A 55,632-nucleotide genomic window follows, 5' to 3' on the forward strand; every position below is an offset into this window, starting at 1 on the left:
AGTAACCGACCCGGAGCATCATTCGAATTACTGGCGTCGCCGGGATCATGTCCACATACATCGACACGTCTGTACCGGCGGCCTGCCCTGTCGAGCTGACCGTAATCGCGGTGTAGCACGTGGACGTGGCACCGTTCTTGGCCTGCGGATAGACGCGATACCAGCCGGTTTCGTCGAAGGTGTAGATGCGCTGCGACTCGTAGCCGCTGTAAGACGCCGATCCGGTGGCGGGGACCGATACGCGGGCCCGGCCACCGACCTCGGAGGTTGTCCCGTAGTTGCCCGGCCACAGCGTCGTGTCGGTGGCGTTGTCGTTGAAGTCGTCGGTCAGCGTCGAAAGGTTCGGCATCGGTCAGGCCGTGATCACGTACAACGTCGTGGCGGACTTCGTCCCGATGGCGTCGTACTGCGCCTGCGTACCAATCCAGAGACCAGCGCCGGTGGTCACCGCAGCAGCCTTGCCATTGAGCGCCGTCTGCTGGGCGGTGGATACCGGCTTGCTCGCATCCGAGGTGTTGTCCACGTTCCCGAGGCCGACGTGCGCTTTGGTGACACCAGAGACAGTGCCGGTAAAGGTCGGGCTAGCCAGCGGTGCCTTCGCGTCCAGCGCCGTCTGTGTTGCCGTAGAGACCGGCTTCGCGGAGTCCGCCGTGTTGTCGACATTGCCCAAGCCGACGTCGGCCTTCGTCGGGGCGTAGTTACCGGCCTTCGCGGTGGTCGCGGTCGTTCCGATGGCGAGGTTGGACGTCCCGGCCCCGATCGCGGTACGGGCAGCGGCAGCGGTCGCGGCTGTGACGACCGAGCGTCCGACCGTTGAGGCGTCGGAGATCTCGGTAGCCGGGTGCGTGTGCGCAGTCGGTGTCCGGGCGTCACTCAGCCGTGCGTCAGTCGAATCGACCTTGCTGGCCAGTCCGGGGACGGTGGGGGCAGTAGCCGTCCCGCCGAGGTGGTTGGTGAGCTGGACAGCGCCCTTGACCGTCGGCGAGGCGTCCGGAACAGCCACCGTGACACCGGTCAGTTGTCCGGTGATCTCCAGGTTCTGGGCCCGCAGATCCGTGAAGTCAACCTTGTCCCGAGGGAATCGGAAGTACGGGTTGCTTGGCGTCCCCGAGTAGATGGCCGAGATGATCTGACCGGCGGCAGCGAGCGCCTGGAACTCGACATCGTCAACGATCTGATCGTTGGTCGGGTTCGTCTGGGTGCGGACGGTGTAGGTCATTTCGGCACCTTCTTCTCGGCAGCTTTGTTTGCCTTGCGGGAGATGGCCTCGGCGTCCCGCATGGCCTTTTCTCGAGCCCGGTCTGCCGCCTTGCGGAACTTCTCCTCCACAGCGGCAACCTCATCGATCACCGGCAGACCGGCCGCACGCGACTCACCAGTGGCCAAGGTGTCCTGTAGCCAGTACGCCACCACTGCTTCGGCCGCTTCGTTGTCGTCGGGAATCTCTGCGGTGAGCGCCCCGTAGACAGACCGAATGGCGGCATAGACCCGTGGCGCCAGATCGGCCGGCACTTCGACGGTAATTGAAACGGAAGTGGGCTCGGTCATTAGTCGATCCTCTCGACCTTCACGCCCAGGTAGGCCAGGGCTGCGATTAGATTTTCAGGGTCATCACGGAACTGGCCAATCCCGGCGTTGCAGGCAACGCACAAGAGACCGCGATTACACCTGCCACATGTAGGAGTGGGCTTGGTGACGTACCCGGTTTGACGACGCTCCGAGATGGTCGCCGTCGGCGAGGGGCAGCAGGCGTGATCATGGTCGACCACGAACCCACCGCCACGTTTCGCCGGGTCCCCTGGGGCGCCACAGATCCCACACCGGTAGTTGTGCTTGGCGAAGAACTCATACAGCTCGTCGACGGTGAGCCCGTAGTACCAGGCTCGCATGTAGTCGCTCTTGCGGCGTCTCCGCTCAACGTCCGTCAGATCACGCAATCGCTTGTGGCCACGTCGGGTTCCGACCTCCCAGACCTCGCCGTCGGCTCGGAGCTGCCTAACGTGGCTCTTGCAGTAACCCCTGGCGGAATGCGGACGTTCGCAGCCGTCAAAGGAGCACAGCCGGTTCGAACGGGAAGCCTGGCGCCGTTTCCGCTGAGTCCCAACCTCCCAGGTCTCGCCGGTTCGACGCATTTGGGCGTCATGAGCGGTACACAGCCCTCGGATGTATTGAGGACGGTCACACGGGTCAAAAGTACATTCGGAGTCGGAAGCGTGTGAACGAACCCGAGCGCCAAGCTCCCAGGTCTCACCGGCCCGGCGCCACTGGGCATAGTGGCTGCCGCAGTAACCCTGCGTACGGGGAGTTCTGTCGCAGCCTCGGAAAGCGCATTCAACGGATGAGGTTGTCACAACCGAAATCATACTACAGGGGTCCGATAGAACTGCCGCTCGCCTGCCGACCAAGATCATTGAGTAAACCAAATTTTAAGCCGCGCCGAGTCACCGTTATACCGGCCGTACTCGTGTGCGTAGTTACCGGTCGGGCCGACGGTGATGCCGTCTGCCTTCAGACCGCCCGGCGGATGGGTGGTGTAGTGCTCCCACCAGTCGCTGGGCAGCACCCAGTTGGTTCCACCCGGTTTCGGGATGCCGTTGATGAGATGATCGCCCTTGTGCTTGGGGTAGTTTGGGCCACCCTGACCAAACCAGGCGACGTTGAAGACGCCGGTACCACCAGAGTTGAGGTACCAGTGATCCGCCCAGACATAGAATTCCATGCGGGTAATGGTCCCGGTGATGGCAGGAATGGCGAACCACCAGTGGCCCTTCTGCGATCCGCTGGTTCCCGGCGCGATGCCCTGGATGGGTCCGTTGATGCCGTTGCGACCCTGGTCGGTGGAGCCACGCAGGGTGTTGTTCGCGTTCCACGACTTCCAACCGGCGGGTGCCAGTTCCACGAAGTGGTTCTGCACCGGCGGAGGAGCGGCCGGGGTTGCGGTGCCTCCGTACAGAATACCGCCACCGCGCGAGATGAGACCTCCGTCGGAAAGGCCCCGTGGCCCGGCGTCGACAATTGAGAGGTCGATCTGTCGTGCCCCCATGACCGAACCCGTAGTAGTGCCGGTACCGTTCGGGTCGCCGACCGCCATGGTGAGCAGAAACCGGTGCCGTCCGTTGAACGCCGGGCTGATGCGGACCGAGCCCTCGTCGGTGTGCTGGTAGTTCGGCGAGGTCTGCGCCTTCGTCCACGCCTCTTCGGCGTAGGAGTTGATCGTCGGCGCATCAGCGGTGTTGCTGTCTATTCCGACCGTGGACCGAATCCGGAAGGTGACGTCCGAGGGCATCTGGTTGGTCCGCCAGCTCAGGCGCCACTTGATGTCATAGAACCTCGTGTTGCTGAGGTAGGCGTTTGCCTCCACGATGCCGATCTCCGGCCGGATGGGCTCCAGGTTCGCCCCGAGGGTCCCGCGGTACCGGCCGACGATGCGCCCGCCGCCGACTTCGTTGATGCGCTGCTCGATGCTGCGGCCAGAGATGGTGATGTCTTCCTGGAAGTTGGCGGTGCGGGCGTTCACAGCCCCGGTCTCGTCCAGCGTCGTCACCAACTGGCCGTATTGGTTGGTGATCCCCAGGTAGTCATCGGTGCCGGTTCCCAGCCGAATGGCCACGTTGGGAATACCATCGATCTCGTCCGCTGTGTAGGCGAAGAACCCCTGCGGAGTAAGTCGAGCATGATCCCCATGCGGGTTTCCGGCAATCACCGTAGTTGTGAGCACCATCAGCGCCTCAAACAGCGCCGCCGAGACGGTGCCGGTGGCGATCACATCGCGGGCCACCAGGCTCTTGGGCTGGATGGCTCCACCACCGATAGCGCGCTTGACCCAACGCCAGCCCTCCGGCAGCGAGGGAGTCGCAGGCTGCTCCGGCTGCGCCGGGGCGTACGGCTGTCCGGGGTCGCTGCTGAGGATGAACGTGTCCGGCGCGCTGGCGGGGACGTTCTTCTCGATTAGCACCGAATCCACGTACAGGTCGGCGTTGCTGAGGACTGCGCCAGTGTCGTTGCCGCGCCGGTACACCTGCACCCGCACCCGGTCAACACCAGCGGGGAGACGGCCGGTGGTGAGCTTGAGAAACTGGTCGCCAGCAGCGTCAAGGCCCTGCGTGGTCACCGCCGTACCGACCACGCTGTTCAGGCTGTCCAGGAACTCCGCGCGAATCTCGACCGGGTGGTTCCCGTCGGTGACCGTGACCTGCAGGTGCGCCGAGGCCCGGATGACGTCACCGACGGCAAGACCGGTGATGGTCTGGGTGAAGCCGATCCGCGCGGTGGAAGACGTGCCCAGCGAGGGGCTGACGATCTTCGCCGCCTTGGTTCCGTCGATGACGCCGGTGGTTCCGTTGACGATGGTACGGGTGGTGAGGCCAGCTCCTGACTCCAGCAGACCCCAGTGCGTGGGCGTGTTGTTGTTGGTGGCGATAGCTCCTACCGGATCGATCTCGAAGGAGGGGTTCAGGCACAGGTTGGTGCGCGGCGGGATATAAGGCTGCTCCGGGGTGGCTGGAACGTAAGGGGTGCCAGCGACGGCCTCCCCGTAGGCCCAGGTGTAGGTGGCGTTACCTTCATCGGTCTTGATGAACACGTCACCCACGTCGGCCGGCACTCGGCCAGTGGGGAACACCGTGCCTACATCCACCCGGACCTTCTGGTCGGCCGTGGCCTGTGCGGTGGCCGCATCCGTGGCAACCGTGTTGATGGCTTCGTCCTTGGACTCCACCCAGGTGGTGCCGTTATAGACGTGCACCCGATTGTCGGTGGAACGGACCCACAGGTCGTTGGTGCGCGAGACGTTGGAGGCAGGCTCACTGGCCTGCCGGTAGATGTTGATGCTGCCCAGGTCCCGAGCAGTGGCTGAGATGGCACCGGCACCGAGCTGGACCGGGACGAAGTCATTGGCCGCCACCGACCAGCGGTTGAGCCGGTTCCCATTGGCCTGGTCCACCCACAGGTCACCCTCAGTGCGATTGGAGTGCGACGGCTCGGTGGTCGAGTACAGCGTGACGATCTTCGAGTTGGCGGTGGTCTGAGCGTTACCGGCAGCCGTCGCCGCATTCTGGGCAGCGGTCAGCGCATCGGCAGCGGTCTGGTCAGCGGCGACCACCCACGCCAGCGTTGAGCCGTTCCACCGGTAGAGCTTGTTGCCCTGGTCGGAGGCGAAAAGCAGATCCCCGTCATCGGTGGCCTTCATCGCCGGAGCCACCGGTCGCCCGGCCCAGGTGGTGAAATACGTCGTCACCTTGCCGTCAGCAGTGGCCTTGGCATCGGCGGCGTCGGCGATGGCGTCAGCGGCCTGGTTCTGTGCCTGCTGGGCTACCTGCTGGGCCGACGAGGCAGCCACCTCGGCCAGCAGCACCTCGGTCTGCACCGAAGTCAGTCCATCCTGGGCCTGCTCAGCCAGCGCCTTGGCGGCCAGCGCATCGACACCGGCCTGCGTAGCCTTGTTGCCCGCCTCTACGACCTCAGCGAGGGCCTGCACCGCAGCCTGGTCCCGTAACGGCTTCCAGCCACCGTCTGCCGGGCCGAAGTAGCGCCGGGCCTCGTAGGTGGGCTGCCCATTCGACGTACCGACCGTGGCGTACCAGAGATCACCGATGGCCGGGTTCTCCGGTTCCGTTGCGCCCTGATGAATCTTCGTGCCGTTGCCGACCTCAGCGGCCTCAGCCGGTCCGGCGACGACAGAGGCACCCGACCGCTTACCCGACTGGCTACGGGCCACCAGCCGGGCGTACATGGCGACACCAGGCGGGGAGGGGATGAACACACTGCCGCCGCGTGGGGACTCGATGGTGGACACCAGGGCCGAAGCGTCCATCGCGGCCATGTTGATGTCCGGGGAGGCGTGTACTTCCGCCCGCGACCAGTCCTGGGGAGCAACCACCGATAGACCGCCCTCGAAAGTGCCGTCCCACCTGAGCAGCACGCCACCGATGGCGTCTTCCAGGGTCACTCCGCTCGGCGTCGGTGGGGTAGGGCCAGACACAGAAACTGCGCCCGAGGTGCCGTCGTACTGGACCCCGACAATGGCGGTGAGCTGACCCGCAGCGTCGCGCACATTGAGCGCCGCGTTGTCGAGGGAACTGTTTCCTAGCTGTGGAGTTCGGTTGGCCTTCTGCTGCCGCTCCAGGCGGGCGATTCGGCCTGCGATCTTCTGTACGTCGATGTTTGGCTGCAACGGATTCGTGGACATGAGTACCTTCTGGGTCTCGGCCTTGGCTAGCCGGGTCTCCACACAGCTGAATGGCTACGTGGGTTCTCGTCCTATCGGATTGTTAGGACGGCTCAGTGGCCTCGCTGTCAGGCGAGATCGGAGCGCAACAACGACAGCCCGATCAGTTCGGGACTATCAGGACTAATGGTCACAGAAATGACCCGAAACCACAAGTCAATGGGCATCCAGTCCACATCACCCTGTAGTCGGATCTCGTCACCGACGTTCCAGGAACCGAGGGGGGTCATTGGCGTGTCCCGGACGACGACGTTCATTGACCGAATACCAGACTGGCGACGGATCAGTTCGGCCCGAGCGAGATCCTCAGCCTGACGCGGTGAGCGCACCGACTTGTCCTCGACCGTGACCATGCGGCGCAATCGGCCGTCATCGATCCGCACTTCCTTGCGGACCATGTCCCGCCCCTCGCCGGCCCCTAGGAAGCGGACGTGGTTGGCGTACTCTTCGCCAGCGGTGATCGACGGCTGGTTCAGGACGTTCTCACCGATGATGAATCTCAGGTTCTCCCTGCGGACACCCAGACGCGGATAGCCGAACACCAGTTCGTGCTCAACCGCCGTCCTGCCCTGATTCCACCGGTGGCGCTCGTGATACTCGAATGGCGTGGACCGGGACAGGTTATCGATCACCGAGCCCAGATCGTCCGTTGTCCACGGGTTGAGCTCGAAAGGGCCTTCGTCGGTAGCCACACCACCGACCCGCTCCTGGATGAAGCTGTCGAGCCACTTGATGCCGGTTTCCCGGTTCTGCGGGTTGGCCGGTTCGTCGTTGCTGTTCTCATCTCCGCGCACATAGGGGCCAACCAGGTCGGCGGCGTGCTGCACCACTACCTGCGGCGCACCAGTCCACGTCCAGTCACTGTTGATTACATTGATGGTGTTCAGCCGGTCACGGATAGCCTCTGCGGCCTGGACGATGGAAGACTGACGGGCAGCCGCAGCCGCAGTGAACCACCCGAGCCGTACCGGTGTGGTGGTGGTGGAATCCACGACGAGACCGAGGTTGGACCGGCCACCGGCTTGAATGTGTGCCCAGATGTGCCGAACGATGTCCAACGGGTCGGTCTGTATGAAGCTGGCCTCTCGTTCGTAGCCCATGCCGGTCGGATAGGCCGTGAACCCGGCGCAATCCAACCGCCACTTCGGCCCGTCCCACACACCGTTTCGGTAGATACCGGTGCCCCGGATCTGCCCGTCGGCCTCGGCGTAGATAACCGTGGCGCCATAGTCGAGTAGTGGTCGATTGTCCGGTCCCTTGAGTCGCTTGAAGGCGGGATCGATGGTGCCCGTCAGCAGCGGAGGGCCGGTCAGCACATCGGTGACCTGGACATTCTGAAGCGGAAGGTCCATGTCGAGCCACGCGCCTTGCTGGCCGTCGCCCTCGATGCGGGCGGCCAAGAAGCGCCAATCGCTAACCACCGGTTACGCAACCAGCTCATAGAACGACACCTGGAAGGTGACCAGCGAGTACTGGTGGATCAGCAAGCTGCCCACATCCACCCGAGCGCGCATAGTCAGCGTCTGGTCGGTGCCACGAAGGTTGGTAGGGATGGGAGCTGCGGCGTGGGTGACCTTGAGGATGCCGTGGTTGAGTTCCCCGGCGACCTGGTCGGGGAAGTCGTAAGCGACGTGCGGCCCGTAGATGCCACCGGACTGTGGGCCAAGCCGGACCGTCACCGCGCCGTTACATGCCGAGCCGATGGTACGGAAACCGACAACCTCACCAACGATGTCAGCGTGGGTCGCCCACTTCGGGATTCGGACCTGGGGAGTGATATTGGAGAGGGTTACCATATTGGCTGGGTCGCCGCTGTCCATGGAACCCGGAGGGTAGGTGACCTCACCCGGAGCAGGAGAGCCCCCCAAGGTTCGCGTCCACGTCCGAGGCTGTGCCAGTTCCCGCAGATCGGCGATCTCGGTGACGTTAGAGGTGTTGGTCATCTTCACCCTGGCCAGCGCCACGGCCGAGTAGCCGAGGAAATCCGCGCTGGTGGTATTGGCGTCAACACCCTTGATAGCGACGATCTGGCAGTACGGACCCACGGTGGTGCTGGTGTTCGGTGCACCAGGTGTACCGGAGGGCTGCCACGGGGCGAAGTTCGGGTCAATGATCCTCATAACGATGAGGTCGTAGCGGGTTCCCGAGAGCATGGGATCTACGCTCACCAGCGTCGGCTGGTTGTCAGTTGAGCCGTAGTAGGACTCCCCCGGCTGCTGGCGGTTCTTGATCAGCGCCGCACCCGGGGCAACCTGCACTTGACCGCTGGGCGTCGAGGTCGCTGTGACCTTGAGGTGCCCAGGCAAACAAACACCCTGGGCCTCCTGGGTGGAAGCGGACAGCGCCCCACGGAACACCTCATCGCTGTGGAGCGCACCTTCGATCACGAATGGAACCGGTCGAACAGCCACGGGGCAGTCCTCTCTCTAGTGCGTTACTCAAAGGAATGCCGGATCGGCCGGCGGATTGTTTAGATCATGGAGTAGGCGTTGCGCCAGGACACAGTGGCCGTGGCCGTGCCGGTGGCGTCGATTCCACCGAAGGTGACTGCGTGGGAACCCGGCTCCACCCGAAGATTCGCCAAACGGGTGCGCGGGTCCAGCATGTCGCCGGCAGGGGTGCCGTCATTCCAGAAAGCACCCTGTTCCCATGATGCTCCGCGCAGGGTCACCGCTTCACCGGCCGGTATCTCACCACGCAGGGCGAGCATCTTTGGTCCCACGTGGACGTAGGGGTCAGTGATCGGCCCCTGGATGCGGGTGGTCAGCCAGGTCGGCTCAAGCCCACCCACATGTGCCGTCCGCTGCTGCGCCGCACCAGGCTCCCCCCACAACAGCGGGAACGATATCGGGAACGACATACCCTGCCCGGATAGGTTCGCAGCCCCCACCCCAAGGGAGATCGAATACTCCCCGTCCTCGTAGATGGCAGTATCCGCAAGGGCGAAATCGTAGGCGACGGGAACGTGACCGAGGAACAGGTTAGTGAGTACTGGAGTAAAGCGACGCGGTCGGCCGTAGATGCGACGAGTGGTCCCGCCGGTCAGCCGATAGCGCAGCGTCTGTACCGCACCAGTAGTCTCTCGTACCTTCCGACCACCCCATGCGGTGTGCAGGGTTTGCAGCACCTCGCGGGCGGCCTGCTCACTGGATTCGTTGATGGACATAACCAGTGACCAGGTGCCGGGCGTCAGCCGGTCCCGGCCGAAGTAACGAGCGTCGTCCAGTACAGCCGGAACATCCTGAGAGCGGGTTTCATGGGAGCCGGTGTCCAGGCTGGTCAGATCGACCACAGTGCCCTCACCGACCCAGACGCCACCGACCTCCATCTGCCAGTCGGCCAGGGTGACGCTCACAGCCCGGCTCCCGAATAGCGGCCACCCAGGTCGGTCACTTGCAGCGTGTGGGCCAACTCCTCCACCGCCTTGTGCTCGTTGTTGTCGCCATGGAAGTGCGAGTGGTATTCACCGACCAGCGCACCCCGCCCAGTCGCAGCAATCGCAGCGGCCAGCTTGTTGTAGTCGATCCCGCCGCCGAACGAGTTGGCGCCGAATTCGCGGGTGACCATCTGCTCGAATGCAGCCGTCTGTCGCGGGGAGAGAACGCGCTCCGGAGAAATGGTGTTCTTCGCCATGAAGCCGAGGCCCTCAGCGACGCCGCCCTGGTCGTAGCCGCCCTTTCTATTGTACGCAGAAGAAAGCGATCCGTAACGGCTCAGTGCGTAACGCATCGACGCGACAATGTTGGCCATCGGGTCCCAGATGTTGTTCACCAGGCCCCGGTCGCGGTGCGTGGCGAAAGTGGGGTCAATGACCTGCATTAGCCCCTTGGACGGGGGGCCGCGCTTGGCGTTCACGTCCCAGTTGTTGATGGCCCGCGGGTTACCGCCGGACTCCTGATTCATCCGTCGCAGCGTGGTGTTTGCCAGACTGCCGGACTGACCGACGCGCGCCAGTGCCTGCATGACCGTGCCGCGCCACCGCTCCACACCAGCGCCGGGAGGACCACCAGCAGCAGACTCGGCCATGGTGTTTGCGAGCATCCACTGGTTGGCCTGGTCGTAGGCGTGCTGCATGATCGCGGCGGCCGGATCGGCGATGGGGAACGCGAACGGCGCGAGACCTGGCGGCTTGGGTAGCTCCACCGCCGGAACACCGCCACCGGCCGCACCGATGCTGCCGCCACGTCCGGTGTCCACGTGCAGGTGGTTGAAGTGACCGGCCGACATGAAGATCGTGCGGAAACCCAGCGACCGAGCGAGTGACGCCATCGGTCCCAGCTCCCGCTGCTCCAGCGCTGAGGTCCCGGGCCGGGTGTTCACGTCGATGGCGTTGCCGGAGTAGTGCAGCGAGTTCTTGCCGTGCTGCCCCACCCCACCGAACAGCGGGTGCTCGGTGACCTTCGCGCCCATGGACTGCAACCGCCGACCGAACGCCACCAGACCGCCCTCGGCCAGGTGCAGCGCCTCACGCGGAATCTTCCGCTTACGCAGCGCTTCCATGAGGCCCGTGCCGTAGTACTGGACCGTGGAAACCGGCTGCATGAACTCGCCGGCCGTCGCCATGACGGGAACGTTGTCCGCCTTGGGGTGCGGAGAGAACCCAGGAATGGGGCCACCCTCGGCACGACGAACCGGCACCTGACCGTTGAAGATCTGCTGCGGTGCGGTCTGGATGGTGATCGGTGTCTTGCCGAGACCCTTGAGGACCGGGTTGATGCCGCCCGCCAGAGAAACGCCGTACTGGGACGCGATCCGGGCGACCTCACCGACACCGACCCCAAGGGCCTGCGCCATACCGGAGACCGTGTTGGCGCCGCCCTGGCGTGCCTTCTCGGCCATGATCCTCATGTAGAGGTCCATCTCACCGGCGGCACCCTGCCCACCGACACGCGCGTTGTCGATCATCGCCCGCTGCATGCGGTGGAATTCGGAGTCAGTGGCATTCGCCATATCGGCGGCGATCTGAGCGCCCTCCTCCCCCATGGCGAGAAGGATCTGGCCGACCTCGGACCCACCGCGCGCGGTCACCGCAACAATGTTCGCGCGCCAGTTCTCCTTGTTCTGGGTGTCTTCCTCAAGCCGCCGTGCGTACTCGTCCAGGGACACACCCACCGAGGACACGTGGCTCTGCCAGGCGCCGGAGGCTTCCCCGGTCTTGGCACCGGTGTGGGCGGCGGAATCGGTCTCAGCCTGCGCCCGCTCCTGAAGGACAGTGCGATAAATGCCGAGCTGGGTGGCAGCCGCACCAGACAGATCCTGGTAGGTCAACGCCTGTGCGCCGAGCACGCTGTTGCTGACAACGGTGGCGGCCTGAAGCTCGCCCTGCATCCGGGACTCTTCACCGGTCCAGTAGGCGTACCGCTCCTTGGCGATCCGCACCTGCTCGGTGGTGGCATTCTCGTCGTTCAGCCGCTGGTTGAGGATGCCCGACCACTCGGCGACCTTGGACTGCGCCTGCTGGAGCGGGGTCATCTCATTCCACAGAGCGCGAGCCGCCCGCGTGGCCTCGTCCATCGACGGAGCGAAGCCCATGAACTCGTCTAGGTCGGCCATCCACTCGAACGGCTGCTGCTCCCGCTGCCGCTCTGCCTCAAGGCGCACCCGCTCGGCGGCAGATCCACCAGCAAGTAGTGCCTGCGCCCACCGGTCGGTTGTCGCCGACGCATTGGCCATATCCGTGGCGATACCGCCGATGACGATCCCAGCGGCACCCAGAGCGACACCCCACGGGCCGCCCATCATGTTCACGACACCACTGGCCGCCGTACCGAACCGACCCATACCGCTCTCAGCGGCACCAAGGGCACCCGTGACCCGACCAGCGGCGATCTGCACCATGTCAAATGAGGCCGCGACACTGTTGATGATCCCAGCGACCGCAGACACACCACGGAAGCCGATGAACGCCACCAGCAGCGCCTGCACCACGCCCACCGGGAGCGACGCCAGCACGTTGGAGAGCGCCACGAACGCGTCAAGGTAAGCGGCACCAATCGGAGCGCCGGCCTCGATCATGGTGCCGATCGTTTCGGCCACATTGGCGATGATGTCGCGGACCTTGGGCCAGTTCTCGGAGACGTACTGCTGGAACCGTCGGAAACCCTCGGACTCCCCTAGCTCAGCACCCCAGGTGGCGAACTTGCCGGTCAGGTCAACGATCCCGGCCGACACATCGCGCGCCATCGGCATGAACGCCGTCGACATCCCAGCGAACCCGGTACCGATGTTCAGCAGGGTGTGGAAGAAGTCGGTCATGATCGGATCGGCGTTCTCATCGATCATGCGCCAGAAATCCATCCACATCGGCGAGGTGAGAGCCCGAGAGCCCTCCACCGCCAGCTCCCCGAACCGCCCGGATAGGCGACCCACGAAGTCATTCACCGAACCCAGGTGCGGCAACATGTTCTCGAGCGCAGCCTGAACACCAGGCAGCAGACCGGCCGCAGCCGTCCCCTGCACATCCTTGAGCGCCGGAGCCAGGGTGTCCTGGACGTACCGGGCAAAGGTCAGAGTGGCGGGGTTGACCTCCGCCAGCTTGGCATTGACCTTCTCCAGTGCCGCACCGGACGCCTCACCCTGCTTTTCCAGCAACTCCACAGCATCACCCAGGCCGGAGAAACCCAGCATGAGAACACCAAGACCACCGGCCGCAGTAGCCGCCAGAGGGGCGATGACGCCGATTCCCGCTGCCGCCACACCGCCGATGGCACCGAGCGCCGGGGACACCGCCAGGGCCGCCGACCACAGGCCGTTCAGGTGTGCGGTGGCCCGAATAGCCGAACCGCCATCGTCCACGTTGACCCGGGCGGTGACCGTCTGCCCATCGATCCGGTTGAGCTGGGACTGTAGGGAGCGGATCTGCGCTTCAGCAGCGGCGGTCTCCGCATCCACCTGAGCCGACGCATCGGACCGGTCGATCTCCGCTAACTCCGCCTGAAGCTGATTCAACTCCATCCGCGCGGCAACCGTATCGACGGCAACCCCGGCGCTGACCTTGGTGCGACCCAGCTCGACAAGCTGCCGACGAACCTCGGAGACCTTGCGGGCCGCGTCGTCCGATGCCCTACCTACCTCACGACTGCTTTGTGTGGCGGAGTCACCGAGAGCACGGGTTGACGCTGCCGCCTTGGCCATCGAGGACTGGTAGTTGCCGATGTCGGCACGCAACTGGACTGAGACCACACGACGATCAGCCACCGGTCCTCCGTTTCGTCTGTATGCTGCGGTGCATGACCGAGCTAGAAGTGATTGACGTGTTGGCTGTGTCGCAGCAGACCCAGGCCATGTACTTCTTGACGCTGCTGACGCTGCTGGTGATTGCACTGGTTGCTGCGATCACCAACAGCGTCAGGAAGCGTCGTCGTAGTCGTCAGGACTGAGATCCAGACCGGCGAAGACATCGGGTTCGTAGCCTGGCTTGATGGCCGGGACGACCAACGTGGCCCGCTCCTGGGGGTCGTCACCCTTGGGCTTCCGTTGAGCCAGTCGATAAGTGGCCCAGCAGAAGTCTTCGGATACGTTCCAGCGAGCACGTGCTTTGTCGGGGTCCCGGCACCAGTCTTTGAGCATCCCGCAGGACGGGCAGGTGTCGCGTTCCTCCAAGGCGAGGGCGACAGCTAGATCGGTGTCTTCTTGGAGGAACTCTGGTTCACCTGGGCCGGGTTTTGGACGACCTGTGAAAATGCTGTGCGGCACACCGTAGGCGCGCGCCTGCTCTACCTCGACCCTTAGCTGCGGATCAGAGCGGAGGCGGGCGCGCTGGTAGGGACCTCCGTGCTACCAGTGGTCGCGTTCCACGCAGTACCGATCAGCTTGTCGGTGGCGGCGAAGTGCAGCTCTTCAAGAAGCTCCCTCGCCTCCTCCTCGGTGGTGGGCTCCACTGCGCTGGCGGCGATGAGAGCAGCAGCACCGGCGTTGATGTCCCACGCCAGTCGCTTGTCCTCGGACGGGAACCGGGCCTGGAGTGCGGCTAGCTCGTAGGAAGAGATGCCCCGAAACTCGATGGCCACCTCCGCCTTGCGCATGTCCTCCTCGACCTTGGCAAGCTGCTTGGTCAGTTCAGTGACCTTCGGGTCGGCACCCATCGTCGGGGAACTCTGCCCACGAGCCGACTCAAGCTGCTCGGCGAGTTCGTCGTGCTTGGCCCATAGGGAACCGTCGAGGCAGACCTTGGCGACACGGATCGGCCGCTTGACCTTCCCCTTTAGGCTCTTGATGGAAACGCCCATGACTTGATACCTGCTTTCTGGGATGTTCTGGGGTGGGTGTTACGTGCCGGGTCAGGTTGACTCGGGCTTAGGGTATTCGCCGGTGAATTGCACGACGGCGGGCTCGGTGATCGGCTCGAAATCCTCGGTGAACCGGTCCCTGCCGTCCTCGTCCTGGAGGATTCGACTGGCGCGGAACTCATATGGCCCGCCGGGTCCGACACTCACCACTTCGGCCTCGGGAAGAAGCCTGTTGGGGTCGAGACCCAGGCCCTCCACAAACCGCAACAGCCGTTCGTGCAATTCAGGGTCGGCGCAGTAGAGGTCGCAGTCGTAAGACTGAATGACCGTCTCCATTGTATTACCTTCCGGGATGAGTCTGGAATGTGGGTTTTGGGGCGGGGGCGGCCCATCCCAGGAAACCGCCCCCGCCGTTCAGGAAAGGTCAGGCGCCAGCGGCGACAGTCGCCGGGTTGTCAATGGCGCGGACCTTGTTGCCATCGGTGACGGCCATGCCGACCTCGACGGTCTGAAGCGCGTCCGGTGCCGGGGGAGCCGGGTTGGGACGACGGCAGATCACCGGGTACAGCTCGACCTTGTCCGCAGCGGCCCACGCAGCGGTGCTGACCTTGTCCCGGCGGACGGCCAGGAAGCCCGCAGCGCCACGGACGAGAGCGGTCTGCACGGCCTGCGCTTCGGTGTCGGCCGAGTCACCACGGACGTAGGTGACGCCGACCGAGTAGGTGTCGCGGCCGATGGTGCCGCTGTTGGCGGTGCTGTTGAGCTTGGAGGTGTCGACGTCGGCCGTCTCGGAGCTGATGGCCAGCCCCTCGGCGGTCAGACGACCCTCCAGCTCGACACCGGCGTTCAGTTCGGTCACGGTGGGGCCAGCGATGTTTGCGACGGTCGGCACGAAGCTGACCTTGATGTTGCCGTCGAAGCCGAGATCGGCCATTTCTGTTACTCCTTGTGTCTCAGAATGAGTGTGGTCAGGACCGGATGGTCAGGACTTGTCGGTGTGGCCAGCGGCCTTGTCGGTGGCCCGGGTGTTCTTGCGACCGTCGGCGGTGAGCGCAACCCAGTTCTGGTTCACGAAGAACGGAAGAGCGGCCTTGGGGACCACCTTCTCCTCGCCCGTGGGGCTCTGGATGGTCACGTCGTTGTCGGCCATGAATGGCCCCTTTCGGTTCGGAGTTGGACGATCCAAGGCCGGGAGTGGCCCAGGCTTGTGGTGGTCACGCAGGGGAAAGGCGGAAGTGCCATTCGTCGGCCTGCGTCCAGATGGGCGGATTCTTGTCGTCGTCACGCGCCAGTGGGATCGCTGGATGGTGGGATGGAGTCTGCACTTTCCAGCCACCTACCTGCGCCCCGTTGAGTCCGAGAATGGCGGTACGAAGAGCCTTGACAGCAATGCGAACTGCCTCTGGAGATTGTCCCACAGAATGGAAGATAGCCGAAACCCTGAACCCATCACGTGACCGGAGAGTTCGGTCGGTAATGCGGCCGGCATCCCACCACGCCACGATGTAAGGGCGATCCGTCACGTCTTCTGGCTTCTCGCCGTCACCGATCAGAAAGCCATGGGAGGTCACAGCGGCCTCGACGGCGTTGATGAGCGGCTGTGCGTCGGGAATGGCCGGTGCGGTCACAGGAGCCTCCCTACGGCGTCAGCGATGGCTTGCTCAAAGCGCGGCTCTTCGGACTCCAAGGCCCGGCCCAGGTCACGGTGCGGCGGGCTGGTCGGGGACCCGTATTCCAGAATGCCGCCCAGTCGTGCCTGCTTACCGAGGTTCCCCGGTGCGTCGTGGTTGTAGCCGATGTCGGCCTCGATCACGTCACCGGTCTCATCCACATCGAAATCGATGGCCTGCGGCGCATACCGGCCATGCCAGCGGGACGAGGCAGTGGAATTCCGGCGGCCCTCGTTCTTGACGTTCACCGCGCCCTTGACGACCACCGGCCGGACAACGCTCTTCACCTGAGCACCGGCACGTTCCAGATCCCGGGCGAAGCCGTCTGGACTCTCAGCCATCAGGCTTCCTCACACAGCAGACGGCGCGAGGAGATGTAGTCGCCAGCCTGCGGACTGAACCGGACTTGGAACCGGCGACCCACGAACCAGCCGTCCGGGGAGGAGTCGATGGTGACCCACTGGTTGCGCTCGACGTTGGTGACCCGGAAAGGGATCGACACCTGGAACATCGACGGCGAAACCTGCTCGCCACCGGCCTCAGCGGTGCGACCCCAGGAACCGGCAGGCTTGATCTTACATTTCCCTGAGTAGATGACCGCACCGAGCGCCGGAGCCACTGCGCCAGTCACGGGGTCGGTCGTCTTACCAGAGCCACCCGCGCGAATGGTGCACCGGGACTTCATCATCGCCTCAGCGACAGCACGGGCCGTCTCAGCCGTCTCCACCGCGTCCTGGGCGAACTTGTCGAAGCTCACGTGGTCTCCCACAGAGGAAAGCCACCGGTCAGGTAGGCACCGCACGAGCAGTAGTTGGCACCCAGCCGCAGCGCACAGATGTCGGCGTGGATGGCCGTGGATGTCGGCAGGGTGTCGATGGAGTAGGCGCCGGACTTCTCGGTCTGGCACAGGTTCTGGAGCTGCTGGATCTCAGACGGCCAGAACATGCCCCGACGGGTCTGCCGGTTGTCGTAAGTCTTGCTCTGGTTGAAGTCGTCGGTGGTCTGCTGAATGGTCGTCAGCCCACCATTGCCGGACTCATTCCAGCGGAGGATCGCCCCGCGCAGAATGGCCCGAGCTGCCGACTCCTTGGTGAAGTCAGCCTCGGTGATGCAGGGCGCAACCGTGGCCGCCACAGCCAGAGCGTCCTCGATCATCGCCACAGCCTTGGCCCGCTCGATCTGGGCAAACGGGGTGAGGTCTTCGGGGACTAGCTGAACGGCGGCCACGGCTGGCTCCTTACTCGCTGTCGGACTTGCTGGCCCGCTTGGCGGGTGCCTTGTCGGCGGCCTCGTACTCAGCCGTCGAAAGGCTCTCAACAACGTCCTCGGGCACCTGAACAACGACGCCGGTGCGGACGCTACGGAGGCGAACTAGCTTCTGGTCAGCCATGGGTTTCTCCTTTAGATCGTGAAGCGGACGGACCTGGGGAGGGCGGTGCCGGAGAACTCAATCCCCGACACCGCCCAACTCAGAATCAGGCGACAGCGTCAACGACCTTGGCGAACGCACCCAGGTCGGCGATGCCCCAGCCGTAGACAACCTCGGCGCGGAAGGCGACCTGGTTGTTGCGCTTGAGGTCACCCTGGCCGTCCGGGTCGCCGTACTCGATCATCTCAAGACCGACCTGGCGCTGAATGCCCCAGCGGATACCGGAGAAGTCACCGACGACGGCCTTGAGGTTGGTCGCAGAAGCGGCAACGCCAGCAGCGCCAACCGTCTTGGAGACCGACGCACGGTGGCCATCCAGCTCCGACACCTCAGTACCGAGCTTGAAGTTCGGGTACAGCTTCTGCTCACTGTTGGTGCCACGGGCGGTGGAGAACCGAGCCGCAAAGGACGGGTCCAGGGCCACATCGCTGGGGACGTAGCCATTCGCCAGCACCAGGGTGTCAGCGGCGTCCAGGTAGGTGTACGGAGCAGCCGCAGCAACCTCGACCGAGCTGGTGGTAGCCGTCAGCCGGTCAGTCATGGCCGCCACTGCGGCGCCGTTGGCCGGGTTGATGGCGTGGAAGACCCCGTAGTCCAGCGCCCGCGAGAGGGACGGCTGGATGAGACCGAGGATCTGCTCGACGACCTGGAGCTGGTGGTCCTCGTCGGCCCACTTGACCTCATCGGTCCAGCGAACGGTCTTGTGGAACTTGAACGGCTTGACCGTCTTGACGGTGGGCGTGATGTTCGACGGACCCTTGTTGGCGCCCTCACCGACGTACTCGGCCTCGCCGATGTCGAAGGTCATGGACGAACCGTTGCCGAACAGCATGGGAAGGGCACCGGACAGGGCAGCGATGGTCGAGCCATTCTGCACCTTGCCGAGCCACGGCTCGATGTACTGGACGGGGACCGTGATGGCCCCGGTGGTCAGGATTGCAGGCACAGCAGTTCTCCTTAAGAGTTAGGGTTCCGGCCGAAGAGTGCACCGACGAACTGCTTGTTCTCGTCGGGCTTCGGCGCAGGAGTGGTCGAGCCCTCACGGGGCACGTTGTTGCCAGACTTCTTGGTGCTGCCACGGCCGACCAGTCGGGTGACCTGCTTGAGCAGCAGTTCCGGGTCGTTCGCGGTGAGGAACAGATCGGCGTCGTCGGACTCGATACCGTGAAGCTCGACCAGGTGGGTGCGCAGTGCTTCTGCCACCTTGCTCGGGACCTCAGCGGCAGCCGACTCGGCCTTCTCCAGCTTCTGAGTGAGCTCACCAACCTGAGTAGCGGCTTCGGCGTTTGCCTTGGCCTCAGTGCGGTACTTCGCCGACTCCTTTCGGAGCTTCTCGACGTACTCCGCATCGAATACCTTCGGCTCCTGACCGGCGCCCTCCTGGGGCTGCTCAGTAGTAGCGGTATCGGTAATTGGCTCGCTCATTTGACCCTCCTGGGGTTAGTTCTATCGGTCGCCACCTGGACGGCCGCTAAGGGAGAGTGACTCCCTTACGTAGGTTGCAGACCAGATGCGTCCATTGGACGTTGGACTGGTCGTGCGCTCCGCCCTTGGAGAGCGGAAGAATGTGGTCCAGAGAAGCACTCTCTGGGTCTGGCCAGGGCAAGCTGCGGTCGATCGCGTCTCCACAAAGACCACACAGCCCGCCGCAGTCTGTCCAAGCGGTCTCGCCGTCTACCTGCCCGACCCCGCCGTACCGGGAAGCTCGCCGCTTGCGGTGGTGGTCACGGACCCGCTCGGGGTTCTCGGCCTTCCACTGAGCAAGTGCCGCTCGGTACTTCTCGGGGTTAGCCTCCCGATACATACGAGCTTGTTCTACGCGGCGGTCGCGGTTCCGTCGCTGCCATGCCAGCTTTGATTCTAGGTAGCGCTCGCGGTTTCGCTCACGCCATGACTCGGTGGCTGCCTTCGCGGCTTCGGGGTTCTCCATACGCCACTGGCGGTTGTACTCGGCGATGCGGTCAGCATTTGCAGCCTTATACGCCTTGCCAGCAGTCCGGACACACCCACGACACCGACGCTGACGCCCGTCCTTTGCAGCGGACTGTCGATGGAACTCGTCGAGAGGCTTACTCACCTCGCAGGTAGAGCAGCGTTTCTCGTCCATTCTACCATTTTGCCACACTTTCCGGCGGTCTACGGTGCGCGTAGGTACTCGCGGATGCGGGCATTGTTAGCTGCCCGCTGGCTCTTGCTACGGAACCGCTGACTAGGTGTGTACTTCTCTACCGGCCGAGGGTCGCCGCCCAGAACCGGCACGCACACACAATCACACCGGTCGTGACTACTGAAGGTCGCGGTTTCGGCACTAAAGACCGCACCCCTGCCTGCGATCATCTTACAGAAATCACACGACTCACCGGTTGTCTGCCGTGCCCAGCCGCGCGCTTGTGGATCAGCCTTGAGTGATCCGATAACGCTGTCCCGGTCCATGTCGGCCACCAGGCGCTGGAAGCCACCCTCGACTCGGCCCTGGGCTGAGGCGAAGTCAGGGATGAAGTCCGGGTCGCCCAGCTTCGGGATGCGGATGACCTCGCCGGCCTCGTTGACCTCGGGATTTCCCCGGAATAGCGGGTCCGTGCCCCACCCGATGAGTGCGTCATAGCGACCCTGGTCGGGCATCTCGGCCGGAATGGCGCGGAAGGTGCCCGGAACGCCCGACAGATCCCGCATATCGTCGTACCAGTCAGCACCGAGCGTGGCCGCAGCCGGTCCGTACTCCTCGGACAGTGCCGGAAGCGCCAGGGCCAGCCCGTCACGGAAGCGGTTCGGGTCCCGGCCGGTCAGACTGCGCCAGATACCACCCAGCTCGTTCAGGGCCAGCCGGAGCAGCGTCTCCAGGTCCACCCGGTGCAGTTGCAGCGACTCACCAGCCACCACACTGCCCGCGAGAACCGCAGGCGGAATGGTCTGCTCAGGCGCTGACGTCGGCGTCGTCATCGCTCACCTGCACCGGAGCCTGATCCGGGGTCTGGGTGGCCTGGGCCCGCGCGGTGATGTCCCGGAGAGCCTGTCGGCCAGCGTTCCGGCGACGGTCAGCCATGGCTCGCTTGATTTCCTGTTCGGTGAGGCCCAATTTCTCGAGCCCGACCTCAGTCTCGGCCAGCCACGGGACCGAGGCGATCAGCTTCTGCCCGGCGTCGGCTTGAGCCGCACTGGAGATGAAGCGCGGGTTACGCCACTTGGGGGTGATGGTGCGCCAATCCCGAGGGACCTCGGTGAGACCATTCTGGATGGCCAGTCCGCGGACTACCGACCGTCGCAGTGCGGGCGTCCAGTCATCGGTCGCGCCCTCGGCCTCAGCGATCAGCTCATGCTGGCTCGCGTCGTAGGCTTCCGCACTGGTCGGGTTCGCCATATCTGTGATGGCCACCGACGTGTCCGGCAGCGACGCCTCACGGGCGAACTGCTTGGCCAGCGCGTTCAGGTGCGCAAGATGAGGCTCAGGAGAGGCGGCGTCGATCTGCTTGATATCGGCCCGCTGGTGCGTCGCATTCGGGTCCTCGTTGTCCGGCACACCGAAAATGCGGCCCAGCATCATCTGCCAGGCGGCCTTCTGTGACCCGTCCGCGTTCTTGAACAGCGCACCATCCGCACCCATCAGCCAGAGCTGCGGGAAAGAATACACATCCATGTGGCCTTCCATGCGGATAACCGTCCGCAGGCCCTGGTCGTGCAAGCTCATGATAGGCCGAGAGATACGCGAGGCACCAAAAGGCCGGCGGGGCAGCGGCTTGTAGGGGAACACCTCAGCCGGAACGCCCCAGGAGTGCTCGGCTCGATCGATCTGCCAGCCGGAGGAGTCCTTCTCGGCCGAGATCGTCATGTTCGGCAGGTACAGCGCGAACGCCGTGACGTTGCCCTTGTCGTCCCGGGCGATGATCGACAGCAGATTGTCCAGGCGGCGGGTGCGCGGGTTCCAATCGCCAGTGGCGTTCAACGCATCCTTGACGTGGATCAGCGAGGACGGCTCACCAATCGACGCATCGCCCTCGGTGTTGATGAGGAACGCCGGGCCGTGCTGGAGCGACGCCAGAATGGCACCATTCAGCTCGGTCTTGAGGTTGTTGGCCTCCGCCAGCTCATCCATACCCAGCGAACCGAGGTCGCCATCGGCCCACACCATGCGGTCGTGGTTGCACCGGCGAGCCAGGCCATCCACAGCCTTCGCCGACCACCCGAGCACCAGGCCCAGGTTGTAGTACTGCGGCGGAATGACAGTGCCGACCTGCTTGATGGCCCGCTTTCCGTCGTAGTAGGAGGCGCGCAGTATGTTTCTCGGCTGTCGGGCGTTCAGCTCATCCAGGAGCCGGTTCAGCGTGGCATTCTCGTCATCGGATAGGCCGGGCAGGGTCAGCTTTTCAGTATTCATGAAAGTACCGTCAGCACCCTCTCGCTAGCCGTGCCGCCCCGAGACGGTCTCTGGACCTTGGTTGTCTGTGCACCCGACAGCGCCAATGTGGCGGCTTGGACCGGGGTGATATCTGAATGGGAGAGCTTTCGGCTCCACACCCACATGCCGGTGTCCCCCAGTGGGCGCTTACCAGCAGAAAGAGCAGCGGCAGAAAACTGCGGCTGACCGATGTGGAACAGGTCTTGAGTAATGATACCGCTAAGAACGGTCGTACATGCGGAACCGAGCTCAGTTACACGAATCGGCGTAACCAGAACCTGGGTGTCCTTGAAGTACCAGTGGCCGTTGTTGCGCTTCTCCAGGAGAGCCTTGATCGGCCCACCCACATCGACCATGATCGCGCGGATCTGCGGATTCAGCTCCACATACTTCTCGATGTACGGCACCAGCCAGGAGACGCCGGCCCCCTTGGTGTGCTGGTCCTCGACCATCTCGAAGTGCCAGCGGCCATCGGGGCGGACACCGGCCATCGCCACTGAGGCATAGGCCAGATCGGGCCCACACTCGACACCCAGAGCGAACCTGTCGACAGCAATCGAGTGCTCGTCCTCGGCGGACTTCCAGGACGGGCCGGGGATGACCCCCTTGCCCATCGCCGTCTCCCAAATCCCCAGCGCCTCACGAAGCCACGCCTCGTCGCTGGGGAGGTTCTCCCGCAGCCGGAGCATCGAGGACAGCGGCGTGCGGTGCGGAAAGGACGGATTGGCCTTGGCCCACTGCTTGTGGTCGTCGGGGTCGGCGTCCGGGTCGGCGGAACACTCCACGAACAAGGTGTCCTCGGTCTTGCCTTCCAGCGCCTTGGTCCGCTTGAGCGAGAACGCCTCGCCGGGATCGGCCGGCCGGGGTGGCGTGCCCATGTAGAACAGCAGCGCGCCATGGGGGTGCCGGGTCTGGTTGGTGGCGGCCACCATGTCTTCCAGTGCCTTCTCCGTCAGGATCTGCGCCTCATCGAAGACCTCGATATCGACTTCATCGAAGCCACGGCCGAAACCCTGCTCCCGCGCGCCGAACATGATGATCGATCCATTGAGGAACCGGATCTCCTGCTCACCGTTAGCGGTGCGGATGCCGTTGTGCGCCAGGAACGGTGCCACCTTTGGGTGCTGGGCGAATCCCTGCAAGCCCCGGAAGGTGTTGGTGATCGTCCGGTTGTGGTGGGCCGTCCACAGCACCTTGAGGCCGGGAAAGAGCACACACAGGGCGAAGATGAGCCGGGAGACTAGGAACGTTTTGGCTACCTGGCGCGGAATGGACAGCACCACACCGCCGACCGTGGCCGCGTATAGCCCGTCGGCACGCTTGCCGAGGACCGCCCGGCTCAGACCCTGCTGCCATTCATCGAACTCGACTCCGAACTCGCGGAGTTGCTGTTCGACCGCTGGCCAGCCGGTGGAGGTGATGCCCGACGGAAGAACGACGTGTCGGGCGGCCTCAGACAGCCGAGGCATCGAAGGACTCGTCAGCGGCCCGGCCGCCGGTCCTGCCTTCCTTCGCCAGACGGGCGTCGATCTGCTTGATCTCGCGGACGATCTCGCCCAGCCGCTTGGTCAGGGCCGCCAGGTCGCGGGGGGCGGTCGCCTTGCTCTCTACGGACTCCGCGACACGATCCCGCATGGCAGCCCACAGTTCGCGCTCAGTGCCGTCCTTGGCGGCCTCTGTGACGCTCTTGGGGATCACGGGGGCAGGAGGCTGCTCGCCCGCAGCGACGGCTCGTAGCGGCGGTTTGCGAGTCATCTGGGGCACCTCCTGGACGTGGGAAAAATGGTTGAAGTCTGTGGAATCTTGCGGGGAGAGATCGGACCAATGCCCGGAGGTCTCCAGATCTTGATGAGAGGGGGACCTCCCCCACCCCGACGCTCGTGAAGATCACGGCCGACGCAACGAACCGCTGCGCCGAGTCACACTGCCGAACGGCTTGTCGCTCTTGTCCCGGTTGCACTTGTTGTGGGCCGGGGCCAGATTGCCCGGGTCCTCGGTCCCACCGCTGTGTAGCGCCAGCTTGTGATCGACAACTCCGCTGAAAGGATCAGGAAATTTGAGCGTCAGATCGATGTCGTTACCGCAAAGCCAACAGACTGGATTAGCACGAAGGATGCGAGCGTTGCGCTGTGCTCGTGCTCGTCCATTGATGCGTTCGGTCATGAGCCGATGACCTTGACCATGTAGCCAACGAAGAAGAAGTGGAAGACTCGTGGCACAAGACACGTGACCACAGCATTCCCATCCTCTACTACGTTAGTGCTCACTTGCCAATGTGTCAACACATCAGCTCGCATTGCTCAGTCTCTTACTCAGACCGTTACGTCTGCGCTTTCGATCACGGATCTGCTCGACTTCACCGATCTGAACCGTGAGCTTTCGTCCTGCCTTCTCGCTCGTGATGCGCTTCTCTGCTACCCACCTGCGAATGGTCGAGGCCGGCACACCTGTGAACCACTCGGCCCGGTACACCTCGACGTATCCCTGACGGACCAGCATGTCACCCAAGTGGCGCAGCTCCTGGTAGTCGAAGGTCCGGTCACACCTACCGCAGTACACCGACCCGTGCTCGGGGTCAGGCCACAGCTTGCCGCCGCACTCCCCGGTATCCAGCAAGGTAGGGCACAGACCGACGGGGCTGGCCTTTGGCTCCTCGGTGCGGTTGACGTTCTCGAGCTGTCGCATGAGACGGGACAGGTCACGGTGTAGGTCGGAGACCCAGTGCTGTGCCGCCACCCAGGTCAGGTGCCGGGTCAGCAGATCCCGCTCACTGCTGATGGTGTCGGTATCGGGGACGGACAGGTGGTGCCACGGGGCGAGGGAATGGCAGGACTCATGCCCGCACTGCTCGGTGCACACGGGGCCGGGATAGGGCCATTCACGCCAGGAGATGGTGCGGGTGCGGCCGACCAGACCACGGTAGGTACGGACCCGAGAGGCGTACTTGTGCAGCACGGTGAACACCGAGAGGGTCCGACCGGCGACCAGGGCGTCATCGGCATCCTCAGCCCATCCTGTGCCTACCCGGGGATCGGTATGCACCAGGGCATCGAGGAGGGCAGGGGCACGCTGGGAGCACAGGGTGGCGCCACGGGTGCCGCTGCTCTGCTGTAACGAGGGAACCGGGGACAGTGTGGCCACCTGGTCCTCGATGTCCCGCAGCAGGGAGGACAGGGCCTGGTAGTGGCTATCGCAGACCAGACCTACCTCGGCAGGTACGGATGTGCGGTGCAGGACGCAGGTGGCGGGGGATAGGTCAGTGTCCTGGACTGGGGTGTGGGTGGACATCAGGGCCTCACTACCACCATCTCGGGATTGGTTGGGGTGTGATTACCTGAGCGGGCATCCTCGGCCATCTTGCGTGGCATAGGGGGGACCGCAACATTGGCAGTGCGTAATGCCTGAACCAGAATCTCCACGTAGCTGGTGAGTTGGTCCATTCGTGCCTCGGCCTCATCGAGCCTCTCTTGCATCCCCCGCATGACCCTCTCCTGCATGGACAGCACCCTGTCGGCGCGGTCAGTCGCCTTGCTGCCAACGTCGGCCATGATGGAGTCGGCCTCAGCCTCTGTGCGTCCGGCATCTGCTGCCATCTTGCGCTTCTGCTGCCGGACCATGAACAGTGCACCGATACCGCCGATCCCGCCGAGAGCGAGCAGCAGTCGCAACCCCCAGTCGAGTAGTTCGCCGAGGGTGGGCGGGGAGTCAGGTGGTGGCGTGGGGGAGATAGATTCGGCAGCGGTCAGGAGAACCTCGATCACCGGAGGTCCACCCCCGGATGTTCCTTGAGATAGGAGGACATCAAGACCAGGTCAGTGCGGATCTGCCAGCAGCGGGCCAGATTGGCGACCACGAAAGACAGCGGAAGCGCAATAGAGGTCACGCCATCCAACCCGTTCACCGCGAGCGAGGCGTAGATGTAGGTGCCGTAGAGGGCGGCCATCACGGTGAGGCCAGCACGCTCGATGAGTAGGCCCTCGATACGGCGGCGGTAGATCCCGTAGAGGGTCACGCCAGCGAACAGGACCAGGGCGATCCAGAAAGCGCGACCCCAGAACATATCGAACTCGGCGGCAATGGCTGGTGAGATCCGTTGAGGAAGAACCGTCCCAACAATGCCGAGCGCGACACTGGCAACCAAGATGGCGACTTCGTGTGGCTGTCGGCCGGTGCGAACTCGAAGCAGGCGTTCTGTCACAGCAGGGTTCCCCTCAGAGGATTAGTGGATACACCACAAAGGATGCCCGCTTGATCTGTGAATACCACGTGACGAACACCCCTCCCCGTTGTGTTACGACTACCTACGCGGTGATATCGCCGGTGGACATGCGTTCGTAGTGCAGGACGCAGGCAGGGCATAGCGCAGTAGTCGGGTTGAACTCCTCGGCCGGTCGCAGCACCCAGCCGAGGTGCGCCATACGGTCACGCAGTTCGGATGCCAGCTCGATGAGGACGTGAATGCAGCCCCGCCGGTCACAGGTGATGGAAACCAGTCCGCCGTCGAGTGTGTCGAACATGGCGGCACTCCTATGAAACTTGGATGATAGCACTATCCTACGCTATTCGGGGCCCATTACGGCAGTGTGCGCTAAGGGATAGGGCTCTATAGCTACACGGGCACCCGACCCATTAAGGGATAACGCAGCGAGGTAGAGTGAAGACCGCTACCCGGCAATACGTTGATAGTCCTGAGCCGGGCAGCACGAGGGCGCTCAGCCACCTCCCGATGGGGTCGGCCGGGCGCCCTCACTCATAATCGGTTTACGTCGAGCCCGGTAATAACTTATGTCGCTTGGCCGGCCTCTGTCTACCGCAGCCGAACAGGGCGGATGGGTTTACATTGTGACCAACGTAAGCCGGGAGCAACACATTAGTTAGGGTTCATTATCCGAACCTAGGCACAGACGACAAACGCCCACCCTCCTCGACACTGAGGAAGATGGGCGCGTGCCTGGTGGAGCTAGCTGGCGTCATCCAGGAGAACGGTCACCTGGTGTTCGATGGGCTCATAGCAGACCTCACAGAAGACGGCGTGGCATTCGGAGCAGCAGATCACGGTGCTGGCCGCTGGATGACTGGCGCAGATCATCGCGGTGATGGTGTTCATGTGTCCTCCTCATAGGAAATGCACGGACACAGAAAGCCGCACTTGTCGATCCGCCGGACCCTGCCGAACAGCAGGAACCGGATGGTCTCAACTAGACGAGTCACTGGGCACGCTCCGGCTGTATACGACGGCCTCTAGCCGGGTCGCCTGGACGGACAGCCGGTTGGCCAGCTGGCCACGGTGGACGCTGGTGGTGTCGGGATCGAGTAGCCACTGGCTGATGAGGCGGATCTCGCGCACCACGTCCTCGATGCGCTGCTCGTCGGTCACGGTCGCCTCCCCGGGATGAATCGGGACTCCCGTGAACCGAAGCTGGTGACCTCGATCCACTACCAGTTCGGGTGCTCTTCGGTCTCGGCCTCGGTCCACCAGCCACGCTTCTCCGGCGGGAGAGCCAGGGTCAGCGCCTCCTGCACGTCACGGGAGAGGCCGTCGAGCACCTGCTGATGGGTGACCACCTCGTCCTCCATCACCGCCTCCTCATGGAAGCCTGGGCCTGACCAACAAAGGTCCGCACATCAACAATGTCGGATGCCCTGACCTCTTCGCCGGGCTTGATACGGACACGAGCGAGCGGAATGTTGGTGTCCGCCATGTAGAGGGTCTGAGTGACATCGAGCCCGTGCCGGGTCAGGTACCTGCCGACCTGCCGGCCTATCCACCCACGCAGGAACCAGGGGCGCTTGTTGCCCATAGCGTTGCTCATATCAAGCCTCCGGCATGTCTTGTGAGTGGTTGAGGACGAAGCGAGCCCGGGTCACATAGGGCCGCTTGTCCTCGTACGGGAGCCTCCGCCACGCAGAGCGGTCAGCGTTGATGGGCTGCTCCAAGCTCCACCAGGCAAAGGCCAGGGACTCCACGGACACCACAGCCAGGTCGTCTAGGTGCCGCACACCGGGCCTCATATCTGCCACTCCTCGCGGAACTCGGGGTGCGTGTCGTACTTGGCCGCTAGGTGAGTGAGCACGACCCACTCGGCCTCGTTGGAGAAGTCCTCGGTGAAGGTGGCCTCCAGCAGCCGGAACCGGGCGTCGATATCAGCCAGGTGTGCGCGACGCTGATCGACGGCCTCGATACCGGGATAGACGCCGCCTCGTGCGATGGGGTTGAGGGCGATGGTGCGTAGCTCCCCCATCAGCCGGTCGTGGAGGAACTGGGCCAGGGTGTCGGTGTCCCGGAGAGTCATGCCACGCGCCCCTCATGGCGAAGGCAGTACCCGTCCCGCTGGGAGCAGTCGTGGCAGAAGGAGATGCCACGGAAGCTCTTCTCCTCCTCGGCCGAGTAGAGAACCTGACCATTCGTCACCACCGGCACCATCTCGATGACCTGCTGGTCGTCTTCGGCGTCATAGAGGACACTGGTACGCCACAGCACGACGCTCGCGTACCAGTTCTGGTCCCCTACCTCGGCGCTGTGATCCCAGTAGGCGGCGAACCAGCCATAGTCTGCCGGTGTCGTAGTGACGCTCTGGATCTGCCTACTCATGGTGTCCTCGCATTCTGGGACCGGCTGCTCACCGTGTCCCGCTGGTGTGTTAGTGAGCTGCTGGACTCACACCATTATCATACACCAATTCACACCTATAAACGGGCCCTCACACCATTCCGACCTTTGCCATGTGTCCGTCAACCCGACAATCCGGCGTCCATCCGCTTCGACACTCTCTGCTACCAGTTCCTCACCCGTTGTCGATTTTGTCAGTTTTGTCAGTAGGTTTGGGGGGTAACCAGAAACAGCCCCCAAACAGACCCGATCTAAGATCCACATCCCTCTGAGCAGGGAAAATACAGATTTAGTAGTAGTAGTTGATCTTGTAAAATGCCTTAAGGGGATGATTCTCCATGACTACCCAAACCTACTGACAAAACTGACAAAACCCCCGACGCCGGCCTCCCCCGCACCGACCCCGGAAACGACAACAGGGCCGGACCCCGAAGAGCCCGACCCTGCTGTTGCCTCTGCCCTACTACTCATCCAGGAGGCAGGGGTGCACCTCCCACTTGGGGCTACCCGGACGACCCGATCCGGTGCGACGGACCTTGGCCTCCCGCATCCAACCGTGCTCGACCAGCATGGCGATGGCTGCCTCGGTCTGCTCCTTGGTGGTGAAGTTGCACATCCGGTGCACGTCCCGAAGGCTGACCACCTCGGTCTTGCTCGTGCGGTTACGGAGCCAGTTGAGCACCTTGTCCGCGTCATTCACGTCGGCTACCTCACCGGCCATGGCCACGGCGTAGCGGTAGTGCTCCAGCGACCACTCAGCGGCCTGGATGCCCCACTTCACGCTGGCCGCCCCGATCTCATAGATGAACGCCCGCTGCACGCCCATATGCGCCAAGTGGTGCAGGGCAGCCAGCCGGACCGCCGAGCCGACCAGCTTGGAGCCGAACCCGCCCATGGCCCGCAGGTCTCCACCAGGCCGCAGACGGACCTCACAGCGCTCCTCGTAGGCGTGCAGAGCATCGGCTGCATCGGCGCTCATCCGCAGCGTGTAGCGGTCCTCGACGGTCCACAGCCCCATCACGTAGCTGGACAGCAGATCGGTGTAGGCGTCCACCACCTCCGGGCGCAGCGAGGCCGGAGTCATCGACCGGTAGCCCAGCTTGTCCGGCGGAGCGGCAATAAGGAACCGGTCCACCAGGCCGCGACCCTTGGCGTTGGGAACATTGATTAGTTCCCGCAGCGTCTGCGCCTGGCTCATGATCCCCATGGAGATGATCGGTGAGTCCAGCACCACGTCCTCACGTCCTACCCGCTTGGTGCTGATCGGGTCTCCGACGTGTCCCTTGAGCAGCAGGTCGATGTTGGAGCCACCGTTGCTGCTGTAGCGGGCACCGGCCATCGTGCTCAGGCCACCGCCCTCGGCATCGAACACCGATAGGCGTTCACCGTTGGCCTCCAGCGCAAGCGCCATGGCTTCCGGGGTGGCGTCGTTGACGATGAGGGAAGGCAGTGCCGGGACCTCGATGGCGTCGAAGTCGGCCATGGCGTCCTCCAGCTCGTTGAGAGCGTCGAAGCTGCCGTCCTTCTCGGCCTTCTTCTTCGCCGCCTTGACCCGCTGCTCGGCCACCGACTTCTTGATAGCCGCCTTCTGTCGGTCGGCGTCCATGGCCTCCCGCAGCTTGCTCTGGATCTCGTGCAGCGGGCGGGTCAGTTGAGTCATGGCGGCGGACTTTCGGTTGCCGGACTCGGCGATCCCCAGGGCGTACAGGGTGACCGTCTCGTGCCAGGTTCCGCCCACGTCCACCTTGACGCGCCCCACCATCGCGGAGGAGAGGGCAGCCAGCGCGATGACTGCGACCAGATCCGGCGAGACCTGGAGCGCTTCGGCCACACCGGTCACCATGTCGCGCAGCACCGGCGGCAGCCCCTCGACAGGGAATGTGGCGAGACCCTCGTTGGAGTGCAGGGAGGTGGGCTCTTCCCATTGGTACAGGAAGTCCTCCACAGCCTCGTCGGCCAGCAGGTTGCGGAAGCGGCTCTGGAACTCGGGCTGCCAGATGATGCTGGACTTGTCACCCAGCAGTTCGGCAAACCGCTGGAACTCCTCGGCAGCGGCCGGGGATAGGTCGATGGTGTTGACGGTGACGGTCTCTTCGTTGATGCTCACTTGACTAGGCCCTTCAGTGCAGAAACGTTGGCAATGAATTCCGCGCGGACGCGGTCGGTCTTCTTGTTGTCCTCGGCGACCCAGACGTAGGCACCGTGGACCAGTTCTTCGACCTGCTCGTAGGTCCACTTGCCCTTGGCCGGGTTGTGCGGGGAGTTGCGGATGATGTCCCAGCACAGATCCACGGCGTGCGGCTCGGGCATCTCCACCGTGTGTCCGGCGAGCTTGCAGGCGATCCGGTAGAGGACGCCGTTCTGGCCGTCGGTGACTTTGAGCGGAATGCCGTTGGCCTGGTAGTAGTTGATGTCCACCTTGCCGTCGGAGCCGTTGTGCCGGCCGACCCGGTCCATGACGGTGAATTCGACTGCCGGTACACCTTTGATGGCGCCGCGCCGCTTCAGCTTTTCCAGTAGCACCTTGGGGGCCATCGGGATTTGGGCGGGGTCCCCGGCGTACCAGGACTGCACTCCGATGTCCTTAACGGGCTTCTCCTGGCGATCCAGCCCGACCGTGGTGTATTTCCACGACCCGGGGGCGACCACGAACCAGGGCACGTCCACGCCTTTGGCCAGTTTGGAGATGAACGGCAGGCCCATCTTCGGAAAGGCCCGGGGCAGCCGCCAGTAGAGGTGGTAGCCGCCGTAGTAGGACGGGGACTTCGACATCGGCACCTCGGACACGTCCAGCCCGATCTCGGCTGCCATCTCCATGAAGTTGAGTTCGCCGTTGACGCTGTCGTCGTTGTCGATGTCCACGACCAGCAGATGATTGGCCTGGGTGGGGAGCCCGACGCCACGGAACGGGTCATCGGTCCACCACTTTCGGATCAGGTCCGGGTCGGTGGTGCCCTGCTCGTACTGCTTGCCCCTGAACGCGGGGAGCTTCCCGGCCTGGTCGAAGGACTTCTCCGTCTTGCGGATGTCCTCCATGGACTTCAGCGGCATGACCTTGTAGCCGAGGCCCGCCCAGTAGGTAGCGATGGCGATCGGGTCGTAGGTGTCGGACTCGGTGTAGCCGTTGCCGCCGGGGACGCCTGCTTGCTGCGCCAGGTCGAGCAGCGCCGGTGCGGGCCGGACCTGGTACTTCGCCATGAAGTCGTAGAAGTTAACGCCGCCGCTGGATCGACCGGTTGCCAGGTCGCGGTGCGGTAGACTAGTGTTTGTCATGTTAGTGAGGTCCTTTCTGGTGTGTGGGCCTGCTGACGGCAGTGAGTAGGAGTCGGTCGGGTTGCTGGACCTGACCTGGGGCCACATTCGGCAGTCGTCGGGTGTGGCCCTTTCCTTGTGCCGAGGTTGTTGGCTTAACGGGACTCGATCTGCGGACCAACGAGAAGGGCCTCGACCTCCTCCTGCTTGATCCAGACCGAGTAGTTGTTGCGGCGGTCCTTGTGCTTGTTTAGCTGGCCTCGGTCGAACATGCGGTAGACGGTCATCGGGACGACGCCGAGCATGTCAGCGGCCTCCTTGATGGTGATGAATCCTTCGTGGTTTTCGGTGCGGGTCATTGGGTGACTCCCTCGCGCTGGCTGGTGTGCCTGACACCAATAACAATACACGACTTCTAACTCAGTCTCACTCAGTCTGGCCCTTTTTCGGGTACCATTCTTTATTCGCACAGGTCGCATGCGGTTGACAATCGGAAAACTTTTTCTGGGCACCACTCCGGAGCCCGTGAAGCCGCCCTCACAGGCTGCCCACTGCACAACGAGAACGGCCCCCGTCGCGTTGACGAGGGCCGTAGGTCGGTTAAGGCAGGACAATTCGGGTTGACTGACAGTGCCGCTTATCCCGCCGACACTTGATGGCGTGGGCGACCTGGAGAAGATGTACGCAGCCGCTGCTGATCAGCTCGTGCGGTCCGCGCCACCGATCAATGACGTGGCGAGGCGTCGGCTGCTGGACATCGCAGCGCGTACCCGCCGGACCAGCAAGGCAGCGTGACGCTCCTTAGCCGAACAGCACCTCGGTAGTGGCGGGGACCATCTGCTTGGCGCGCACCGGGCCTACTCTGCCAATCGGGTGCAGCACGATCTGAGCAATCAGCAGTTCCAGGATCTCGCGGCGCTCCTCAAAACTACCCTCCCGCCAGGCTGCCAGAACGTCCTCGGCACCCAATGGCGACCCGGTGACCTCGAAGTCGCGGAGCTGAGCATCCAGGGTGGTGACCTTGTTTCGCATCGACCGCAGGATCGGGACGAAGTCCACCGAGTCGATGTCCCCGGCGGCGTACTGCTCCCGCAGGGTGGCGATGCGCGCCTCCGCAGCCTCCCGTTCTGCCGAGAGGCGCGCGAACTCCTGTGCTTCGGCGGTGGTTCCTTCGGCCGGGTCGAGGGGGCGCACATCGGCCAACCTGGCATCGACTACCGCGAAGACGTATGCCTCCAGAGCCGCCAGGTTGCGCGAGACGCGTCCGCAGCCGTGCCCGGTCCCCTTGTCGCACTGCACAACGGACTTCGGCAGCGGCGCCCCGTCTTCGCCCCGGAACACATGCACGATCATCCGGTGCCCGCAGACGCCGCAGTAGGCCAGTCCGGACAGGAGGTTCTCTCGCCCCTTGTATTGTGCCCGCGAGAGACTAGATCGGTCAGAGATGGCGGCACACATCCGTTCCCAGGTGTCGCGGTCCAGGATGGCATCGAAGCTGCCTTCACCGAGGATCTCGCCCTTGTAGGAGACGAGGCCGGCATTTCGGGGACGCATGAGGGTGTAGCGGACGGTGGTGCGGAACCACTTCTCCCCGCGAATCGGCTTGGTGCCGTTCTCCATCCACACCCGCGCTACTTCGTTGAGGCTGGCCCCGTCCAGGATGAGCTTGGCCGCCAGGCGGATGGCCTCTGCCTCGTCCGGCTTGACTATCTCCCCGCCCTTTTCGAAGCCGAAGGATCGGCCCACCGGGGATGGCCGGTTGTGGGTGTCCCGGCGCTGCTGGAAGGCTCGGGAGACCCGTTCTCCGATGCGCTCCGCCTCCGCTGCGTCCTGGGCGGCGAGGATGCGCCCGATCATGCGCCCGTCTGCGGTGGTGAGGTCGGCGCTACCGGAGGCGACGGTGGCCAGTCGGACGCCGGTGTCCTCGACCAGCTTGATGACCGTCTCGTACTCAGCGGGGCGCCGGGTCAGTCGGGAGTTGGAGTAGTACAAGATCCCGTCAACCTCGCCCGCTCCCACTGCGGCCAGCAGCCGGTCGAACGCCGGTCGGCGCTTGCGGCTCTTGGTCGAGGCGGAGATGTCGTTGTCCACGAACACCGGGTCGATCTCGGGGTGCAGGGTCCAGCCCAGCCGCTCGGCCAGGGCACGGCAGTCCTCGACCTGGCGGGTGACGCCGTGCTCGCGGCCTTCCTTGTCGTCGCTGATGCGGGCGTAGATGGCGGCTCGTACCGGTCGCTCTGCCATGCTCGGACTCCCCCTGCGACGGCGGTGAGGTAGTCCACTGTACGTGTGAGACGCCTTGAGGTCCATGCCGGCGGAGAAGGTGCCGCCGGCTCCGGTGAGCACGCCGACGCGCAACCCGTCGTCGGCGTCGAGCTCGTCGACCGCCGCGGCGACCGCCTCGGCGACGGCGCGGGTGAGCGCGTTGCGCGCCTGCGGCCGGTCGATCGTGATCACCAGGACGGCGTCCCGCCGCTCGACCCGCACCTCCTCGCCCACGAGCCCGCTCACGTCTGCTCCTCCCCGTCCGCCTGGACGACGGCCCCGGACGCCAGCAGCCCGGCCAGCTCGTCGTCGCCGAAGCCCCACGCCGCCAGCGCCGCGCGGGTGTGCTGCCCGGGCCTGCCCGGTGCCCCGCGGACCGCGCCCGGGGTGCGGGAGAACCGCGGCGCCGGCGCGGGCTCCGGGTGCCCGTCGCGCTCGGTGAAGGTGCCGCGGGCGGCGAGGTGCGGGTGGTGCGGCGCCTCGGTCAGCCCGAGCACCGGCGTCACGCAGGCGTCGGTGCCGGCGAAGGCGTCGGCCCACTCGTCGCGGGTGCGGCCGGCGAGGACCGCGGCGATCCGCGCGCGCTGCTCGGGCCACCGGGCGACGTCCAGCTGCCCGCCGTGCTCGGCGGGGTCGATGCGCAGGCCCGCCAGCAGCTGGGCGTGGAACTGCGGCTCGATCGCGCCGACGGCGACGTGCCGGCCGTCGGCGCAGGCGTAGACGCCGTAGAAGGGGGCGGCGCCGTCGAGCAGGTTGGCCGCGCGGCGGTCGGTCCACCGGCCGGCCGCCAGCAGGCCGTGGACCATCGTCACCAGCGAGCTCGCGCCGTCCACCATGGCCGCGTCGACGACCTGGCCGCGCCCGCTGGTCTGCCGCTCCAGCAGCGCGGCGAGCACGCCGACGACGAGGAACAGCGACCCGCCGCCGAAGTCCGCGCCGATGTTGAGCGGGGGCACCGGCGTCTCCGCCGTCCCGATGGCGTGCAGGGCGCCGGTGAGGCCGAGGTAGTTGATGTCGTGCCCGGCGCGGTCGGCGAGCGGCCCGTCCTGCCCCCAGCCGGTCATCCGCGCGTAGACCAGCCGCGGGTTGCGGGCCAGGCAGTCGTCGGGGCCGACGCCGAGCCGCTCGGTGACGCCCGGGCGCAGCCCCTCGACCAGCACGTCGGCGGACCCGGCCAGCCGCAGGACGACGTCCCGGCCGGCCGGGCTCTTGAGGTCCACGGCGACCGACGGCCGGCTGCGGTTCAGCGCGTCCCGCTCCGGCGGCACCAGCTGCGTGCCGCCGCCGGGACGGTCGACCCGGACGACGTCGGCGCCCAGCTCGGCCAGCAGCAGGCAGGCGTAGGGCGCGGGACCGAGCCCGGCCAGCTCGACGACGCGGATCCCCGCCAGGGGGCCGGTGGGCGGCAGCACCGTCGCACCGTAACCCCGCGTGCCCGGACGCCGACGACGCCCGCCCGGCCGGCCCGTCCGGGTCGCGGGGAGCTCAGGCGGCCGCGTCGCTGCCCGGCGCGGGTTCGGCCTGGAAGTCCGCCTGCCACAGGTCGGGGCCGAACACCTCGTACTGGATGTCCCGGGGCGGGACGCCGCGCGCGACGAGGGCGCTGCGCACGGCCTGCATGAACGGCAGCGGCCCGCACAGGTAGTAGGCCGCCCCGTCGGGGAGCTCCACACGGTCGAGGTCCATGGTCCCGGCGTGCACCCCGTCGACCGGCAGCTCGCTCTGGCCGCCGGACTCGTACCAGACGTGCACGCTCCCCCTCGGCAGGGCGCGGAGGTCGGCGAGCACCTGCCGGCGCAGGGCGAACGACGCCTCGTCGGCGTCGGCGTGCAGCAGGGTGATCGGCAGCCCGGAGCCGGCCTGCCGCAGGTGGGACAGCATGCCGGCCATCGGGGTGACGCCGATGCCGGCGCTGACGAACACGGCCGGCCGGGAGTCGTCGAGCACCACGTCACCGAAGGGCAGCGACATGGTCAGGGTGTCCCCGACCTGCACGCGGTCGCAGAGGTGGTTGGAGACCTCGCCGTCGGGCTGGTCGCCGCCGCGGACCCGCTTGACCGAGAACTGCCGGTGCTCGCCGTCGTCGGCGGCCGTCAGGCTGTACTGCCGCGGCTGGTGGACCCCGTCGGGCATCTGCACCTTCACGGTGACGTACTGGCCGGGCAGGGAGGTCTTGACCAGCCGGTCGTCGATCCGCGCCAACCGGAACGTGACCACGTCGTCGTTCTCGGCGACCTTCTCCGCCACCCGCCAGTCGCGCCACACCGTCTCGGGGCGCACCCCCCGGGCGCTGTACAGGCCCCGCTCCTGGTGGATGAGGGCGTAGGCCATCAGCCAGTACACCTCGTCCCAGGCGGCGGCGACCTCCGGGGTGACCGCGTCGCCGAGCACGTCGGCGATCGCCCAGAACAGGTGCTCGTGGACCACCTGGTACTGGTCGGGCCGGATCCCGAGCGAGGCGTGCTTGTGCGCGATCCGGTTCAGCAGCTGCTCGGGCAGCTGCTCCGGGGTCTGCACCAGGGTGCTGGCGAAGGCGGCCACCGACCCGGCCAGCGCGACCTGCTGGGTGCCCTCGGCCTGGTTGCCGCGGTTGAACACCCCGTCGATCAGCTCGGGATGGGCGTCGAACAGGTGCCGGTAGAACCGCTGCGCGATCTCGCCGATGTGGTCGGCCACCACGGGCAGCGTCGCCTCCACCACCGGGCGGGCACGGTCGGACAGCATGCAGGCTTCCTCTCCTCGTCGTCGTCGCGGCCGCGGGAGTCCCCTGCCCGCGGCCGTCGGTGCGTCGCCGGCCCGGACGGCCCGGCGCGAGCCGTCACCGCACCGAACGCCCGACCCCGCTCTGCTGGCCGGATCCGGCACCCTCGTCGCCGCCGCCGTTGTCGTCGCGCGGCGCCTCCAGTGCCACGTTCGGCGCCGGGGCCCGGGAGCTCCCGGCCGGGATCCCCCGCGGTGCCGACGGCGGCAGTGCCCCCGGGTGCGCCCGGCCCCACTCGGTCTCGACGTCGACGAGCAGCGCCTCGAGGTAGGCGCGCAGCTGCGTCCGGCACGCCTGGCCGAAGGCCTTGAGGTAGGCCACCTGCTCCTCGAGCTCCTGGGTGCTGCGCGGTGGGGCGTCGACCGTGGCAGGACGCTCCCCGGCGGTCATCCGGGCCGCGGCCTCCTGCGCGGCCTGGATGATGGCGCCGGCGTTCTCCCGCGCCCGTCGCACCTGCTCCTCGTACTGCGCCCGCGCGTCGGCGGTCATCTGCCGGCTGAAGTCCTCGGCCTCGGCGACGTAGCTGTCGGCGGTCTGCTGCGCGGTGGCCAGGATGCGCACGGCCTGGTCGCTCGGCGCCTCCGGCACGGGCGCACCGGCGACCTCCTCCTGCAGGGCGCGCACCTGATCGCGGAGCTCCGCCTTGTCCGCGTGCAGCCGGGCCAGCTCGTCGGCCACCCGGTCCAGGAAGCGGTCGACCTCGACGTCGTTGTACCCGGGCCGCAGCATGGTGGCGCGCGGCAGCTGCACGCTGCGCACGTCGCGGGGGCTCATCCGCCGCTCGACGCGCTCCGGCTGGTGGGGCTGGATGCTCATTCGGTGACCTCTCCGTCAAGGCTGGGACCCAGCCGGCTGGGCGCGAAGACCTCGCTGCGGATCCGTTCGGGGCGGACGCCGGCCTGCACCAGCCGCGTCGTCGTGTCCTGGACCATCGCGGCCGGCCCGGCGACGTAGACGTCCCGGCTCGACCAGGGACCGTGCCGGACGACGACCTCCCCGACGTCGCCCTGCTCCAGCGGTGACAGGTCGTCGGCCGAGACGGCGAAGGTCACCGTCAGCCACGCGTGCTCCTCCGCCAGGCGCTCGAGGTCGGCCCGGTCGTAGATGCGCTCCTCGGTGCGGGAGCCGACGAACAGGTCGACCCGCCGCGGCGGCCCGATCCGGGCGACGTGGTCGACCACCGCCTTGAGCGGGGCCAGCCCGGTGCCGCCGGCGACCAGCAGCAGGTCGCGGTCGGACTCCGCGTCGAAGGCGATGTGGCCCACCGGTGGCCCCAGGTGCAGCACGTCGCCCTTGCCCACCCGGCGGACGAGGGCGGCACCGACCGGTCCGCCGTCGTAGGCCCGGACGTGGATCTCCACCAGTCCGTCCGGGCGCGGGGCGTTGGCCGGCGAGTAGTAGCGCCACAGCTTGGGCCGCACGTCGGTCTCCAGCGAGACCGACTGGCCGGCCTCGTAGGGGAACTCCGGCTCGGGCCGCAGCCACAGGACCGCGGTGTCGATGGTCCGGCGCTCGTGCCCCACGACCTCGGCGTCCCACCACGGCGGCTGGCCGGAGGCCTCCTCGGCCGCCTCCACCATCACCTGGGCGACCAGCCCGTAGGCCGTCGTCCAGCTCTGCTCCAGTGCGGCGTCCCACTCGTCGTCGAAGTGCCGGAGCGTGGCGATCAGGCTGGCGCCGACGGCCGGGTAGTGCTCGGCGACGGTCCCGAACTTGCGGTGGTCGCGGCCCAGCGCCTGCAGGATCGGCACCAGGCGGTCGAGGTCGTCCACGTAGGCCACCACGTCGCCGAGTGCCTGGAAGAGCCGGTCGCGCTGGTGGGCCATCGACACGGGGAAGAGTCGCCGCGTCTCGGGGTGGCTCAGGAACAGGTGCGAGTAGAAGTACAGCGGCGCCTCGTCGCCGGCCGCTGCCGCCTTGGCGAAGCTCGCCCGCATGGCAGGGATGTCCATCAGCACCTCCGTCCCCCGTGCTGCTCGACGTCCGCTCGACCCCCGACCGTGCTCTACGGCCGGTGACCGAGTCGTGGCTCAGGAACGACCGTATCGACCGCCGGGCGCGATCGCGATCCGGCCCCCCGTGGACACCGACGACGCCCTACGGTCGGCCGGGTGAGCGACGAGCGCTGGTTCGACGACTACGTCCCGGGCACGACGTCCGAGCACGGACCGCTGCGGGTTACGGAGGACGACGTCGTCGACTTCGGCCGCCGGTTCGACCCGCAGCCGTTCCACGTCGACGCCGAGGCGGCCGCGGCGGGACCGTTCGGTGGGCTGATCGCCAGCGGCTGGCACACGTGCGCGCTGGTGATGCGGCTGCTCGCCGACGAGTACCTCTCCCCCGTCTCCAGCCTCGGCTCCCCCGGCATCGACGAGCTCCGCTGGGTGGCGCCGGTGCGCCCCGGTGACGAGCTCACGCTGCGGACGACGGTCGCCGAGGCCCGGCCGTCCCGCTCCAGACCCGACCGCGGGCTGGTGCGCACCGCCATCACGCTGCTGCGCCAGGACGGCGCCGTCGTGCTGACCATGACCGCGATGAACCTGGTCCGGGTCCGACCGCCCGGCTGAGGATCCAGCCGCGGCGCCCCAGCGGCTGGGCCGCCCAGTCCGCGACGGCCCGCGCCGCGCGCCGCCAGACCGGCTCGGCCAGCCGCGCCTCCAGGCCGGCGAGCCGGTGCTCGAGCGCGGCCAGCCGCACCGTCTCCCCCGCCGCGACCGCGGCCGGACGGTCGGCCGCGAGCCGGGCGAGGCCCTCGGTGAGCGCACCCACCAGGTCCGCGGCCTCGTCCGGTCGCAGTTTCACCGTCCCCACGCAGAGGTCGTCGCGCCACATGCTCAGGTTGAGCAGGCCGACCTCGTCGTGGGTGGCCACGCGGACCGCGCGGGCCCGGTCGCGGGCGTCCCACACCCAGCGTCCGCGGGCCGGGAGGGGCAGCACCGTCATCGCCGGAGGGTAGCCGGGCAGGCCCCCTGCAGGGTCCCCTCGCGAGCTCGCGGGTGACGGGGGCAGGGCTCCCTCACTCGAAGAGGACCAGCCCCCGGATGTTCGTCCCGGCCTTCATGTCGTCGTACCCCTGGGCGACCTGGTCGAGGGTGTAGGTGCGGGTGACGAGGGCGTCGAGCTCCAGCGTGCCCGCCGCGTACTGGGCAAGCAGGTTCGGGATGTCCCACCGCGGGTTGCAGCCGCCGAACAGCGCCCCCTGGAGCCGTTTCTGGAAGACCGTGAACATGGTGGTGTTGATCGGGATGCCGCCCTGCCGCATCCCGCCGGTCCCGGTGAGCACGACCGTGCCGCCCTTGCGGATCGAGTCGACCGCCTCGGCGATGTGGTTCCCGTCCACGACCCCGACGGTCACGATGGTCGCGTCGGCGCCCTGGCCCTGCGTGAGCGACCGGGCGATGGCGGTGCCCTCGGCCATCGTCGCGGCCGTGTGCGTCGCCCCGAAGCGCACGGCGGTCTCCCGCTTGAACTCCACCGGGTCGACGGCGATCACCGCACGGGCCCCGATGGCGCAGGCGGCCTGCACGCTGTTGGTGCCGACCCCGCCGACGCCCATCACGACCACCACGTCACCGGCCCGGGCGTCGGACATGCGGGTGACCGACCCCCACCCCGTGGCGACCCCGCAGCTGACCAGCACGGCCCGCTCCAGTGGCACGTCGGGGTCGATCTTCACCGCCGACCGGACGTCGACGACCGTGTGCCGGCTCAGCGCCGAGACCCCGTGCGCCTGGACCACCGGGCGGCCCCGGTGGCTCATCCGGAAGCTGGTGGGGTCGTCGAGCCGCGCGCCGGTGAAGAGCCGCCCGCCGAGGTCGCAGAGGTTCTGCTGCCCGGTCGAGCACATCCGGCACTCGCCGCAGACCGCCGTGAAGCACAGCACCACGTGGTCGCCCTCGGCCCACCCCGGCGTGTCCGGGCCGACCTCGACGACGACCCCCGCCCCCTCGTGGCCGCCCGCTATGGGCAGCCGGAACGCCGGGGAGTCGCCGACGGCCACGTGGTCGTCGGTGTGGCAGAGCCCGGCGGCGACCATGCGGACCAGCAGCTCACCCCGCCGGGGGCCGTCCAGGTCGACCTCGGTCGGTTCGTACCGGCCGGGCTGGGAGTGCAGGAGTGCGCTGACGGTCTTCACGGCTGTTCCTCGTCTCCTCGGCGTCCGAGGTCTCGCGGTCCCCGGGGAGGGCGCCCACCTGGCTGAGGCGAGGTGGTGCGGACGTGCTCGTGCGTGCTCCCACGTCGCCGCGGCCCCGGGACCGGGGGCTCGGGGCCGTCGGGCGGCGTGGAGGAGGAACGGACCGTGTTCACGGCGAACTCCCAGGCAGTTCATAGCGGACTCCCAGGCTCGGTGTCACCGGCAACCCCAGGTGCCCCGTCCCCGTCGCGACGCCGGGCCGGACCCCAGGTCAGCCGCGCGTCGCCGCCAGCAGCCGGGCGCGTGCCGGGCCGAGCGAGGGGCCGTACCAGGTGAGGTCGCGGCCGGAGACCAGCGCGGTGCGGGTGCCCGGGAAGGCCTCGGGCCCGTCGTCCGCGGTGAAGGGGTAGGGCTCGTCGGGCAGGACGACGACGTCCGGCCCGGCGGTCGCGATCTCGGGCAGGTCCACCTTCGGGTAGCGGTCCTCCGCGTCCGCGAAGACGTTGACCAGCCCCAGCCGGGCCAGCACGTCGCCGGTGAAGGTGCGGGGCCCGACGACCATCCACGGGTCGCGCCAGACCGGGACGGCGACCCGGAGAGCAGTCGCCGGCGGCGGCTGCGACCACGCTGCGGCCGCCTCTGCGAGCCAGGCCGGCTCCCCCACGTCGAGCACCTCGCCGAAGAGCCGCCGCATCGACGTCAGCGCCTCGTCGACCGACTCGATGACGGTCACCCACACCGGGACGCCGGCCGCCCGCAGCCGCTCGACGTCCAGCCGCCGGTTCTCCTCCCGGTTGGCGACGACCAGGTCGGGGGCCAGTGCCGCGACCGCCGCCCGGTCGGGGTTCTTGGTGCCCCGCACCCGGGCGACGTCGAGCCCGGCCGGGTGGGTGCACCAGTCGGTGGCGCCGACCAGCCGCTCGGGCACGGTGACCGCGAGCGCCTCGGTGAGCGACGGGACCAGCGAGACCACCCGCCGCGGCGGCCGCAGCAGGTCGACCGGGTGGCCGAGGTCGTCGACGGTGCCTTTATCGCGATATTGGCACCGGTCAGGCGGGGGGTGCACGGTCAGACGTTGCGCCGGTACTGGCCGCCCACCTCGAAGAACGCGTCGCTGATCTGGCCGAGCGAGCAGACCCGGACGGCGTCCATCAGCGCGGCGAAGACGTTGCCGCCCTCGGTGGCCGCGCGCTGGAGCTCGGCCAGCGCGGCCGGTGCCTCGTCGGCGTGCCGGGCGTGGAAGTCCGCCAGCCGCTGCAGCTGCGACTGCTTCTCCGCCTCGGTGGCGCGGGCGAGCTCCAGCGGCTTCGGGGGCGCCTCGTCGCGGTGCGGGTCGAGGAAGGTGTTGACCCCGACGATGGGCAGGCTGCCGTCGTGCTTGCGGTGCTCGTAGAGCATCGACTCGTCCTGGATCCTGCCGCGCTGGTAGCCGGTCTCCATGGCGCCCAGCACCCCGCCGCGCTCGGCGATCCGGTCGAACTCGGCCAGCACCGCCTCCTCGACCAGGTCGGTGAGCTCCTCGATGACGAACGAGCCCTGCAGCGGGTTCTCGTTGCCGGCCAGCCCCCACTCGCGGTCGATGATCACCTGGATGGCCAGCGCCCGGCGGACCGAGTGCTCCGACGGCGTGGTCACCGCCTCGTCGTAGGCGTTGGTGTGCAGGCTGTTGGCGTTGTCGTAGATGGCGCAGAGGGCCTGCAGCGTCGTCCGGATGTCGTTGAAGTCCATCTCCTGGGCGTGCAGCGACCGGCCGGAGGTCTGCACGTGGTACTTCAGCTGCTGGGACCGCGGCCCGGCGCCGTAGCGCTCCTTCATCGCGACCGCCCAGATGCGGCGGGCGACCCGGCCGATCACCGAGTACTCGGCGTCCATGCCGTTGGAGAAGAAGAAGGACAGGTTGGGTGCGAAGTCGTCGATCGCCATGCCGCGGGCGAGGTAGGCCTCGACGTAGGTGAAGCCGTTGGCGAGGGTGAAGGCCAGCTGGCTGATCGGGTTCGCCCCGGCCTCGGCGATGTGGTAGCCGGAGATCGAGACCGAGTAGAAGTTCCGCACCCGGTGGTCGATGAACCACTCCTGGATGTCGGCCATGCAGCGCAGCGCGAACTCGGTCGAGAAGATGCAGGTGTTCTGGCCCTGGTCCTCCTTGAGGATGTCGGCCTGCACCGTGCCGCGGACGGTGGACAGCACGAACGCGCGGACCTCCTCGACCTCGGCGGCGTCGGGCTCGCGGCCCTCGTCGGCGCGGAACCGATCCAGCCGCTGGTCGATCGCGGTGTTGAGGAACATGGCCAGCACCGCGGGCGCCGGGCCGTTGATGGTCATCGACACCGAGGTGGTGGGGCTGCACAGGTCGAAGCCGCTGTAGAGCACCTCCATGTCGTCGAGGGTGGCGATGGAGACGCCGGAGGTGCCGACCTTGCCGTAGACGTCCGGGCGCGGGTCGGGGTCGCGGCCGTAGAGGGTGACCGAGTCGAACGCCGTGGACAGCCGGGTCGCCTCGTTGCCCGCGGACAGCATCTGGAACCGGCGGTTGGTGCGGAAGGCGTCGCCCTCGCCGGCGAACATCCGCGCGGGCGCCTCGCCGGAGCGCTTGAACGGGAAGACGCCGGCGGTGAACGGGTAGCCGCCGGGCAGGTTCTCCCTGCGCAGGAAGCGCAGCAGCTCGCCGTCGTCCTGCGTGCGGGGCAGCGACACCCGGCGCACCCGGTTCCCCGACAGCGTCTCGCGGGTCAGCGGGGTGCGGATCTCCTTGCCGCGCACCGTGTAGACGTACTCCTCGCCCGAGTACGCCTCGACCCGCGCCGGCCACTCGTCGAGCAGCGCGCGCACGTCGGGCAGCAGCTCGCGGGCGGCGGCCTCCGCGGCGGCCCGGGCGGCCTCGGCGGCGTCCCCGCCGAGGACTTCGGCGGCCGTGGTCAGGTGCTGCCGGCGCCGCGCGATCCCGGCCTGGGCCTCGGTCGCCGCGTGGTACCCGCGCACCGCGTCGGTGATCTCGGCCAGGTACCGCGCGCGCTGCGCGGGGACGACGCTGGTCAGGCCGGACGACGCCTTGACGTCGACCCCCGGCAGGACGCCGGCGCCCGCGGGCAGGCCCTCGTCGACGAGCAGGCCGAGCAGGTGCTGGTACAGCGCGGTCACGCCGTCGTCGTTGAACCGGGCGGCGCTGGTGCCGAAGACCGGCATGTCCTCCCACGGCTGCCCGAAGGCCTCGCGGTTGCGCACCAACTGCCGGGCGACGTCGCGGCGGGCGTCCTCGGCCCCGCGCCGCTCGTACTTGTTGATCGCGACGACGTCGGCGAAGTCGAGCATGTCGATCTTCTCCAGCTGCGACGCGGCACCGAACTCCGGCGTCATCACGTACAGCGCGACGTCGGAGAACGGCACGATGCCGGCGTCGCCCTGCCCGATGCCCGGCGTCTCCACGACCACCAGGTCGAAGCCGGCGGCCTTGACCGCGCACAGCACGTCGTCCAGGTGCTCCGGCGTCTCCGCGCCGGCGTTGCGGGTGGCCATCGAGCGGAAGAAGGTGTGCGACCCCTCGCCGGTCTCCAGGGCGTTCATCCGGATGCGGTCGCCGAGCAGTGCCCCGCCGCCGCGGCGCCGGGTCGGGTCGATCGCGAGGACGGCGACCCGCAGCTTGTCCTCCTGGTCGGTGCGCAGCCGGCGCAGCAGCTCGTCGGTGAGCGAGGACTTGCCCGAGCCGCCGGTGCCGGTGATGCCCAGGACCGGCACCGTCCGGCCGTCGGCCGCCTGCCGCACCCGCGCGGCGAGGTCGGCGTCGCGGCCGGACTCGAGCACCGTGATGGCGCGGGCGAGCGCGGCCGGGTCGCCGGTGCGCAGGGCCTCGACGTCCGGCCCCTGCTCGGTCAGGTCGACGTCGCACTCGCGGATCAGCTCGTTGATCATCCCGGGCAGGCCCAGGCGCTGGCCGTCCTCCGGGCTGAAGATGCGCACGCCCTGCTCGCGCAGCGCGGCGATCTCCTCGGGCACGATCACGCCCCCGCCACCGCCGAAGACCTTGACGTGCCCGGCGCCGGCCTCGGCCAGCCGCTCGACCAGGTAGCCGAAGTACTCGACGTGGCCGCCCTGGTAGGAGGAGATCGCGACGCCCTGCACGTCCTCCTCCAGCGCCGCCCGCACGACGCTGTCCACGCTGCGGTCGTGCCCGAGGTGCACCACCTCCGCGCCCTGGCTCTGCAGCAGCCGGCGCATCACGTTGATCGCGGCGTCGTGGCCGTCGAACAGGCTGGCCGCGGTGACGAACCGGACGGGGTGCGTGGGGACGTGCAGGTCGGACGGCATGCCGCTCCCGGGGGTCGGACGCCGACCTGCGCGGCCGCGCCGATTTAGTTGGACGTCCTAGTATCTCCCTCGCCGGCGGACGTGTCCACGGTGCGTCCGGGACGCTCCGGCGGGGCGTCGTCCGTCGGGTCGCCGAGCGGGCGCTGGTACCAGGCGACGTCGTGCCAGCGACCGAGCTTCCAGCCCACCCGGCGGTAGGTGCCGACCGGCTCGAAGCCCATCGCCGTGTGCAGCCCGACGCTGGCGTCGTTGGGCAGCCCGATGCCGGCCAGCGCGGTGCGGTAGCCGCGGGCGGCCAGCCGGTCGAGCAGTGCCGTGTAGAGGGCGCGGCCCCCGCCGGTGCGCCGGCGGCCCATCTCGGTGTAGACGCTCACCGACGTCGACCAGTCGTAGGCGGCCCGGGCGTTGAAGGTCGAGCCGTAGGCGTAGCCGACGACGCGGCCGCCGTCCTCCAGGACCAGCCAGGCGTGCCGCGCGAGCGCGGCCTCGATGCGGCCGGCCATCACCGCCGTGGTCGGTGGCTCGAGCTCGAAGGAGACGACGGTGTCGCGGACGTAGGGCGCGTAGATCTCCGCGCAGCGCGCGGCGTCGTCCACGGTCGCGTCCCTGACCAGCCGGCTGTGTGACACGGCACCATCCAACCGGGTCAGGGGTACGCCGCGTGCACGCCGTCGATCGACCAGACCGCGTCCCCGCCGACGGCCGCGCGCAGGTCGCGGTGGTAGTCGCGCAGCGCCTGCTCGTGGGTGAGGTCTCCCGCGAGGAGCTCGCGGGCCGCGGCCACGAGGCGGTCGAGGTCCTCGCGCACCCGCGCCCGCGTCATGCTCGGCGTCCGCGGGCCGTCGTCGCCGTCGACCACGACGTCCGCCGGGTCGAACTGGCTGAACGCCGGGTAGCGCTGCAGGTCGGGCAGCACCGAGCGGAACGGGACGCCGGAGTTCGACCAGTACTCGAACCAGCGCCCGCCCGACAGCGCCAGCCAAGGCGTGCCGACGGCGAGGGCGGCCATCCCGAAGCCGGAGTGCGGGGCGAGCAGGATGTCGCAGGCCTCGACCACGGCGAGCTGCTCGGCCAGCGGCACGTCGACGCAGTCGACCGGGTGCGACCGGTGGGCCAGCAGCGCGTCGACGTCGTCCCGACCCCAGCTGGTCGAGCTCCGCTCGTCCCGGGCCAGCCGGCCGAGCAGGACGAGCTGCAGGCCGGGGACGGCGGCGGCCAGCGCGTCGAGCACCAGCCGCCAGGAGCCGACGGAGGGGTACAGCGACGGGTCGCTCGACCCGGCCGGGAGGACGGCGATCCGCGGGCGGGCGTCGCCGCCGAGCCGTCGGGTCGCGGCCTCCCGGGCGGCGACCGGCAGGTCGAGGCGCACCGGCTGGTGCGGCAGGTAGCCGGCGCGGTCGGCGCCGACGACGGACCGCCCGGTGCGCGGCCGCAGGTGCGCGTCTGAGGCGGCGTAGTGGTCGCGCATCCCGGGGAAGAGGTCGAGCTGGAACGGCTGGTGGCGGCGGGTGTCGTCGACGACCCGGTCCCAGTCGCGGGGGACGCCGGCCAGCCGCTCGCGCGCGTGCGGGTCCGGCTCGAGGAACGGCGCGGCCACGGGGAAGACCGCGGACACGGCCGGGCACCAGGTGGCCAGCTCGGTCGGGGTGGCGGCGTTGAGCAGCACCGACACCTCGCGGCCGGGGACGGCGGCGGCGTGGCCGACGCAGTACTGCAGCGCCTCGATCGCGTGACCGAGCTGCTGGGCGTAGAAGAAGTCGACGAGGAAGCGCTCGGTCATCGCCGCCAGCGTCGCAGTTCCCGCAACCGGGTTCTCCGGGCACGCCCGTAGCGTGGAGGTCGTGCTGCCCCGCCCCGGACCCCGCCGGCCGTGCCGGTAGAGCCCGGGGCCGCGGACGAGCCGTCGCGCCGGCCGTGGCTGCGGCTCGCCGTCCTCGGCCTGCTCCTCGCGGTGGCCGTCGTCGTGGCGCTGACGGTCGACCGGCCCGGCGTGCCGGCGCTGCAGGGCTGGCTGGACGGCGCGGGCCCGCTGGGCTGGACGGCGGTCGTCCTCGGGGTGTCCGGCGCGCTGATGACCCCGATCCCCCGGACGGCGACCTCGCTGCTGCTGGGTGCCGCGGCCGGCTTCGGGCCGGGGCTCGCGGTGGCGGTCGTCGCCGGCTGGCTGGGCGGCCTGGGCGGGTTCGTCCTCGGCCGGCACCTCGGGCGGGACGCCGTCGCCCGCATCACCGGCCCCCGGCTGGCCCGCGCCGACCGGCTGTTCCGGCGGCGCGGCTTCCTGTCCGTGGTGGTCGCGCGGATGAGCCCGGTGCCGTTCTGGATGGTCAGCTACGCGGCCGGGCTGTCCAGCGTCCGGTGGCAGGCAGCGGCGCTCGGGACGCTGGTCGGCGTCGTGCCCGGCGGACTGCTGTACGTGGCCGTCGGCGCCTCGGTGGTCAGCTGGCTCTGACCCCCCTTTCGGGTCAGCTTCTGCATGTCGGCTTCTCGCAAGGCGTGCCTGGTGTCACAATGGTGAACATCAGGTGAACGAGAGGTGGCTGCCATGCGTACCAACCAGTGTCCGCAAGTTCGTTGGGTCCCGGTCGTCGACGCCGCGGGGCACCGACACATGGAGATGCGCTGGAGCGTGCCCGTGCCGGCCAGGCCGACGGCGCAACCGCAGGCGGGCCCCTCCGTACTGCGCGCCGCCTGACTCCTGCCGGCCGTCGACCACCCGGCTCCCGGGTGATCGACCCGGCGCGCGGACGCCTTGAGCGTCCGCGCCCTCCTGTCACCCGACCGGGGTCTGGCCCCGCCGGCTGACTTCGCGTCCCGCTGAGAGGGACCCCTCATCCGCTCCCCGCGTGTTGATCATCGGGTCGCTGCGCGCTGCCACGGCGTGTACGCGCCCATCGCGGGCGACAACTCCATGATCGTCGGCGGCTGGTGGTCCGTTGATCACTCGCGGTGGCCGGCCGTGTGGCGCGTCTACGCGAGTCGCGGAAAAGACCCTGGCATCGACGGCATCTTTGCTGGTCAGCGGCCAGAAAGTGTCGTACCCCCGCCCTAGGTTGGGGGCATGTTCTTCGGCGGGGGGTTCGGGGTCGGCCTGACGGTGGCCGACCTCGCACCGGCTGCCTTCGGTCCGCCGGTGGTCGGGTCGCCGGTGCTGGCCGAGGTGCTGCCGGTCTACGCCCGCACCGCGGAGGAGAAGGCCGCCGAGCTGGAGCGGGTGCAGCAGCTGAAGGCCGAGCTGGCCGCGTACGAGGTGGAGTTGGTCGCGGCGTTCGCCGCCGACCGCCCCGACACCCTGGACCGCCAACCCGGCCAGCGGGGTGCCCCCGCCGGGGACGGCTCGGTGCCCGGCCCCGGTGCGCGCGCGGGGGTGTCGGAGTTCTTCGCCGACGAGCTGGCGCTGGTGCTGCACTGCTCCCGGCAGGCGGCCAGTGTGCTGGCCGAGCACGCCTCCACCCTCACCCTCACCCTGCGCGCCACGCTGGCCGCGCTCGCGCAGGGCCGGCTGGACTGGTCCCGCGCCCGCACCATCGCCGAGGAACTCGGCGAGAAGGTGCGCGGCACCCACCCGCAGGTGCTCGCCGCGGTCGAGGCCGCCGTCCTCCCGGACGCGGCGGGGCTGTCGGTGCGCCGGCTGCGGGACCGGCTGCGCGCCGAGCTGGCCGCCCGGGACGCCGCCGCGGTCGACCGGGCCCGGGCGCGCGCCCAACGCGCGGTGGACGTGCGCCGCCGCCCGGTGGCCGACGGGGTCAGCGAGCTGGTCGCCGGGATGACCGACGAGCTGGCCGCCGCCTGCCACGCCCAGATCGACGCGCTCGCGCGGCGGGCCAAGACCGCCGGTGACGCCCGCCCGCTCGGGATGCTGCGCTCCGGGGTGCTGGCCGACCTGATCCTGCGCCCCTGGGCCGCCCCGGACCCGGTGGCCGCGCACCTGGAGGTGCAGGTGCCCCTCGGCGCCCTCACGCCCGACCGGTTCCTGGCCGCCGGCTCGCCCGTGCTCCCGGCCCTTGCGCGGCCCGGCGCGGTCGGGCAGCCCACCGGGGCGGTGGCCGGGGTGCCGATCACCGCCGCCCACGTCCGCGACCTGCTCGCCCAGCTCGACGCGATCGGCCTCACCGCCCCGCCCGGCGGGACGCTGCAGTTCTCGTTCACCGACGACCGCGGCGCGCTGACCGCGGTGGCCACCCTGCGCGAGCTGCGCGCCGCCGCCCGCCGCGGCTGCCCCACCCACCCGGCGGCCGGCTGCGGCTGCCCGGTCATCGGCCGGCCGCCGCCGACCGGCGCCTACCCGCCCACCGCCGCCCAGCGGCGGTTCATCCGCACCCGGGACCGCACCTGCCGCCACCCCGGCTGCACCAACAAAGCGGTGTGGGCCGACGCCGACCACGTCATCCCCCACGCCACCGGCGGCGCGACCGACTGCGCCAACCTGTGCTGCCTGTGCCGCCGCCACCACCGGCTCAAGACCTTCGCCCCCGGCTGGACCCACACCATCACCGCCGACGGGATCCTCACCGTCACCACCCCGAGCGGGGTGACCCGCACCAGCCGGCCACCCGGCCTGCACCTCACCGGCCCCCGCGTGCTCACCCGCCCACCCGACCAGCCACCACCGGCACCCGACCCCACCGACGACCCACCACCCTTCTGACCGACCGACCCCGCGCAACGACCCACGCCCGCGGCAGGGTCGGCGGTCCGGTCAGCACGATGGTGGCCGTGACCGCGACGGGGACGCCGGAGGAGCCCGGGGACGGGATCGGCCGTCTGTACGAGGAGCACCAGCGCGCCGCCGTCCCCGACCGGTGGCGCGACGACGTGGCAGGTGTGGACCCCGTGCTCCTCTACGCGGACCTGCACGTCAGCCCAGCGCGAGCACCCGGACGAGCTGGCGGGCGGCGTCCCCGCCGTCGGTGAGCGCGACCTCGAGGGCACCCGGCACGTCGAGGTCGTCGAGCAGCCGGTCGACCACCGCCCGGCTCGCCGTCGGCGACGAGCCGGGCCGGCCGGCGGCGGAGAACAGCGCGTCCAGCCGCGCGGACGCCGCGTCGACCAGCTCCGGCCGGTACTCCCACGGCTGCGACCACGGCCGGTCGAGGACGAGCAGCCGCAGCACCGGCCCGCTGGTCACGCGCAGCAGGTCCGCGACCAGGGTCAGGTTCCCGGTCGACTTCGCCATCTTGGCGCCGTCCTGCGCGACCGCACCGACGTGCACCCGGCTGCGCGCGAACGGCGCCACCCCCGACGCCGCCTCCGCCATGGCGGCCTGCTGCGCGTGGTGCGGGAACGCCAGGTCCGCGCCGCCCACCAGGACGTCGACCCCGCGGCCCAGGGTCGCCGTCGCCATCGCCGCGCACTCCGCGTGCCAGCCCGGCCGCCCCCAGCCCCACGGCGAGGGCCACGCGGGGTCGCGCTCCCCGGAGGGCCGCCACACCGGCACGTCGAGCGGGTCGTCGCGCAGCGGGTCGTCCGGATCGTCGCCGAACTCGGCGGCCAGCTCCCGGGCGCGGCCGACCTCGAGCCCGGCAGCGCTCACCGCCCCGGCGCCGCGGAAGAACACGTGTCCCTCCCGCTCGTACGCCGCCCCGCCCGCGAGCAGCGCCGCCGCCAGCTGCTGCACGTGGGCGACGTGGTGCCGGGCCCGCGGCGCGTGCGTCGGCGGCCGCACGCCGAGGGCGCGCATGTCCTGCTCGAACGCGAACTCCTGGCTCAGCGCGAACTCGTCGAAGTGCCGGCCGCGCGCGTCGGCGGCCCGGGTCAGCACGTCGTCCACGTCGGTGACGTTGCGGCTGGTCACCACCTCCGCGCCGGCCAGCCGGAGCACCGACCCGAGGACGTCGGCCCACACGAACGTCGCCGCGTGCCCGAGGTGGGTCACGTCGTAGGGCGTGATGCCGCAGACGTAGACCCGCGCGGGGCTGGTCACCGGCAGCGGACGCCCGCCCAGCCGGAGGTCGGCGGTGCGGACGTCGACCGGCTCGGCCACGCGGCCGGCGACGCCGACGATGCCGGGTGAGATCGGAGGGGGCAGGGCCATGCCGCCATCCTGCCGTCCTCGCCGGACCGCCCGCCGACCCGCTGTGCGACCGTCTCCCCCATGGTCGCCGTCCTCTCGATCCAGTCGCACGTCGCCTACGGACACGTCGGCAACTCCTCCGCCGTCTTCCCGTTGCAGCGCCTCGGCATCGAGGTGTGGCCGGTGCACACCGTCCAGTTCTCCAACCACACCGGCTACGGCGCCTGGCGCGGGCGGGTCTTCGACGGCCCGGCGATCGAGGAGGTCGTCGACGGCATCGACGAGCGCGGCGTGCTGGGCGGCTGCGACGCGGTCCTGTCCGGCTACCTCGGCTCGGCCGACATCGGCCACGCCGTCGTCCAGACCGTGCAGCGGGTGCGGCAGGCGAACCCGGCCGCGGTCTACTGCTGCGACCCGGTCATCGGCGACGTCGGGCGCGGCGTCTTCGTCCGCCCCGGCATCCCCGAGTTCATGCGCGAGACCGCCGTCCCCGCCGCCGATGTCGTCACCCCCAACCACTACGAGCTGGACTGGCTCGCGGGGACGACGACGAAGACCCTCGGTGACGTGGAGGACGCCGTCGCCGCGGTGCAGGCGCTCGGCCCCCGGGTCGTGCTCACCACCTCGCTGGACACCGACGACACCCCCGCGGACGCCGTCGACCTGCTCGCCTCCGAGGGCGGGCGGCACTTCCGGGTGCGCACGCCGCGGCTGGACGTGGCGGTCAACGGCGCCGGCGACGCCGTCGCGGCGCTGTTCCTCGCGCACTGGCTGTCCAGCCGGGACGCCGGGACCGCGCTGGCCGCGGCGGCCGCGTCCGTGCACGGGCTGCTGGCCGCCACCGAGGCCGCCCGCTCGCGGGAGATCCTGCTGGTCGCCGCGCAGGACGAGGTGGTGGCGCCGAGCCGCACCTTCCCCGTCGAGGAGGTCTAGCGGCCCCCTGCAGGGTCCCGGCGCGAGCGTGCGAGCGGTGGGGGGCAGGGGTCCTTCACCAGGGGACGAGCACCAGCTTCCCGTGGGAGTGGCCGGCCATCCCCTGCCGGTGCGCCGCGGCGACCTCCTCCAGCGGGAAGACGCCGGCGACCACCACCTCCAGGCGGCCGTCGCCGGCGAGCCCGGCCAGCTCGGTGCGGGCGGCGTCCCGCAGCTCGGTGCCCGGGTTGGCACCCGGCCCGCCGCCGAGCGCCCTGATCCCGTCGGCCGCGGCCCGGCCGAACGCCGCGATGGTGGCGATGCGCTGCCGGTCGGCGACCAGCTCCAGGGAGACGTCGACGGCCTCGTCGCTGCCGACCAGGTCCAGCGCGGCGTCCACGCCGTCCGGGGCGGCGGCGCGCACCCGGTCGGCCAGCCCGTCGCCGTAGCGCACCGGCTCGCCGCCCAGCCGGCGCACCAGGTCCGCGCCGTCCCCGCCGACGGTGCCGACCACCCGGGCGCCGCGCAGCACCGCGAGCTGCACGGCCATCAGCCCCACCCCGCCGGCCGCGCCGTGCACCAGCACGGTGTCGCCCGCGCCGACGCCGGTCGCGGTCAGCGCGTGCACCGCGGTGGCGCCGGTGAGCATGAGCCCGGCCGCCTGCTCCCAGCCCAGCGACGCCGGCTTGGGCACCAGCGCCGAGGTGGGGACGACGAGCTCGGCGGCGTACCCGCCCGAGACCCGGAACCCGATGACCTCGTCCCCCACCGCGACGGCGGCGTCCGGGCCCACGGCGGTGACCACGCCCGAGACCTCGAAGCCGAGCCGCTTCGGCAGCGCGGCCGGATCGGTGCCGAAGGCGCCGGTGTAGCTCTTCCAGTCCGCCGGGTTCACCCCGGCGGCCCGGACCGCGACCCGCGCCTGCCCGGGTCCGGGCTCGCCCACCGGCCGGTCGGCGACCGTGAGCACCTCCGGCCCGCCGTAGGCGGTCGCCAGGACGACGCGGGTCACTCGGCCGCCGCGCCCGCGGTGCTGCGGTCGGCCTGCTCGCTGCTGGGCGCGCCGATCCACACGGTCTTGGCGTTGCAGAACTCGTACATGCCCAACTCGGTCAGCTCACGGCCGTAGCCGCTCTGCTTGACCCCGCCGAACGGCAGCTCCGGGTAGCTGGTCGTCATCCCGTTCACGAACGCCATGCCGGACTGGATGTCGCGGATGAACCGCAGCCGCTCGCCCTGGTCCTCGCTCCACAGGTTCGAGCCCAGGCCGTACACGTGCTCGTTGGCCAGCCGGATGGCCTCGTCGAGGTCCGCGACGACGTGCAGCGCGGCGACCGGGCCGAACACCTCCTCCGACCAGATGCCCATCTCGGGGGTCACGCCGCTCACCAGGGTCGGCTCGTAGAACCAGCCCGGCCGGTCCACGCGCTTGCCGCCGGTGACGACCGTGGCGCCCTTGTCCACGGCGTCGGCGACGTACCGCTCGACGTCCTCCCGCCCGGACTCGGTGGCCAGCGGGCCGACCTGGGTGTCCTCGGCCATCGGGTCGCCGACGGTGAGGGCGGCCATCTTCTCGGCGAACAGCCGGGTGAACTCCTCGGCCACGTCGCGGTGCACGAAGAACCGCTTGGCCGCGATGCAGCTCTGCCCGTTGTTCTGGCAGCGGGCGGTCACCGCCACCTCCGCGGCGCGCTCCAGGTCCGCTGAGGGCATCACGATGAACGGGTCGGACCCGCCGAGCTCCAGCACGGTCTTCTTCAGCGCGTCCCCGGCGACCGTCGCCACCGCCTGGCCGGCGGCGTTGGACCCGGTCAGCGTCGCGGCGACCACCCGGTCGTCGCGGAGCACCGCCTCCACCTGCCCCGAGCCGATGAGCAGGGTCTGGAAGACGTCGTCGGGGAAGCCGGCCCGCCGGAACAGCTCCTCCAGGTACAGCGCGGTCTGCGGCACGTTGCTGGCGTGCTTGAGCAGGCCGACGTTGCCGGCCATCAGCGCCGGGGCGGCGAAGCGCATCGCCTGCCAGAGCGGGAAGTTCCACGGCATGACCGCCAGGACGACGCCCAGCGGCTGGTGGACGACGTAGGCCTCCACCGCGCCGACCGCCGACGCGTCGGCCGGCTGCGGCTGCAGCATGTCCTCGCCGTGCTCGGCGTAGTAGCGCAGCGCCTTGGCGCACTTGCCCACCTCGGCCTGCGCCGAGGCCAGCGTCTTGCCCATCTCGGTGGTCATCAGCTCGGCCACCCGCTTGGCGTCGCCGTCCAGCACGTCGGCGGCGGCGCGCAGCCAGCCGGCCCGCTGCTGGGCGGTGGTCAGCCGGTAGCCCTCGAACGCGGCGGCCGCGCGGGCGACCTTCTCCTCCACCGCCTCGTCGGTCAGCGGGTCGAAGGTCTGCAGCGTCTCGCCGGTGGCGGGGTTGATCGTCGCGATGGCCATGGACGGCGTCCTCTCCGGTCTGCGGGGCGTCGGTGCCCCGCTCCTCAACTCTCGTCCCCCGGGCCGTTCCCCGCGCCGGTCGGGGGCACACCCGCCGCGCGTGCGAGGACGGCGGACGTGCGGCGAGCCATCAGGTCCGCGTCGAAGGAGGCGACCGCCCGCTCCCGCGCCCGCCGTCCGAGCCGGGCGCGCGCGGACGGGTCGCCCACCAGCCCGGCCAGCGCGGCGGCCAGCGCCCCGGCGTCCTCCGGCGGGACGACGACGGCGTCGGCACCGACCGCGACCGCGACGTCCCCCACGTCGGTGGCCACGCAGGGCAGCCCCTCGGCCATCGCCTCCAGCAGCACCAGCGGCAGCGCCTCGCGGCGGGAGGACAGGCAGAAGACGTCGAGGCCGGCGAGGAAGCCGCGGACGTCGTCGACGAAGCCGCGGAAGGTGACCGGCAGCCCGGCGGCCGCGGCCCGCAGCCGCTCGCCGTCCCGCCCCTCGCCGCCGACCACGACCTCCACCGGCACGCCGTCGCCGGTCAGCGTGCGGACGGCGTCGAGCAGCACGTCGAAGCCCTTCTGCGCGGTCAGCCGCCCCAGCGCACCGATCCGCGGCACCGCGTTCCCGGCTGGCCCGGCCGGGTCGGCGGGGACGTCCACGCCGTTGGGGACGACGTGCACCCGTCCCCCCGGCACCCCGAGCTCCTCGACCAGCTGGCCGCGGGCGCCGGCGGCCGGGGTGAGGACGGCGGCCATCGCGCCGTACAGCCCGGCCAGGTGCGCCCGCCCCTCGCCGGTACCGACGTCGCCGGGCAGGTGCAGGACGCCGACCGTCGGGGCGACCTCCAGCGCCGCCGCCACCGCCGCCGCGTTGGACCCGGGGTCGACGAGGTTGACCAGGACGACGTCGGGCTCCTGCGCGGCGAGGCCGGCGCGCACCGCGGGCGCGGCGCCGGTGTGCCGGGCCAGCGGGACGGCGGCGAGCCGGCCGGGCGGGACCAGCGCGGCGAACCGCCCGG

60 protein-coding genes (2 of these 60 only partly in view) are annotated in these 55,632 nt (G+C 68.4%); 6 read left to right on the forward strand and 54 right to left on the reverse strand.

Annotation, left to right across the window (positions count from 1 at the left end):
• The 9 genes from BLR12_RS07410 to BLR12_RS07450 form a co-directional block, all read right to left on the reverse strand.
• A protein-coding gene (locus BLR12_RS07410; protein ID WP_091375609.1) for a hypothetical protein crosses the window boundary here: on the reverse strand, nt 1-349 show its start. The gene continues 377 nt to the left of window position 1, outside the view; the window shows 349 of its 726 coding nt (coding positions 1-349); it begins with the start codon at nt 347-349; its stop codon lies off the left edge, out of view.
• 3 nt (nt 350-352) lie between these two features.
• A complete protein-coding gene (locus BLR12_RS07415; RefSeq protein WP_091375612.1) occupies nt 353-1,219 on the reverse strand; it encodes a phage upper tail fiber protein in 867 nt (288 codons plus the stop codon).
• Complete coding sequence (locus BLR12_RS07420; protein WP_091375615.1) at nt 1,216-1,548, reverse strand: hypothetical protein; 333 nt, start codon at nt 1,546-1,548, stop codon at nt 1,216-1,218. The genes BLR12_RS07415 and BLR12_RS07420 overlap by 4 nt, the downstream gene beginning before the upstream one ends.
• Nucleotides 1,548-2,411 (reverse strand): endonuclease domain-containing protein, encoded by an 864-nt coding sequence (locus tag BLR12_RS25625; protein WP_091375618.1) that lies wholly within the window; start codon nt 2,409-2,411, stop codon nt 1,548-1,550. Before BLR12_RS25625 ends, BLR12_RS07420 begins: the two co-directional genes overlap by 1 nt.
• Nucleotides 2,408-6,187 (reverse strand): hypothetical protein, encoded by a 3,780-nt coding sequence (locus BLR12_RS07430; protein WP_143018729.1) that lies wholly within the window; start codon nt 6,185-6,187, stop codon nt 2,408-2,410. The genes BLR12_RS25625 and BLR12_RS07430 overlap by 4 nt, the downstream gene beginning before the upstream one ends.
• A 107-nt stretch (nt 6,188-6,294) precedes the next feature.
• Nucleotides 6,295-7,626, reverse strand: coding sequence for a hypothetical protein (locus tag BLR12_RS07435; protein WP_143018730.1), 1,332 nt, complete (start codon nt 7,624-7,626; stop codon nt 6,295-6,297).
• Between the two features lie 24 nt (nt 7,627-7,650).
• Complete coding sequence (locus BLR12_RS07440; protein WP_143018731.1) at nt 7,651-8,637, reverse strand: hypothetical protein; 987 nt, start codon at nt 8,635-8,637, stop codon at nt 7,651-7,653.
• Nucleotides 8,638-8,696: 59 nt separating this feature from the next.
• Entirely contained in the window at nt 8,697-9,581 is an 885-nt protein-coding gene (locus BLR12_RS07445) for a hypothetical protein (protein WP_091375631.1), read from the reverse strand.
• Complete coding sequence (locus BLR12_RS07450) at nt 9,578-13,423, reverse strand: transglycosylase SLT domain-containing protein (protein ID WP_218120576.1); 3,846 nt, start codon at nt 13,421-13,423, stop codon at nt 9,578-9,580. Before BLR12_RS07450 ends, BLR12_RS07445 begins: the two co-directional genes overlap by 4 nt.
• Nucleotides 13,424-13,455: 32 nt before the next feature.
• Here BLR12_RS07450 and BLR12_RS24390 point away from each other — a divergent pair, with 32 nt between their 5' ends.
• Entirely contained in the window at nt 13,456-13,605 is a 150-nt protein-coding gene (locus BLR12_RS24390; protein WP_176832400.1) for a hypothetical protein, read from the forward strand.
• Nucleotides 13,606-13,953: 348 nt separating this feature from the next.
• Here the strand turns inward: BLR12_RS24390 and BLR12_RS07455 are convergent, their stop codons facing one another.
• From BLR12_RS07455 to BLR12_RS24415, 30 genes are all read right to left on the reverse strand, one after another.
• Nucleotides 13,954-14,454 carry a hypothetical protein gene (locus tag BLR12_RS07455; protein ID WP_091375633.1) on the reverse strand — a complete coding sequence of 167 codons (501 nt, stop codon included), beginning with the start codon at nt 14,452-14,454 and terminating at the stop codon, nt 13,954-13,956.
• Between the two features lie 51 nt (nt 14,455-14,505).
• Nucleotides 14,506-14,790, reverse strand: a complete 285-nt coding sequence (locus BLR12_RS07460) for a hypothetical protein (RefSeq protein ID WP_091375636.1) — start codon at nt 14,788-14,790, stop codon at nt 14,506-14,508.
• An 88-nt stretch (nt 14,791-14,878) separates the two neighbouring features.
• Nucleotides 14,879-15,388, reverse strand: coding sequence for a phage tail tube protein (locus BLR12_RS07465; protein WP_091375639.1), 510 nt, complete (start codon nt 15,386-15,388; stop codon nt 14,879-14,881).
• A 48-nt stretch (nt 15,389-15,436) separates the two neighbouring features.
• Nucleotides 15,437-15,604, reverse strand: coding sequence for a hypothetical protein (locus BLR12_RS24395; RefSeq protein ID WP_176832401.1), 168 nt, complete (start codon nt 15,602-15,604; stop codon nt 15,437-15,439).
• A 64-nt stretch (nt 15,605-15,668) separates the two neighbouring features.
• Nucleotides 15,669-16,082 carry a hypothetical protein gene (locus BLR12_RS23990; protein WP_143018732.1) on the reverse strand — a complete coding sequence of 138 codons (414 nt, stop codon included), beginning with the start codon at nt 16,080-16,082 and terminating at the stop codon, nt 15,669-15,671.
• The gene (locus BLR12_RS07470) at nt 16,079-16,465 is read right to left on the reverse strand and encodes a hypothetical protein (protein ID WP_091375642.1); all 387 of its coding nucleotides are present in this window, start codon (nt 16,463-16,465) and stop codon (nt 16,079-16,081) included. The genes BLR12_RS23990 and BLR12_RS07470 overlap by 4 nt, the downstream gene beginning before the upstream one ends.
• Nucleotides 16,465-16,881, reverse strand: coding sequence for a DUF6093 family protein (locus tag BLR12_RS07475; protein WP_091375645.1), 417 nt, complete (start codon nt 16,879-16,881; stop codon nt 16,465-16,467). Before BLR12_RS07475 ends, BLR12_RS07470 begins: the two co-directional genes overlap by 1 nt.
• Complete coding sequence (locus BLR12_RS07480; protein WP_091375647.1) at nt 16,878-17,351, reverse strand: hypothetical protein; 474 nt, start codon at nt 17,349-17,351, stop codon at nt 16,878-16,880. The genes BLR12_RS07475 and BLR12_RS07480 overlap by 4 nt, the downstream gene beginning before the upstream one ends.
• Nucleotides 17,352-17,361: 10 nt before the next feature.
• A complete protein-coding gene (locus tag BLR12_RS24400; RefSeq protein WP_176832402.1) occupies nt 17,362-17,514 on the reverse strand; it encodes a hypothetical protein in 153 nt (50 codons plus the stop codon).
• An 85-nt stretch (nt 17,515-17,599) separates the two neighbouring features.
• On the reverse strand, nt 17,600-18,499 hold the full coding sequence (locus BLR12_RS07485; protein ID WP_091375649.1) for a phage major capsid family protein: 900 nt from the start codon (nt 18,497-18,499) through the stop codon (nt 17,600-17,602).
• 11 nt (nt 18,500-18,510) lie between these two features.
• The gene (locus BLR12_RS07490; protein ID WP_091375652.1) at nt 18,511-18,978 is read right to left on the reverse strand and encodes a hypothetical protein; all 468 of its coding nucleotides are present in this window, start codon (nt 18,976-18,978) and stop codon (nt 18,511-18,513) included.
• 46 nt (nt 18,979-19,024) lie between these two features.
• Complete coding sequence (locus BLR12_RS25630) at nt 19,025-19,660, reverse strand: HNH endonuclease (RefSeq protein WP_091375655.1); 636 nt, start codon at nt 19,658-19,660, stop codon at nt 19,025-19,027.
• A 29-nt stretch (nt 19,661-19,689) separates the two neighbouring features.
• Entirely contained in the window at nt 19,690-20,493 is an 804-nt protein-coding gene (locus BLR12_RS07500; protein ID WP_091375657.1) for a VG15 protein, read from the reverse strand.
• A complete protein-coding gene (locus BLR12_RS07505; RefSeq protein ID WP_091375660.1) occupies nt 20,468-21,925 on the reverse strand; it encodes a phage portal protein in 1,458 nt (485 codons plus the stop codon). Before BLR12_RS07505 ends, BLR12_RS07500 begins: the two co-directional genes overlap by 26 nt.
• A complete protein-coding gene (locus BLR12_RS07510; protein ID WP_176832403.1) occupies nt 21,922-23,415 on the reverse strand; it encodes a terminase in 1,494 nt (497 codons plus the stop codon). The genes BLR12_RS07505 and BLR12_RS07510 overlap by 4 nt, the downstream gene beginning before the upstream one ends.
• Nucleotides 23,399-23,644, reverse strand: a complete 246-nt coding sequence (locus BLR12_RS07515) for a hypothetical protein (protein WP_218120577.1) — start codon at nt 23,642-23,644, stop codon at nt 23,399-23,401. Before BLR12_RS07515 ends, BLR12_RS07510 begins: the two co-directional genes overlap by 17 nt.
• Nucleotides 23,645-23,833: 189 nt before the next feature.
• Nucleotides 23,834-24,109 carry an HNH endonuclease gene (locus tag BLR12_RS07520; RefSeq protein WP_091375662.1) on the reverse strand — a complete coding sequence of 92 codons (276 nt, stop codon included), beginning with the start codon at nt 24,107-24,109 and terminating at the stop codon, nt 23,834-23,836.
• 123 nt (nt 24,110-24,232) lie between these two features.
• Nucleotides 24,233-25,234, reverse strand: a complete 1,002-nt coding sequence (locus BLR12_RS07525) for a hypothetical protein (RefSeq protein WP_091375665.1) — start codon at nt 25,232-25,234, stop codon at nt 24,233-24,235.
• Nucleotides 25,234-25,707, reverse strand: coding sequence for a hypothetical protein (locus BLR12_RS07530; protein WP_091375667.1), 474 nt, complete (start codon nt 25,705-25,707; stop codon nt 25,234-25,236). The genes BLR12_RS07525 and BLR12_RS07530 overlap by 1 nt, the downstream gene beginning before the upstream one ends.
• Nucleotides 25,704-26,144, reverse strand: coding sequence for a hypothetical protein (locus BLR12_RS07535; protein ID WP_143018733.1), 441 nt, complete (start codon nt 26,142-26,144; stop codon nt 25,704-25,706). Before BLR12_RS07535 ends, BLR12_RS07530 begins: the two co-directional genes overlap by 4 nt.
• Nucleotides 26,145-26,247: 103 nt before the next feature.
• Complete coding sequence (locus BLR12_RS07540; protein ID WP_091375672.1) at nt 26,248-26,463, reverse strand: hypothetical protein; 216 nt, start codon at nt 26,461-26,463, stop codon at nt 26,248-26,250.
• A gap of 443 nt (nt 26,464-26,906) precedes the next feature.
• A complete protein-coding gene (locus BLR12_RS24405) occupies nt 26,907-27,053 on the reverse strand; it encodes a hypothetical protein (protein WP_176832404.1) in 147 nt (48 codons plus the stop codon).
• Between the two features lie 87 nt (nt 27,054-27,140).
• Entirely contained in the window at nt 27,141-27,323 is a 183-nt protein-coding gene (locus tag BLR12_RS07545) for a hypothetical protein (RefSeq protein WP_143018734.1), read from the reverse strand.
• Nucleotides 27,324-27,382: 59 nt separating this feature from the next.
• Entirely contained in the window at nt 27,383-27,523 is a 141-nt protein-coding gene (locus BLR12_RS24410; protein WP_176832405.1) for a hypothetical protein, read from the reverse strand.
• Nucleotides 27,523-27,747: a hypothetical protein gene (locus BLR12_RS07550; protein ID WP_218120578.1), complete on the reverse strand. Its 225-nt coding sequence runs from the start codon at nt 27,745-27,747 to the stop codon at nt 27,523-27,525. The genes BLR12_RS24410 and BLR12_RS07550 overlap by 1 nt, the downstream gene beginning before the upstream one ends.
• Before the next feature lie 207 nt (nt 27,748-27,954).
• Nucleotides 27,955-28,239, reverse strand: coding sequence for a DUF6221 family protein (locus tag BLR12_RS07560; protein WP_091375682.1), 285 nt, complete (start codon nt 28,237-28,239; stop codon nt 27,955-27,957).
• The gene (locus BLR12_RS07565) at nt 28,236-28,538 is read right to left on the reverse strand and encodes a hypothetical protein (protein ID WP_091375685.1); all 303 of its coding nucleotides are present in this window, start codon (nt 28,536-28,538) and stop codon (nt 28,236-28,238) included. Before BLR12_RS07565 ends, BLR12_RS07560 begins: the two co-directional genes overlap by 4 nt.
• A gap of 481 nt (nt 28,539-29,019) precedes the next feature.
• A complete protein-coding gene (locus BLR12_RS07570) occupies nt 29,020-30,663 on the reverse strand; it encodes a YfjI family protein (protein WP_091375687.1) in 1,644 nt (547 codons plus the stop codon).
• Nucleotides 30,660-31,754, reverse strand: coding sequence for a bifunctional DNA primase/polymerase (locus BLR12_RS07575; protein WP_176832406.1), 1,095 nt, complete (start codon nt 31,752-31,754; stop codon nt 30,660-30,662). The genes BLR12_RS07570 and BLR12_RS07575 overlap by 4 nt, the downstream gene beginning before the upstream one ends.
• 209 nt (nt 31,755-31,963) lie before the next feature.
• On the reverse strand, nt 31,964-32,167 hold the full coding sequence (locus BLR12_RS24415; RefSeq protein WP_176832407.1) for a helix-turn-helix domain-containing protein: 204 nt from the start codon (nt 32,165-32,167) through the stop codon (nt 31,964-31,966).
• Nucleotides 32,168-32,468: 301 nt separating this feature from the next.
• On the opposite strand from BLR12_RS24415, the gene BLR12_RS25150 reads away from it, so the two are divergent.
• Nucleotides 32,469-32,603, forward strand: coding sequence for a hypothetical protein (locus BLR12_RS25150; RefSeq protein WP_255363355.1), 135 nt, complete (start codon nt 32,469-32,471; stop codon nt 32,601-32,603).
• 6 nt (nt 32,604-32,609) lie between these two features.
• Here the strand turns inward: BLR12_RS25150 and BLR12_RS07585 are convergent, their stop codons facing one another.
• The 5 genes from BLR12_RS07585 to BLR12_RS07605 form a co-directional block, all read right to left on the reverse strand.
• Nucleotides 32,610-34,319, reverse strand: a complete 1,710-nt coding sequence (locus BLR12_RS07585; protein WP_176832408.1) for a recombinase family protein — start codon at nt 34,317-34,319, stop codon at nt 32,610-32,612.
• Nucleotides 34,316-35,485: a CaiB/BaiF CoA transferase family protein gene (locus tag BLR12_RS07590; RefSeq protein ID WP_091375696.1), complete on the reverse strand. Its 1,170-nt coding sequence runs from the start codon at nt 35,483-35,485 to the stop codon at nt 34,316-34,318. Before BLR12_RS07590 ends, BLR12_RS07585 begins: the two co-directional genes overlap by 4 nt.
• Before the next feature lie 73 nt (nt 35,486-35,558).
• Nucleotides 35,559-36,797, reverse strand: a complete 1,239-nt coding sequence (locus BLR12_RS07595) for a globin domain-containing protein (RefSeq protein WP_091375699.1) — start codon at nt 36,795-36,797, stop codon at nt 35,559-35,561.
• A gap of 94 nt (nt 36,798-36,891) precedes the next feature.
• The gene (locus tag BLR12_RS07600; RefSeq protein WP_091375702.1) at nt 36,892-37,650 is read right to left on the reverse strand and encodes a DivIVA domain-containing protein; all 759 of its coding nucleotides are present in this window, start codon (nt 37,648-37,650) and stop codon (nt 36,892-36,894) included.
• Nucleotides 37,647-38,786 (reverse strand): globin domain-containing protein, encoded by a 1,140-nt coding sequence (locus BLR12_RS07605; RefSeq protein ID WP_091376582.1) that lies wholly within the window; start codon nt 38,784-38,786, stop codon nt 37,647-37,649. Before BLR12_RS07605 ends, BLR12_RS07600 begins: the two co-directional genes overlap by 4 nt.
• 159 nt (nt 38,787-38,945) lie before the next feature.
• On the opposite strand from BLR12_RS07605, the gene BLR12_RS07610 reads away from it, so the two are divergent.
• Entirely contained in the window at nt 38,946-39,401 is a 456-nt protein-coding gene (locus tag BLR12_RS07610) for a MaoC family dehydratase (RefSeq protein WP_091375705.1), read from the forward strand.
• Here the strand turns inward: BLR12_RS07610 and BLR12_RS07615 are convergent.
• The 6 genes from BLR12_RS07615 to BLR12_RS07640 form a co-directional block, all read right to left on the reverse strand.
• Nucleotides 39,322-39,777 (reverse strand): hypothetical protein, encoded by a 456-nt coding sequence (locus BLR12_RS07615; RefSeq protein WP_091375708.1) that lies wholly within the window; start codon nt 39,775-39,777, stop codon nt 39,322-39,324. The genes BLR12_RS07610 and BLR12_RS07615 overlap by 80 nt on opposite strands.
• A 73-nt stretch (nt 39,778-39,850) precedes the next feature.
• Nucleotides 39,851-40,969 carry an NDMA-dependent alcohol dehydrogenase gene (locus BLR12_RS07620; RefSeq protein ID WP_091375710.1) on the reverse strand — a complete coding sequence of 373 codons (1,119 nt, stop codon included), beginning with the start codon at nt 40,967-40,969 and terminating at the stop codon, nt 39,851-39,853.
• 271 nt (nt 40,970-41,240) lie between these two features.
• Nucleotides 41,241-42,035, reverse strand: coding sequence for a helical backbone metal receptor (locus tag BLR12_RS07625; RefSeq protein WP_091375713.1), 795 nt, complete (start codon nt 42,033-42,035; stop codon nt 41,241-41,243).
• A gap of 2 nt (nt 42,036-42,037) precedes the next feature.
• Nucleotides 42,038-45,271, reverse strand: a complete 3,234-nt coding sequence (gene icmF, locus BLR12_RS07630; protein WP_091375716.1) for a fused isobutyryl-CoA mutase/GTPase IcmF — start codon at nt 45,269-45,271, stop codon at nt 42,038-42,040.
• Between the two features lie 44 nt (nt 45,272-45,315).
• Nucleotides 45,316-45,900 carry a GNAT family N-acetyltransferase gene (locus tag BLR12_RS07635; protein WP_255363356.1) on the reverse strand — a complete coding sequence of 195 codons (585 nt, stop codon included), beginning with the start codon at nt 45,898-45,900 and terminating at the stop codon, nt 45,316-45,318.
• Nucleotides 45,901-45,917: 17 nt separating this feature from the next.
• Complete coding sequence (locus tag BLR12_RS07640; protein ID WP_091375718.1) at nt 45,918-47,051, reverse strand: hypothetical protein; 1,134 nt, start codon at nt 47,049-47,051, stop codon at nt 45,918-45,920.
• 90 nt (nt 47,052-47,141) lie between these two features.
• On the opposite strand from BLR12_RS07640, the gene BLR12_RS07645 reads away from it, so the two are divergent.
• Together BLR12_RS07645 and BLR12_RS07650 are read left to right on the forward strand one after the other, a co-directional pair.
• On the forward strand, nt 47,142-47,720 hold the full coding sequence (locus BLR12_RS07645; RefSeq protein WP_091375720.1) for a TVP38/TMEM64 family protein: 579 nt from the start codon (nt 47,142-47,144) through the stop codon (nt 47,718-47,720).
• A 609-nt stretch (nt 47,721-48,329) separates the two neighbouring features.
• Nucleotides 48,330-49,916 carry an HNH endonuclease signature motif containing protein gene (locus BLR12_RS07650; RefSeq protein WP_091375723.1) on the forward strand — a complete coding sequence of 529 codons (1,587 nt, stop codon included), beginning with the start codon at nt 48,330-48,332 and terminating at the stop codon, nt 49,914-49,916.
• Nucleotides 49,917-50,126: 210 nt separating this feature from the next.
• On the opposite strand, the gene BLR12_RS07655 is transcribed toward BLR12_RS07650, so the two are convergent.
• A complete protein-coding gene (locus BLR12_RS07655) occupies nt 50,127-51,302 on the reverse strand; it encodes a cysteine--tRNA ligase (RefSeq protein WP_091375726.1) in 1,176 nt (391 codons plus the stop codon).
• Nucleotides 51,303-51,362: 60 nt separating this feature from the next.
• Between BLR12_RS07655 and pdxY the strand changes: the two genes are divergently transcribed.
• Nucleotides 51,363-52,214 carry a pyridoxal kinase PdxY gene (gene pdxY / locus BLR12_RS07660; protein ID WP_091375729.1) on the forward strand — a complete coding sequence of 284 codons (852 nt, stop codon included), beginning with the start codon at nt 51,363-51,365 and terminating at the stop codon, nt 52,212-52,214.
• Between the two features lie 55 nt (nt 52,215-52,269).
• Here pdxY and BLR12_RS07665 read toward each other — a convergent pair whose 3' ends face one another.
• The 3 genes in view from BLR12_RS07665 to BLR12_RS07675 are tightly spaced (at most 44 nt apart) and all read right to left on the reverse strand, a layout consistent with a single transcriptional unit that may run on beyond the window.
• A complete protein-coding gene (locus BLR12_RS07665; protein WP_091375732.1) occupies nt 52,270-53,205 on the reverse strand; it encodes a quinone oxidoreductase family protein in 936 nt (311 codons plus the stop codon).
• Nucleotides 53,202-54,626 (reverse strand): NADP-dependent succinic semialdehyde dehydrogenase, encoded by a 1,425-nt coding sequence (locus BLR12_RS07670; RefSeq protein ID WP_091375735.1) that lies wholly within the window; start codon nt 54,624-54,626, stop codon nt 53,202-53,204. The genes BLR12_RS07665 and BLR12_RS07670 overlap by 4 nt, the downstream gene beginning before the upstream one ends.
• A gap of 44 nt (nt 54,627-54,670) precedes the next feature.
• Nucleotides 54,671-55,632: the 3' portion of a glycosyltransferase gene (locus BLR12_RS07675; RefSeq protein ID WP_091375738.1), read on the reverse strand. Its footprint extends 127 nt past the window's final position; only the last 962 of its 1,089 coding nucleotides appear in the window; its start codon lies beyond the right edge, outside the window; it ends in the stop codon at nt 54,671-54,673.

This window comes from Geodermatophilus sp. DSM 45219, from assembly GCF_900104025.1.
Taxonomy (GTDB): Bacteria; Actinomycetota; Actinomycetes; order Mycobacteriales; family Geodermatophilaceae; genus Geodermatophilus.

What these genes read in the sequence shown, in the direction of transcription:
- BLR12_RS07415 (WP_091375612.1), bottom strand. Translation starts at nt 1,219, where the DNA reads ATGACCTACACCGTCCGCACCCAGACGAACCCGACCAACGATCAGATC.
- BLR12_RS07420 (WP_091375615.1), bottom strand. Translation starts at nt 1,548, where the DNA reads ATGACCGAGCCCACTTCCGTTTCAATTACCGTCGAAGTGCCGGCCGAT.
- BLR12_RS25625 (WP_091375618.1), bottom strand. Translation starts at nt 2,411, where the DNA reads ATGATCTTGGTCGGCAGGCGAGCGGCAGTTCTATCGGACCCCTGTAGT.
- BLR12_RS07430 (WP_143018729.1), bottom strand. Translation starts at nt 6,187, where the DNA reads ATGTCCACGAATCCGTTGCAGCCAAACATCGACGTACAGAAGATCGCA.
- BLR12_RS24390 (WP_176832400.1), top strand. Translation starts at nt 13,456, where the DNA reads ATGACCGAGCTAGAAGTGATTGACGTGTTGGCTGTGTCGCAGCAGACC.
- BLR12_RS07455 (WP_091375633.1), bottom strand. Translation starts at nt 14,454, where the DNA reads ATGGGCGTTTCCATCAAGAGCCTAAAGGGGAAGGTCAAGCGGCCGATC.
- BLR12_RS07460 (WP_091375636.1), bottom strand. Translation starts at nt 14,790, where the DNA reads ATGGAGACGGTCATTCAGTCTTACGACTGCGACCTCTACTGCGCCGAC.
- BLR12_RS07465 (WP_091375639.1), bottom strand. Translation starts at nt 15,388, where the DNA reads ATGGCCGATCTCGGCTTCGACGGCAACATCAAGGTCAGCTTCGTGCCG.
- BLR12_RS24395 (WP_176832401.1), bottom strand. Translation starts at nt 15,604, where the DNA reads ATGGCCGACAACGACGTGACCATCCAGAGCCCCACGGGCGAGGAGAAG.
- BLR12_RS07470 (WP_091375642.1), bottom strand. Translation starts at nt 16,465, where the DNA reads ATGGCTGAGAGTCCAGACGGCTTCGCCCGGGATCTGGAACGTGCCGGT.
- BLR12_RS24400 (WP_176832402.1), bottom strand. Translation starts at nt 17,514, where the DNA reads ATGGCTGACCAGAAGCTAGTTCGCCTCCGTAGCGTCCGCACCGGCGTC.
- BLR12_RS07490 (WP_091375652.1), bottom strand. Translation starts at nt 18,978, where the DNA reads ATGAGCGAGCCAATTACCGATACCGCTACTACTGAGCAGCCCCAGGAG.
- BLR12_RS25630 (WP_091375655.1), bottom strand. Translation starts at nt 19,660, where the DNA reads ATGGACGAGAAACGCTGCTCTACCTGCGAGGTGAGTAAGCCTCTCGAC.
- BLR12_RS07500 (WP_091375657.1), bottom strand. Translation starts at nt 20,493, where the DNA reads ATGACGACGCCGACGTCAGCGCCTGAGCAGACCATTCCGCCTGCGGTT.
- BLR12_RS07505 (WP_091375660.1), bottom strand. Translation starts at nt 21,925, where the DNA reads ATGAATACTGAAAAGCTGACCCTGCCCGGCCTATCCGATGACGAGAAT.
- BLR12_RS07510 (WP_176832403.1), bottom strand. Translation starts at nt 23,415, where the DNA reads ATGCCTCGGCTGTCTGAGGCCGCCCGACACGTCGTTCTTCCGTCGGGC.
- BLR12_RS07520 (WP_091375662.1), bottom strand. Translation starts at nt 24,109, where the DNA reads ATGACCGAACGCATCAATGGACGAGCACGAGCACAGCGCAACGCTCGC.
- BLR12_RS07525 (WP_091375665.1), bottom strand. Translation starts at nt 25,234, where the DNA reads ATGTCCACCCACACCCCAGTCCAGGACACTGACCTATCCCCCGCCACC.
- BLR12_RS07540 (WP_091375672.1), bottom strand. Translation starts at nt 26,463, where the DNA reads ATGTTCGACACACTCGACGGCGGACTGGTTTCCATCACCTGTGACCGG.
- BLR12_RS24405 (WP_176832404.1), bottom strand. Translation starts at nt 27,053, where the DNA reads ATGAACACCATCACCGCGATGATCTGCGCCAGTCATCCAGCGGCCAGC.
- BLR12_RS24410 (WP_176832405.1), bottom strand. Translation starts at nt 27,523, where the DNA reads ATGGAGGACGAGGTGGTCACCCATCAGCAGGTGCTCGACGGCCTCTCC.
- BLR12_RS07550 (WP_218120578.1), bottom strand. Translation starts at nt 27,747, where the DNA reads ATGGGCAACAAGCGCCCCTGGTTCCTGCGTGGGTGGATAGGCCGGCAG.
- BLR12_RS07560 (WP_091375682.1), bottom strand. Translation starts at nt 28,239, where the DNA reads ATGACTCTCCGGGACACCGACACCCTGGCCCAGTTCCTCCACGACCGG.
- BLR12_RS07565 (WP_091375685.1), bottom strand. Translation starts at nt 28,538, where the DNA reads ATGAGTAGGCAGATCCAGAGCGTCACTACGACACCGGCAGACTATGGC.
- BLR12_RS07575 (WP_176832406.1), bottom strand. Translation starts at nt 31,754, where the DNA reads ATGGCGAAGTACCAGGTCCGGCCCGCACCGGCGCTGCTCGACCTGGCG.
- BLR12_RS24415 (WP_176832407.1), bottom strand. Translation starts at nt 32,167, where the DNA reads ATGACCCGCACCGAAAACCACGAAGGATTCATCACCATCAAGGAGGCC.
- BLR12_RS07595 (WP_091375699.1), bottom strand. Translation starts at nt 36,797, where the DNA reads ATGCTGTCCGACCGTGCCCGCCCGGTGGTGGAGGCGACGCTGCCCGTG.
- BLR12_RS07600 (WP_091375702.1), bottom strand. Translation starts at nt 37,650, where the DNA reads ATGAGCATCCAGCCCCACCAGCCGGAGCGCGTCGAGCGGCGGATGAGC.
- BLR12_RS07605 (WP_091376582.1), bottom strand. Translation starts at nt 38,786, where the DNA reads ATGGACATCCCTGCCATGCGGGCGAGCTTCGCCAAGGCGGCAGCGGCC.
- BLR12_RS07615 (WP_091375708.1), bottom strand. Translation starts at nt 39,777, where the DNA reads ATGACGGTGCTGCCCCTCCCGGCCCGCGGACGCTGGGTGTGGGACGCC.
- icmF (WP_091375716.1), bottom strand. Translation starts at nt 45,271, where the DNA reads ATGCCGTCCGACCTGCACGTCCCCACGCACCCCGTCCGGTTCGTCACC.
- BLR12_RS07640 (WP_091375718.1), bottom strand. Translation starts at nt 47,051, where the DNA reads ATGACCGAGCGCTTCCTCGTCGACTTCTTCTACGCCCAGCAGCTCGGT.
- BLR12_RS07650 (WP_091375723.1), top strand. Translation starts at nt 48,330, where the DNA reads ATGTTCTTCGGCGGGGGGTTCGGGGTCGGCCTGACGGTGGCCGACCTC.
- BLR12_RS07655 (WP_091375726.1), bottom strand. Translation starts at nt 51,302, where the DNA reads ATGGCCCTGCCCCCTCCGATCTCACCCGGCATCGTCGGCGTCGCCGGC.
- pdxY (WP_091375729.1), top strand. Translation starts at nt 51,363, where the DNA reads ATGGTCGCCGTCCTCTCGATCCAGTCGCACGTCGCCTACGGACACGTC.
- BLR12_RS07670 (WP_091375735.1), bottom strand. Translation starts at nt 54,626, where the DNA reads ATGGCCATCGCGACGATCAACCCCGCCACCGGCGAGACGCTGCAGACC.